The sequence below is a fragment of the Chryseobacterium polytrichastri genome (assembly GCF_900142445.1).
Lineage (GTDB): Bacteria > Bacteroidota > Bacteroidia > Flavobacteriales > Weeksellaceae > Chryseobacterium > Chryseobacterium polytrichastri.
The window spans coordinates 1-57,671 of the sequence record NZ_FRAV01000008.1 but is presented as its reverse complement, the minus strand read 5'-3'; the positions used below and the strand labels follow the sequence as shown (position 1 = coordinate 57,671).

Here is a 57,671-nt window from a genome sequence, read left to right as displayed (position 1 = left end):
CACCTTAACAGCATCATTTGAATTTGTAATTAGTCTCTCTGAATTCCCTTTTCGAGAATAGCTTAATTTTATTTCGTTTACGATATTGAATTTCATCTTTCTTGCTCTGAGTACAGCAGAGACTCTTATTTCCTGTACTTAAAAATGATAAAAAATATTCTAAAAATCAATTCATAAAAATTGCATCTACACCTTGATGAGCAAACTTTTCGCAAAGATCAAAAGTCTTTTGAGATTTTAATTGTGCTGTACCTCCCAATACGATAGACTGTAATTTCGCTTCATCATTTTTATAATTTTTCACGTTTTGATAATAACCTGTCACTGCATTGTATGCTCCAAACAAAGTTCCTTTTGTGGTTTCCATTTGTTGGGTATCACTCATCATAGCGTACATAAAAGCGTCATCAACAGAATTTTTAAAAACGGTTGACAGCTCATCAAAATTTCCCTTTTGTAAATGATCGAATGTTTCCTTGTTAGGACATAAGGCCAACTGAATAAGTTTTTTCATTTCTTTGTCATTAACATTGATTTTAGCCCAATGATTAAATACTGCTTCTAACTCATTGCTCAGCATATTTGCTAATCCAATTACTTTGTGAGCATCATCCAAACGCTGTTTTGCTCCAGCTGTATGTCTAATTCTTACAACATTACTCATATTCCGCAACGACGCATTTAAAGTATTTTGACAAACGATACGTATGGGCGTAAAAGCAGCTGTTATGCTTCCGCTACCATCATGAGATGTGGTAAGAAATATGTATTTTTCTGTAACATCATCCCCGTTTCCTACTCGAATATAATCGGGTAATTTAGCCGTAATAAATATTCGTTCGCCATCTCCCAGTGCACCTGCAGTTTCATAGAAAATTCCATTTCCACCTCCAACAATGGAATCAAAAAATACAAAGGCTTCATGATTCTGGACAATTTGATAGTCTTTTCCAACGACTCCTAAGACCATGTTATTATCTGTTCTTATGTTAGCGAAATAATCAGGAACTTCTAATTCGGAATCAGTTAATTCCATAACTTCGTCCATTTCTTTAATTTCAGAAACTTTTGTAAAAAGCGGTGATTTTTCCACCTCATAATCAATACCGGCAAATTTTATCGCTTCTTCACTTGTAGGATATTCTTCTACCACTTGCCCTAAATTGTGCCACGCTTTTTCCTTCACACTGAAAAATGAATATTTTCCTGTTCTATTGTTGAAATTTAATTGGTGTGCCATGATATAATTGTTTTGATATTAGAAAATGATTTGATGATGGTAATAAGGGAAATAATCCTCCTCATTGTTTCCCTTATATATGGATTTAGAAATTTCTTTCTTACTCTATTTTCACTGAACAAATTGCAGGTTTTCGCATTCTTTGTCAACATTTCGATAATGTCCATAATCGTTGTTTTTTAAGATTGTACATATTGACTTGTTTTCTATCTCATCATTGTTTTATCTCTTAAAACCTATCCATCCTTCGATGAATATTTTTCAAAAGAAAAACCGAAAAAAAGAAAGCAGATAATCTTAGCGGAAAAAAGGGAAAACCAAAAGGAAACGGAATAATTGGAGGGTACCTTTAGGGAGGAAGCCGTTTATGCCGTAGTCTTTTGGTTGGCAAATGGAAAGGCTGACCGCTATACCTTAGCTGCCTTTTAATCGGTTTCTTATGAAACATATTTTACATAAAAATCAATTAAATTTACTCCCAGCTGATTATATTTTTGAACAATAAAATAGTCTTGATAAAATTGGACAGCTGTTGAGTAAGATTGTTTATGGCAAGAAGACATTTAAAGACAAATATTTCATCGAAACGTCATAACTGTATTCTTTAAAATTCAGTATTATAAATTCATCTGAATCATGAGATTATCTCAGAGATAAGAAATAAATATGACAGATGGTTATGAAAAATACTTCTTCACAAAAAAGGTCTCAAAAAAGAGAATTAGACGTTGAAAGAAATACGTGCCGTAAGTATATTTTACAAAAAATTTCTGTAGAAAAATCAAGGAAAATTCTTTCTGAGTCAGGACTTCGTTTAGCTGAAGATGAACTGAAAGAAGTTATAGAATTACTTCATCATATAGCTGAACTCATTATAAACGGATTTATTGTAAAATAAATTTTCATATATTGCACTAACAACCAACGTGTTAATAACAAACAAACACTTATGCAGATAGCAGATTTATATATAAGAGTTTCTACAGATGAACAGGCAGAAAAAGGCTATTCTCAAAGAGATCAGCTGGAAAGACTGGAAAAATATTGTAATCAAAATCAAATTACTATTGGACAAGTAATCTTTGAAGATCATTCAGCAAAAAACTTCACCAGACCTGAGTGGATCAAATATATTAATTATATAAAAAAAAGAAGTGTAAAATCAAATATAGTATTATTTACAAAATGGGATAGATTTAGTAGAAACGCAGGAGATGCCTATCAGATGATCAAGTTATTGCAAAATAACAATATTTCACCACAAGCAATTGAGCAGCCTTTAGATATGTCTATTCCTGAAAATAAGATGATGCTAGCTATATATCTCGCAGCACCGGAAGTTGAAAATGACAGAAGAGCTCTAAATACATTCTATGGTATGAGAAGAGCACAAAAGGAAGGTCGTATTATGGGTACCGCTTCTTATGGATACATCAATAAATGTACTGAAGAAGGTAGAAAATATGTTGCTCTAAAAGAACCTGAAGCTTCTAATATGCGTTGGGCATTTAATGAGCTTTCCAAAGGTATTCACGCTGCAAATCAGATCAGACTAAAAATGAATACGATGGGTGGTTCAGAAATAAGTAGCACATCCTTTTATAGATCAATAAGAAATCCAATTTATTGTGGAAAAGTTTATATCAAAGCATATAAAGATGAAAATGATTGTATTGTTGCAGGAAAACACGAAGGCATAATATCAGAAGCCATATTTAACAAGGTTCAATGTGTTCTTAACAACAAAAAAAAGAATGAACGGCCAAAAGGAAAAATAATTTCTATTGAACAGCTTCCTCTACGAGGTTTTTTGAAATGTCCAAAATGCAGTTCCAATATTTCAGGTAGCGGTTCAAAAGGAAAAAAAAACATTTATTACTATTACCATTGTAATTCTAAATGTGGATACCGATACAGTTCAGATGTTGTCAATAAGGCCTTTGAAAGTGAGCTTAAAAAATTTGAATATAACGAAGGTGCAAGCAAATTATTACGAGAAATAATCTTGGCTAATTTTAAACATATCCAGCACAGTGTAGATATAAAAAAAAAGGAAATTTCAACCCAAATTGGACAGTTAAATGACCGATTAAATAGCGCAAGGGAAAAATATTTGGAAGATCGTTTAGATTATGAAGATTATGAAATAATTAAAAACGACAGTAAACAAAAAGTTGACAATCTAGAAATGGAATTACAAAATCAAAAATTAACCCGTAAAAATATAGATATTAGGCAGAAACTTGACGGTGCATTAAAATCACTTCCAAATCTCTCAAAACTCTATGAAACAGGTGATATTGAAACAAAAAGATTGATTTTGTGTTCGATTTTCACTGAAAAACTTGAATTTCAAGAAATAGCTTTTCGAACACCTAAACTAAATTCTGCAGCAGCCCTTATACTACTCATTAACAACAAGTTAAAAAATAAAAAAGAGGGAGAAAGCAATAAAAAAAATGCTTTCTCCCTCTGGGTGACCTCGGAGGGGTTCGAACCCCCAACCCTCAGAGCCGAAATCTGATATTCTATCCAGTTGAACTACGAAGCCGATTTTATGGGTAATTGGTAATAAATTATTTAAAATATTGGCTCATTACCAATTACTCATTCTTTATTATTAAAACGTAATTTTCACACCTCCCAAAATCTGTGCACCAAGAACTTTATATCCTTTGTACATTTGGTAATTTGAGTTGAAAAGATTGTTTCCTAGTGCGAAAATACTGAAATTTTTGTGAATTTTGTACTCTGCGGAAAGATTTAAATCTGCATACCCCCCTACTTTGTCATTGGTATTCTCTGTTGACTGGAACATCATCGGACTTCCAACTCCCTCAATAGCAAAAGAGTTCGTTGTTCTGTCGCTGGCAAAAATACCTTTGAAACCTAGCAATAATTTTTTATCAAGCATGGTATATTTAGCTCCAATACTCGCATTAAGCAATGGAACGTTGTAGATATTTTCGTAATTCTTCAGGTTGTATTTTGTAAATCTTACATCTGCATCTACAATTAAGTTCTCCAGTGGAAAATACTGCACACTTCCTTTAATATCGCTTACATTTCCATCATCATAGGTCGCAGAGAACGTATTAGCATAGTTGTAAGCAGAACGTTCAAGCGTATATCTATTATCAAACAGACCATTTGCTTTGAAGAACATAATATCTCTCATTTTTCCGAAACCTGCAGAGAAATCATATTTGAATGTTTCATCAATATCTCCTCTTAAACCAACATAAAAATGATATTTTGTTTCGGTAGGTTTCAATGTCTGGTCAGATAAGACAAAAGGATTCTGTTGTAATAGATCAGAGTAAGTATTTAATTTTAATCCTCCGTCTACTCCACCATAAAATTTAAATTCTTTTGCTGCTGCAAACTGGAATTCAGCCTGTGGAAACCAATACGCTTTATTGTTTTTCATTTGTTCAGCCATCAACGCATTATTGTTTTTGGCATTCAAGAATGAAAATGAAGAACCTACCATTAAGTAAGAATCTCCTTTTCTAAACGTTACTTTCGGAGTTAAGCTCGTATTCACAAAATTAGATGAGTTTTTATCTCTGATATCAAATTCTGATTTTACCGCTTCTAAACCAACTCCTAGATCTGCATTTAAAACAATTCCGGATTTACCTACATCCACACCGTGTTTAGATAAATTAGCCAAGATAGAAACCTGATTTTCCTGTGCATCAAAATGATCTTTCAAGAACGAAGATTTTACTCTTACATCATTTAAAATTTCATTAGAATAAAAGTCATAGTACCCGTTTACTTTAAACTGATTAACTCTTTGATCCAAATCAATATTTGCTGCCGGTTCTAAGGCATAAATACCATAGTAATTGTTGTTAGTTAAACCATATTCAGCGTTTAGGTTAAACTTTCCTTTTTCTCCATAAGAATTTAGGAAAGCCCCAATTGTAGCTGCGCTTTGCTTAGAATCCCAAGCATATTCTTTCTTCAATCCTAACGTTGAAAGAAAGTGAGCATCTACTCCAACTTCCAATTTATTTTGAAGCGTTTTTGAGACATTCATATCTCCCAAGATTTTTCCATAATTACCCATTCCAAACTGGATGTAATTATTTTGAGCCGTTCCCTCAAATTTAGGAGTAACATCTTGTCCTTGAATGGTAGATGTTTTAAAATCTGAAACTGCAGGAACATCCGTAATGGTATATTTTACAGGATTCTGAGATTTCTCTTCTGGTGGATAATTCTTAATCGTTTCCACAGAAGTTTTTTTCTTCTCGATCTTTTTAACTTCCGGTTCTCTTTTTTTATTAAGAATCAGCTTTTCTTCCTTGATCTGAGAAAACGCAATCTGCGAAACTCCTAAAAATAATATAGATAATATTTGAATTCTTCTGTTCATTATGTATTGTATTTATGTATTAAAGTAAAACGTAGCAATTATGAATACGTTCTACATGAATACGACGTACATGTTACTTTTTAATCTGTTTTTTAACCTCTTTAGCTTCAGCCACAATCTCTGGGAAGTCTTTGTAATTAGAAATGATCTGATCACAAGTATAACTTGCCTGATAATTATCTTTTAAGCCAATATAATTCTTAGCCATCAGTACCAAAGCTTTTGCTCCCCAAAATTCTTCAGAAGAATAATTGTTTGCCAGCTTAAAGATTGTTTCATTGGAAGATTTAAATGCTTTCCCTTTGTTTTGATAGAATGCTTTTGAATATAATGCTTCCGCCGCCACTTCTGTGTTTGATGATTTTTCAAGAGAAGCATAAGCAGCCTGTGCATCTTTATCTTTCCCTGAGTTCATCAAACTTCTAGCCTTAATCACTTTCGCAGTTTCAATCACTGCGGCAGAGTTTTTATTATTAGAGATTACAGCATCTGCTAATTTTTCAGCTTGAGAGAAATTCTTTTCATCAGCATACATCTTCATTAATTCTACATTCGCGTAGTTTTTAATATTGATATCCGATGAGTTTTTAAGATTCTCCAAGTATTTTTTAGCGTCTGCATTATTTCCTTGCGCAACAAAAATTTGAGCTAAACGAGTTTGTGCGTCATCCTGATAATCATTCTGAACATTTGCAACCTCCTGTAAAACAAGCAGAGCTTTTGTTATATTTTTAGTTTGATAATAACTCTCTCCTAATTCATATTTAGCTTGATAAAGTCCGTCTCCTGTTGGGTTTTGTGTTAAATATTTTTCGTAGTAAGAAATAGCATTCTTGTAATCTTTCTTGGTAAAATATTGTTTTCCTGTTGATAAATTAATCTCGTCAATTTCAGAAGCGTCTACATTTACTCCAATATTTTTAGCGAAACTTTCGTATCCTGCAACATCCCCACTTTTCGTAAAGATTGGTTTTGCAGCCTGAACGATCTTTTGAGCGTAGGCAGTATTTTTATACTGTTCACCCAAAGATTTCAGTTCAGAAAGCGCTTTGTCATTTTGATTCTGATCAATATAATTCTGAGCTCTATAGATTGATGCATTAGCTATCAAATCTTTATCCGAAGAAGTTTTAATTACTTTTCCGAAGAAATCATTAGAATTAGAGAAATCATCCTGAGCAGCGTAAGCCGTTCCCATTTCATATTGAGCATCATCGTAATATTCAGAACCAGGATATTTAGATAAAAGATTTTTTAGATTAGTGATCTTCGCCTGAGTATCTCCTTTAAATCCTAAAGCCATTGCTTTTTGGAATAAAGTATAATCTGTTGCGTCTTCATTTTTATCGTAGATCGCGATGGCTTCGTTCAAGTCATTATTCGCGTAATGAATATCTGCCAAACGAAGTTCTGCATCATTTTTAAACTCAGGTTTCGGATTGGTTAAATATTGCTTGAAATACGTTTCAGCCTGATCAAATTTCTTAGATTTAAAATATGCATACCCTAAATCATAAGGCAACTGCTGTTTTTCAGGGAAGGTTTCTGTAAGCAATTTTTCATAGCGTGTAATTGCAGAAGGATAATTTCCTTTCTGATAATACGTTTGAGCCAACCAATATAAAGCTCTGCTATTAAATTCTTTATTAATATTAAATCCTAAACTTCTTAGGAAATATTTTTCAGCTTCGTCAAAATTTCCTTTGTTGAACTCTTCCGTTCCCAACAGATAAGAAACTTCCTGATCTACTTTATCAATATCAGGAGATGAACTTTGAAGCTTGTCGATAGCTTTCAATGTTTCTTTAAAGTTTCCTGAATACAAATATGATTTCACCAAAAGTGACCTCATCTCAGAAGCGTTTGAGGCATTCTGATTTTCGTTGATATAGCTTTGAATAACCGCTGATGGACTTTCAAACGGATTTCCAATATCGTAACTTAACTTCGCGTATTGCTCGTGGGCCAATTTTTTAACCTTCGGATCATAATTCATCTGATAAGACGAACGGAACGCCGAAAGTGCCTCTTGCTTTTTATCAACCGCCAGATAAGCATTTCCTAGCTGATAATAGGCATTTTGAGCTAAAGCAGAATTACTGTTCACCAATTGGTTATAATAAGAAACCGCTTCATCATATTTTTTAAGCTGAGCAGCAACAAATCCCATTTCGTAAAGGTCATTTTCAGACGGGCTTTGCTGAACACTCAGATAATCTTTTAAGTGAGGATATGCAGAAGTATAATCCTTTTTCATGAAATAACTTTCACCAATGATCTTGTGAACCTCCGCTTTGTAAGCAGCCGAAATATCTTCATTTAATAAAAGATTTCCTTCCGAAATGGCTTTATCATAATCCTTGTCATTATAATACATTTGCACATAATAAGGACGAACCAGTTTCGAAAATTTAGGTTGATCTTTTACCGAATCAAAATATTGGAAAGCCTTATCGTTTTGTCTGTTGGAATAATATAAATGCCCCAACATGTAAGCAATGTCTCCTTTTTGAGATTCATCTGCTGTTTTATATGCTTCTTCCAATGCATCTGTAGCCCCTTTGGAATCACCCATCATGAATTTAGCATACCCTAATTTCAGAATATACTGTGTATTTTCCTCTTTTGAAAGCTGATATTGATTTACTTTTTTCAAAGTTTCTAATGCCTTTTCAAAATCTTTTTTCGCCAGATAATAATCTGCCAACGGCAAATTAGCCTGTGCAAAATAAGCAGAGTTCGGATATTCTTTCATAAAAGCCGTTAACCCATCTTCAGCATGATTTTTCTGAAGAATAACGCCAATTACGTTATCAAAAAACTGAGCAGCTTCTTTTTTCGATCTAGACAAGTTTTGATTATAAAAATATTGTCTTGCATATTCGTATTGAGAAGCATTGTATATTTTGGTCTGATAAAGATTTTCGGCTAAATTAAACCTGTAATTATCTTGCTGGGTAAAGTATTGAGACTGCTGTCCCTCGGAAATACCGAAATAAAATACAGCAGCTGCTAAAAGTATTTTTTTTGATTTCATTTAATATCAAATTTTAAAATGGGTAAGCCATAAAATAAGGCTAAGTATTTTAAATTTCAGGCAGATTTTATCCACAATTCATCAACGAAAATATTGAAAAGATATTGCATAGACAAGCGTTTTAACATATTGTTAATAGCTAGTTTGTTTTTTAATATTAATTAACTTTCCCATAAGAAACATTAAGAAAACATTAATTATTTCTAGGAAATAATTACATTTGTTTTTTTCAACCCCAATATAGACATTTAATGAATCAACTTTTTAGAAGAAAAAACTACTCAGAGACAGATACATCCACTCATCTTTTGAGGGTTTTAGGTGTTTGGGACATCGTATTTTTTGGTATTGCAGCTATTATCGGAGCAGGAAGCTTCAGCAGTTTGGGCGAGGCCGTATTCAGAGGAGGCCCCGGCGTTATTTTACTCTATTTGATTTGCGGTTTTGCCTGTGGTTTCACCGCTTTATGCTACGCAGAATTTGCCAGCAGAATTCCAACTGCCGGATCTGCTTACACTTACGCTTACGCCAGCTTTGGAGAATTAATAGCCTGGATCATTGGCTGGGCTTTAATTATGGAATATTCTTTCGGAAATATTTATGTTGCCTTTTCATGGTCTGATTACTTCACAAGCTTTCTCGAACGACTCGGAATGCACATCCCCGATTATTTAACCTGCAGTTATACCGAAGCTAAAAAAGCGGTTATGAATGGTTCTCAAAACAAAGACCTTCTTAACGCCTGGAAATCGGCTCCTCTTATCGGAAGCTTAAAATTCATCGTTGACGTACCTGCTTTAGTTATCAACGGCTTAATTACTTGGTTATGTTATGTTGGAGTGAAGGAAAGTAAAAACTTCAATAATTCATTGGTTATCTTAAAATTAGCCGTAATCGTTTTAGTGATTTTAGTTGGTTTTGCTTACATTAATACAGAAAACTGGACGCCAGTAAATCCAGAGACCCACGTTGCTTCTTTCATGCCAAATGGTTTTGCAGGAGTTATGAGTGCCGTTTCCGGAGTTTTCTTTGCATATATTGGTTTTGATGCCTTAAGTGTACTTTCAGAAGAAACAAAAGATCCTCAGAAAACCTTACCAAAAGGAATGATCATTTCATTGGTTCTTTGTACCGTAATTTATATTGCTTTAACATTAGTTCTTACAGGAATGGTTGATTACAGAAAATTTGATGGGATTGGAGATCCTCTTTCATTCATATTTGAAAAATCAAATGCCAATGTTGCCTGGATGGAACTTGTTGTTTCCTTTGTTGCTATCGTTGCCATTACCACCGTATTATTGGTATTCCAAATGGGACAGCCAAGAATCTGGTACGCGATGAGCCGTGACGGATTAATGCCTGCAAAATTCAAGACAGTTCACCCCAAATATAAAACGCCTTCATTTGCTACCGTTGTTACTGGTATCGCTGTAGGAGTACCCATCTTATTTACAGATAAAACTTTCATCTTAGATTTTACAAGTATCGGAACTATTTTCGCTTTCGTTTTAGTATGTGCGGGGGTTCTAATGCTTCCTGCCAAAGAGAAGATTAAAGGCAGATTTCACCTTCCTTATATTAATGGAAAGATCATATTCCCTGTTATTTTTATCGGTGGATTAATTGGTTTTTATATGTGGCAACCGGAATTCTTCCACAGTTTAAAAGACTGGCATGATCCTAAAGAAGGTGAGTTTAGAGCTTCAATTGTTGTTTATATCGTAATCAATTTAATCCTATGTATCTTTACTTTTATAAAGAATTTTTCATTAATTCCTTTGATAGGTTTGAGTTCATGCTTATATCTTCTTACCGGAATGAGCCATGAAAACTGGTTCTGGTTCGGACTTTGGTTCGCCTTAGGTTTAGTGATCTACTTCTGTTACGGATATAGAAACAGTAAACTTAGAGAGGCTTAGTTTTCAAAAAGTTAACATTAAAATATAATAAAAGGGCAAAATTGTGAGATCGCAGTTTTGCCCTTTTTGCTTTTATTACCCTTGCTTAAAAATTGGCGGACTTATTGCTTTATCCCTCCTAACAATTTTAAACTAAAAAACCATGTCTGAAAGAATAAAAACCTACAGAGAATTCTATCAATTCTATCTTACAGAACACAGTAAACTAGGCACTCGTATTTTTCATTTTATAGGAACATTGCTTGTGTTTTTCGTCATTGGGTATGTAATCAACTCAGGCAAAGAAAGATTTTTATGGTATGTGCCCATTTTCGGATACGGATTTGCGTGGTTCAGCCATGCAGTAATCGAGAAAAATAAACCTGCAACCTTTAAATATCCTCTTTGGTCACTCATCTCAGATTTTAGATTATTCTTTGAATTGTTGATTGGTCAACAGAAATTCAGAGGAATTAACACTCCTAAACAACCTCTAGAATAGTTGTTAGCAACAAAATATCAATCGTTTTCATTCTTTGAAATCGTCATTATATTTAGATACATTTGGCATAACAAACTAAGCGCAGAAAATTTCAGATCATTAATATTGATTGCCTAAATAAAATTTCGGCACAGTAATTGTCAGGTAAAATTCAAAATCAGAGTTATGAAAAGTATTACAACTATTGTAAAAGGAACATTTTTAGCAGCAACAGTATTCGCTATCACTCAATGTACAACAGCATCGAAAGCTGCTAGCGGAGACGAAAAAACATTTATTGTTGGTCCACAAACCGCAGATTGTACAGGAGTTGCCCCTATGAAATGTCTTCAGGTGAAAGAAACACCTTCAGGAGAATGGACTAACTTTTACACCAATATTGAAGGGTTTACCTACGAACCAGGTTATGAATATGTATTAAAAGTGAAAACTGAAAAAATTCAAAACCCACCGATGGACGGTTCTTCAATCAAATATACTTTAGTGAAACAAGTTTCTAAAACTAAAAAATAGATTAACTAAAATTTTAACACAATGAAAAGCAAAAATTTAATTTTAACAGGTATTTTGGCGATGTCTTCAGTATTTGCATCAGCTCAAAAAATCAAAGCTAAAACCCAAACCCTTATCATTGGTCCTGAAAAAGGAAATTGCATAGGAATCACGCAAAGAGGAGCATGCTATCAGGTAAAGACTAGTAAAGCACAAAAAGAATGGAGCGATTTTGATAACCCAATTAAAGGGTTTAATTACAAACCAGGCTTTGAATATGTTATCCAAGTGAAAACCCAAAAAGCAAAACAGCCCATTGAAGGCGTGAATGAAGAATACATTCTAGTAAAGCAAATCTCAAAGAAGAAGGCTAAATAAACAAAAAACTCCGATAGTATCGGAGTTTTTTTATGTAAAAAAATTAATGTTCGTGGTCTTTTGGAGGAGGCGGATATTTTCCTTTAGTCATTTCACCTACCGAGTTGGCTGTCGTCATAGCGGTAACCAAATCGTTAAGCATTCCGCTTGCGGCAGTAGGAGAATTTGGCAACAATACAAGATTACTTCTGTTATTGGCTCCTACCGAATGTAAGGTATCATAATGCTGTGTAACAACAATCAAAGCTGATGCTTCATGAGAATTGATATCTACATTATTCAACATTCTTACAGACTCTTCCAGCCCTTTTGCAATTTCTCTTCTTTGGTCAGCAATCCCCTGCCCCTGAAGCTTTTTAGATTCAGCTTCTGCTTTTGCAACAGCTACAATTCTAATTCTTTGTGCTTCAGATTCATACTCTGCAGCTGTTTTTTCTCTTTCTGCCGCATTAATTCTATTCATGGCATGCTTTACCTGCTCATCCGGATCAATATCAGTTACCAATGCTTTGATAATATCATATCCATAACTTTGCATGGCTTCCTGAAGCTCTGCTTTTACAGCAATTGCAATATCATCTTTTTTCAAGAAAACATCATCCAATTTCAATTTGGGAACCTCAGCTCTTACGACATCAAAAACATAAGATGTGATCTGATCATGTGGACTTTCCAATCTGTAAAAGGCATCCCCAACCTGTGTTCTTATTACTTGAAACTGAACAGAGATCTTCATTTTCACAAAAACATTATCCAACGTTTTAGTATCAATCATAACATCCAATTGCTGAATTCTAAGATTCATTCTTTTTGAAATTCTATCTAAATATGGGATCTTTAATTGCAATCCCGCGTGGCGTACAGAATGAAACTTTCCTAAGCGTTCAACAATTGCCGCTGTTTCCTGCTTTACCGTAAAAAAAGAGGCAAATAAGGTGACCAATCCAATGAAAATAATAATTCCTAAATATGTCATAGTTTAATTTTTTAATAGGTCGTTATAATATAGGTTTTGTTAAAAAAATAAATAAAAATGAAATGAGTCAAGAAAATAGTCTTTTACTCTATTGATATTCAAAACTATTAAAATTTATTCCAACAACTTATTTTCAAGTAAAAATTATTTTAATAAAAAACTTTACTTTTGAATATTAATTACCCATTATGATTGATGCTAAGCACCTATTAAAAGAACACATCTCAAAATTTGCTTCCCTTACCGATGAACAGTTTGATTATGTTTTTTCACATTTTAATAGGATTGATTTAAAAAAAGGACAAATGCTGATTACAGAAGGAGATTTCGTAAACCATGAATATTTCGTTCTGGATGGCTGTCTGAAAGCATTTTATTTAAATGACAGTATGAAAATGTTTATTCTTCAGTTTGCCATGCCGAGCTGGTGGGTTACAGATTTCAATGCACTCTATACTAAAGACAGAGCAACTATTAACGTTGACTGTATTACCAATGCCAGCATCTTATCCATCTCCAATGAAGACCGAGAGAAAATCTGCAAAGAGATTCATGAGGTTGAACATTTTTTCAGATGGCGAACGAATAAAGGGTATGTTGCCACCCAAAAACGACTTCTTTCCTTTATGAATAACGATGCCAAATTCAGGTATGAAGAGCTTTTAGCATTGTATCCTCAATTGTACAATTTGGTTCCGAAACACTTAATTGCAGCCTATTTGGGAGTCACAAGAGAGACGTTAAGCAGACTACATCAGTAAATCTAAACTTATTGAGATTTTAACGCTAAGCACGCTAGGTTTTTATCTTATAATAGTTCACATTTTTCGTTCGCAAACGGCACTTTGTTTAGCAACGGCAAAATGCGACCTTAGCTAAGTGAAACGCCCTTGCGAACGTATTAATTATCATTATTAGCTTAATCTTTGCACTCCTTTAGTTTAAAAATAAGAATACCTCTCGCAGATTACGCAGATTTTTTTAACGCAATCATCTGCAAAATCTGCGAGAAATAAAAAATAAATATTAAGCTTCCTCATATTTCGTGATGTAGGTCACGTAACTTTTTTCTTCAATCGACTGACATTTGTATCATCATTTAAAACCAATTAAAAATGGATACAAAAAATTTTAAAGTCAACAGCAAAAACAGCTTAGTTGAATGGATCGGAAGAAAAGTAACCGGAATCCATAACGGAACAATCGAAGCAAAAGAAGGAAATTTCACTTTTGAAAATAACATTCTTTCTTCAGGGAAATTTGTAATCAACACAAAATCGATTAAAATCCTTGACATAGAAGATACTGAAACCAACACCCAATTTGCCAATCATTTGGCTTCTGATGATTTCTTTAACTCAGATCAGTTTCCTGATGCCGTTTTCGAAATCAAGCATGCAGAACCAAGTGAAACTAATGTTTATCATGTAACGGGAGACCTTACCATTAAAGGAATCACCCACTCCATTATTACAAGTTTACAGATCGTTAAAACAGACAACATTGCTGTTTTAGACACTAAAATTGTCATCGACAGAACAAAATTCAATATCAAATTCAGATCATCCAATTTCTTCACCAACCTTGGTGACACGCTGATTTACAATAATTTTGATTTGAATATTCACTTAGTTGCAGACGCGCTATAATTTATTAACAATAAAGTTGTTTCAATTCTTATTCCAACCACAAATCGAAGATTCGACGGAGTCAAAAGTCACAAAAGATTAACGCATAAGTTATTTTAAGTTGATTAACAGCAGTAAAAAAGAACACATAAGTTAAAAAAATCTTTGATTTTTTCTTTTGCAAAACTTTGTTTTCTAATCATTAAATAAAGGTTAAATATCCCAATAGCTTTTGTCTCTTTTGCGGTTAAAATAATAGTTTAAATAAAACTTAACATTTAAAAATTTAACATCATGCCATTTATAAAAATAGATGTTTTACGCGAAGATATTACCCGCGAAAAAAAACAAGAATTAATCAAAAAAATAAGCGAAGCGGTGACCACAGTTCTGAATAAAGATCCGCATCTAACCCACATCATGATCAATGAAGTAGAAGATGACAATTGGGGATATGCCGGAGAACAAGTTTCCGTATTAAAAGAACAAGGATTTTCAACCGAAAAAAAGTAAATTAGAAATGAAAAAACAAACAGTTATTGTTACGGGTGCCTCATCAGGAATAGGTTTAGAAATTGCCCGTTATTTTCTGGATAGAGGTGATAATGTAGTGATCAACTCGCTCACAACATCAAAATTAGAGCAAGTTTACAACGAATTGGGAGCAGGCGAAAATCTTGCCATGGTTGCAGGAAGTGTTGCCGACAAAGCCGTTGGAGAAAAATTAGCAAAAACAGCTCTTGAAAAATTCGGCTCAATTGATGTGTTGGTTAATAATGCAGGTATTTATGACAACAAACCCTTTTTAGAAGTTACGGAAGAATATTTAGATCAATTTTTAAATACTAATTTAAAAGGAACATTCTTCACCACACAATCTGTAATCCCACAGATGCAACTGCAAAAAGATGGAGTGATCATCAATATCGGTACGCCATTGGTTTACCATGCAATCGCACAATCTCCATCTACAGCACCTATTGCAAGTAAAGGAGCGATTCATGCTTTAACATTGCAACTGGCAGCAGAATTCGGAAAAGACAACATCAGAGTAAACACCGTTGCAGCAGGACTTATCAGAACTCCAATGCACGATGAACATATTGATAACAATGCAGGTTTACATCTAATCAACCGCATTGGAGAACCGGAAGAGATTGCTCACATGGTTCATGCTATTGCTAAAAATAGATTGATTTCTGGCGCCATCATTAATGTAGATGGAGGAATGGGTGCCGGTCATAATTTATAACATGAAATACTTATCATTATGGGCATGGCTGTTTATCTTTCCGATAAGCAGCTTTGCTCAAAAAACCAAGATCATGAAAACAGATATTACACAAGAAACAGAAATAAGAAGCGCCATAGAGCAATATTATTTCAGAGGAATTTATGAAGGAAACACCGAGCTTTTAAAAGAAATCTTCCATAAAGACGCCTTACTTTTTGGAGATATAAAAGGAGTTCCTTATTACAAAACCGCTGCACAATATATTGAGGGCGTTGGAAACCGGATAAGTCCGGAAAAATCAAGGAAAGCGTTTAAGGCAACAATCATTTCTATTGACGTCATAAACACCATTGCTACTGCAAAATTAAATGTAAAAATGTATGATTTTAATTATTATAATTTTATAACTTTCCATAAAATAAACGGTAAATGGATGATCGTCAATAAAACATTAACCGATGTAGAACTTTAATTTCAAATCAAAATCATGTGGAATAAAAACAGAATAACAGATTTGTTGGGAATAGAATATCCCATTTTCCAAGGACCTTTCGGGGGCGGATTATCAACTGTCGAATTGACATCTACCGTCAGCAATCTTGGTGGACTGGGCGGATTCGGAGCCTATACGTTATCTCCTGACGAAATGTATGAAGTTGACAAACAGATAAAACTAAAGACTGACAAACCCTATAATCTTAACCTTTGGGTTAATGATCATGATATTATTGACAAAGACCATACAGAAAAACAATACAAAAAGACTGTTGAGATTTTTAAACCTTATTATGATCGTTTACATATTGAGATTCCCGCACTTCCCCCCTCTTTTGAATCGAGATTTCAGAATCAGTTGCAAGTTGTTTTTGACATTAAACCTAAAGTCTTCAGCTTTATGTTTGGGCTGCTGGATCAGGATATTATTGAAAGATTGAAAAATCAAGGAACCATTGTAGCCGGAAATGCAACAACTTTGGACGAAGCAATCGCCTTAGAAAATATCGGGGTTGATGTGATTATTGCTTCAGGTTTTGAAAGTGGCGGGCACCGACCTTCATTTTTAGATACTCCGGAACTTTCAACAACCGGAACATTTGCGTTGATTCAATTAATTAAAGATAAAGTAAACACTCCAATTGTAGCTGCAGGAGGAATTGCAAGCGGTCGTGGAATTGCTGCCGCCATGACACTGGGCGCAGAAGCTGTACAAATAGGAACTGCATTTTTGGCAACTGAAGAATCCGGAGCATTACCCGTTCACCGAGAATTCTTATTTTCGGATGCGGCAAAACACACCACCCTTTCCAGAGCTTATACCGGAAGATTAGGACGAGGAATTACCACCGAAATAACAAGAGAATTATTGACCACTACAGATCAAACGTTACCTTTTCCATTGCAAACAACTTTCATTTCATCGATGAGAAAAGCTGCTTTAGAACAACATAAAAACGAATTGGTTTTCTTCTGGGCCGGCCAGATAGCTCCACTATTAAAACATAAAAAAGCATCAACATTAATGCAATCATTAATAGAAGATGCTTCAGAAATTCTTTTAAAATAATACAATGGGGAATCGACTACATCGTCATTCCAATTTCGATTCCCTTTATTTTTCTATAGAGATCAGTAGCGTAATTATCGGTCATTCCAGATACAAAATCAATCACACCCAATACTCTTTGATAATCTGTCCCGTCTTCGTAAATAAACTGATTTGGAAGGAGCTTTAATGCCATTTTATCATAAGATTTTCTTTCTTCTTTTGATTTTAAAATGGATGGAATAAAATGATCCAACAATTCATACATTACGTTATATCCTGCATTTTCAATCTCTACAACCGCTTTATGATTGTAAATTTTCTCAATCGAAAAGCTTTCAATATCCTGCAGCGTTTTATTGTCTGATTTATAAATATCCAGCAACGCCTTATCTAATTTTCCTTCAAGAATCGTATTAAAGTTTAATTTATAATTTTCGATGGAATTATTAATTAAAGCATTGATTACTTTGGCTCTTAAATAAGATATTTTTTCATTCTCATTCGAAATTGAGTCCAGTTTTCTTTTTACTTTATTCACATCATCGGTTTCAGATTTCACCAATTCAAAGAACAGGTTTTTACAATCTGCTGTTGAAACGATTCCCAGTCTGTGGGCATCTTCCATATCAATAATATTATAGCAAATATCATCTGCGGCTTCTACCAACCAAACAAATGGATGTCTTTTGAAAATATGAGGCTCCTCACTTTCTGAAATTAAATTGGTGGCTTTCGCAATTTCAAGAAAAGTATCTTTTTCGTTTTGGAAAAAACCGAATTTCTTTCTGTGAATAATTCCTTTTTTCTTCGCAATGGCTTCACAAGGGTATTTTGCAATACTTGCCAACGTCGTCATAGTCAACTGGCTTCCTCCCGCATCTTTTCCCTGTTGCTGATGTGCCAACACTCGTATTGCATTCGCATTTCCTTCAAAATTAACCAGATCTGCCCATTCTTTTTCATTGAATTTAGGCTTTAGATCCTTTTCATTTTTTTCAAAATAACTTGCAATGGCATCTTCCCCTGAATGTCCGAAAGCCGGGTTTCCAACGTCATGACAAAGGCAGGCTGCTGCAATTACATTTCCTAAATTATGAAGGTAAAAACTTTTAGAATCTTCATTCAGATCACTTTGAAAATTATCTGTGATAAACTCTCCAATAATACTTCCTAAACTCCTTCCTACAGATGAAACTTCTAAAGAATGCGTCAAACGGTTGTGTACAAAAACACTTCCTGGAAGTGGAAAAACCTGCGTCTTGTTCTGCAGTCTTCTAAATGCAGAAGAAAAGATAATTCTGTCGAAATCTCTTTGAAAATCTGTTCGTGAAGCTCTGGTATGTGGATTATTTCCTGTGCGCTGATTCGTAAAAATCTGATTCAAGTTCATCATTCTCCAAAATTACTTCAAATTTTAATTTTAATGAACTAAGTAAGATATTTTTTTCTAAAAAAGCTCATATCTAAAACCTATAATTATTAGTTAAAACACCTGACTGTAGAATTATTTGAATAAACTTCAAAATTCCTTAAAGATTGTAATGTTTATTAAAGAAAAAACAACAACTTGTTTAAACTTTTATCTTAACCGCAAAAGTGACAAAAGATTAACACATTAGTCACTTTAAGTTGAGTATTAGGCTACAAATAAGAGCACATAAGTTTTTAAAAATCTTTGCATATTAAGCGGAGTCGAAATGTTATTCTTTTGTAGACTTTTGCTTTCTCAATAACCAATCCTTAATAAATCAACGATAGCTTTTGATTCTTTTGCGGTTAAATTTTTAATTAGTTTAAACAGGTTTAAATTAAAAAAAGGTAGTTTATCCGAAAATCCGAAGAAATTTTTAATAATTTGCACGAGAAAAAATATTTCTAAATTTGATCAATATAAACACACAAATGAAAAACCTTATATTTCTCTTATTACCCATTGGTTTATTTTCTCAGGATAAATGCTTTGATAACGGAGAAAAACACTATTCTGCAAGTAGTGGTTTATTATTTATAAAGGACACAGAAGAATCCATTTTATTAATCCATCCTAAACACATAACTTTTCAGGAAAACAAAACCAATCTCAGCTATGAGCAGGATGAAATATCTGAATATAAAGATACTTCAGAATCTTGGCAAGAACAAAAAGCGAAGTATGAAAGGAAGTATGCTGAATTCAACAAATATTTCAACAATCAGTTTAGGTATATCCAAATTCAAAAAGAAAAGAATTTATCTTATGCCCTTGCAGAGAATACATTTGGATACTGGCTTTTAGAAATTAAAAACAAAAAAGGAAGAGCCTATTATATTGGCTTCAATAAAAACACCTATATCAACAGAAATCAAAAGGAGAAATTTGTAAGAAATAATAAGCTCTTTATTGACGGAAGTTTTATTGCAATCGCCGGATCATGGGGAAGACCGGGACATCCTGAAATTGAAGCTGTAAAAGATTATTTGACTTTTGAGATTAGCCTGAACGAGATAAAACGAGATTCTGACGGCGACGGATATAATGATTTTTTTGAAAATTTGATTTTTCTGAATCCAAATTCTAAGGATACAGATGGTGATGGTATTCCTGATTTTACAGACTTAAATCCTTTACACAAATCTGCAAACAATAAATTCACAAATCTTTTTGAAGAGATCATAGAAAAAGATTCCACGAATTTTAATAATCAAAAAAACAATTACACTTTTGAAACTTACGAATCTGACTGCGAATATTTCCAAAAAGTAAACCCTAAAAACAAAAGAGTTTTAATACTTTCTGACAGTCAAACTTATAAGCTTAAAAGTGATTATAAACAAGGGCTATTTTCCACTTTTTACGGAAGAATAAAAAAAGGATCTAGCGAAAATATTTTTTATATTCCTTACTTCCACTCTATGGAGGGTGGCAAAATTATTGCTGTGTATGAAAATGGAAAATGGTCTATACAAGAAGACCAAGAATTCAAAATTTAAATGCCAGAAGGTCCCTCCATCTTATTAATGAAAGAAGATCTGCAAAAATTTGCAGGTAAAAAAGTTATTACTGCATCCGGAGATTCCAACTTCGAAAAAATGATTTTGGAAGGTGAAATTTTAAGAGAAATAAAGACTTTTGGAAAACAGACGTATCTTGTTTTTGATGAGTTTGCAATTAGAATTCATTTATTGATGTTTGGTTCTTATAGTGTGGACGGACATACAAAACCAGATAAAAATTTACGTTTAGGACTGGAATTCAAAACAGGTGGAATGTACTTTTATACCTGTAACGTAACATTAGTTAATTCTGAATTTTTATCAAAAATAGATTGGGAAGCCGATATCATGAGTGAGGAATGGAATCCTAAAAAAGCTGAACAAAAACTAGACTCAAATCCTAAAATAATGGTTTGCGACGCTTTGATGAATCAGGATATTTTCTCAGGCGTTGGTAATATTATTAAGAATGAAGTTTTATTCAGAGTTGGTATTCAACCCGAAAGCCTTATTGGCAGTTTGCCCCCGAAAAAAGTAAAAGAACTCATTGCCGAAGCCCGAAAGTATAGCTTCGATTTTCTAGAATGGAAAAGAGAATCTGTTCTGAAAAAACACTGGCAAGTTTACAGTAAAAAAATATGTCCTGTTTGTGGTCAAAAGCTCATCAAGAAAAACACAGGTCTAGGAAAGAGAAGTAGTTTTTACTGCGAAGAAGATCAGAAGCTTTATTAAAAATCATGTTTTTAAGAATAAAGAAATACCTTATTTTTATAAAAACTTAAAAACAATATAATGACCGACAATACTTGGCTCGACAGATGGGACGAAAGATACAGCAACGATGAATTTGCCTATGGTACCCAGCCCAACAACTATTTAAAAGATCAATTACAAAAATTAGAACCAGGCTCTATTCTTTTTCCGGCTGAAGGAGAAGGAAGAAATGCTGTTTTCGCCGCTCAACTTGGATGGCAGGTTTCTGCTTTTGACATCAGTTCTGAAGGTAAAAACAAAGCATTACAGCTTGCGGAAAGCAACAACGTAACAATTGATTATCAAGTAGGTGAATTGCAAACATTGAATTTTCAGGAAGAACAGTTTGATGCGATTGCGCTTATTTACGCCCATTTTCCGGCTGAGATTAAGTCATCTATTCATAAAATGCTAGACAAATATCTTCGTAAAGGCGGCTATATTATTTTTGAAGCTTTCAGTAAAAAACATCTTGAATTGGTTTTAAAAAACGAAAAAGTAGGTGGCCCTAAAGATATTGGTTCACTGTTTTCTATCGATGAAATTACCTCTGACTTTCCAAATTACGATATCATCGAATTAATAGAAACAGAAATTGAACTTAACGAAGGATTGTTTCATAATGGAACAGGTTCTGTAATAAGATTTGTAGGACAGAAAAAGTAACTTTTAAAAGTCATAAAACAATGCCGGAAAATTTTGACAGAACCCAGCCTCTTGATGCTGTAAAATACTTTAGACACTGTATCTTAATAGGTGACTTAGAAGGAGCATTAAGCTGCTTTGATAAAGATGCAATATACATTGAAAGAGATGGAGAGGAAATAAAAGGATTAGAAAACATCAAAAAACCATTAGAGCATCTCTGTGGTTGGAAACCCAATATCCAAGGAATAAAACATAAAGCTACTGTTGTAGGAAATCTTGCTGTATGGGCAGATAAATGGGTTCTAAAAGCCAACGCTCCAGATGGAACTCTTATCGAAATGAATGGAGCAACCACCTGTATGATGAAAAAAAATGAAGAAGGAATTTGGTTATGGTTAGTTGACAATCCTTTTGCAGGACAGATATTTGAGGATTAAATAATCTATCTTCTATAAATTTTAAGGTTCAGGATTCGGAGATTCGTTTGTCCTTTTGCCTTGAAGCAAACGGACCAAAAATTCAAGACTGGAAGCTGTAGCATTCATTAACTACAGCTTCCTAAGTCGATTATGAATTACCATCTAAATTTAAAGATCCACCAGAATATCTTGTAAAAAAAGCTGATTTATACACTTCTCCCAAAGGGATCTCTGAATCTTCAATATATATATTATGGTTATCAAAAGAATCAATGCAGTTGATATTCACCACGTAAGATTTGCTTACTCTCAAAAAAATATCCTCAGAAATTTTCTGATGGATTGTCTTTAAGTTCATAGCCGTAATCAATTTTTGAGTCTGGGTATGAATAACCACATAATCCTTCAGTCCTTCAATATATTTAATCTCCGAGAAATTGATTTTATAATACCTTCTATCTGCTTTAATGAACAGAAAATCTGCTGTGTTAGATTCCACCGTATTTTTCACCGTATCTCTTGATAAAAGTTCTTTATATAAAATGGCTTTTTCAATAGCTTTTCCCAACCTTTGTTTATCTATAGGTTTAAGCAAATAATCTACTGCTTCCAGTTCGTAACTCTTTAAGGCATATTGAGAATATGCTGTGGTAAAAATAACCAGCGTCTCTTTAGGAAGCATTTCTGCAAACTCCAATCCCGTCACCAAAGGCATTTCTATATCAAGAAAAATAAGGTCTACTTCATTTGTTTTTAAAAACTCTATGGCAGCAGGTGCATTTGAAAATTTACCCAATACTTCAATCTGAGATACTTCATTAATCAGCGACTGCATTTCTGCTCTTGCCAACGGTTCATCATCAATTATAATACAATTCATACAGGAATTATTAGATTTACAGTATATTCTTTATCGGTAGAAATGATCTCTAAATGGTATTGATTCTGATACAAAAGCTCGAGACGTCTTTTGATATTCGCTAATCCTAATCCTCCATACTTCTTATCAGAAATAGAATAATTGGGGTTTTGAGAGTTCATACAGATAAAAGTTAGCTTTTTGTTTTCTACTTTGATGTTGATCTTTACATAAGATTCCTGATCATCAATTTCAACACTATGCTTTACTGCATTTTCTACAAAAGTGGTGAATAAATTGGGTGGAATAAAAGTGCTGTTCAAAACTCTTTTATCATTTTCGCTATTGATCTCTACAGAAAAGTTTTCTCTTCTTATTTTTTCCAGATTAAGAAAGTTGGATAGAAAATCAATTTCAGAAGTTAACAATGTCTTTTCTTCTCCATTTTCGTACAACTGATACCTTAAAAATTCTGAAAGCTTGATGATCACCGTTGTTGCTTTTTCCGGATCAGTTCTAATCAACGCTTTTACATTATTAAGCATATTAAAAAGGAAATGAGGATTGATCTGATTTCGCAGTTCATTCAATTCCATATTTAAAGTGAGATTACTTAACTCAGTAATTCTCTTGTTATCTCTTGTCCATTTCTGGAGTAATTTCACCGTAGTTGAGACTAAAATAATAGGAATACACATCATGACCCCTTCATAAAAACCACCTCTTTTTGGGTCATGTTTTTCTATTTTATATTCTGAAAAATTACTCATAATAGCAGAAATAAAATTCATTCCAACAATACCCAATAGTACTAATAATATAAAATATAATACATACCGAGCTTTAAAGAAAGACATCGGAACTAAAACATATATATTAACATACGCCATCGTTAATATTGAAATATAAACGATACTTAAAGCATAATACTGGCCCGCTCCCGCATATAAGCGCCAAAAACTCGCAAAATATAAAAGAGCAAAAAAAAGCAACATAAATACAAAATGGCGCCAAAATCTATAGCTATCTTTTACAATAAAGTCTATAACGGGGCTATCGTTAAGCGTACTGGGTTTGTATTTCATATTAATTTGATCATTTTCAACAAAACAAAAATAAGTAATAACGAAAACAATCTGCATAATATTATACCAACCTGCCATTTTATTATACAAAATTTCAGAGCTCCCGATTTCGTATAAAATGTAGCGGCTTTGGTATAAAAACTGAAATTCAAGATGCTATTCTCTATTCCTTTGCTCTTGTAAAATTTATATACTTATGGAATTGACCGTTTTTCAAGAACTCACAGAACAGATTACATTAGAATGTTTTTTTATGACAGATTCTCAAAAAGAAGAAAAAGTAATTCAGCTTATTGATCTCCATCATTTTATAGAATGCTATAATTCAAAAATAAAGATGGTTAATTATACCTACCACCCTATTAACATTATAGAGGAAAATGGCATTAAAAAAGGAATTTTATTTTATGACCTGAAGCATTCTTCATTATTTGACCTTAACGCCTATGAATCCTTTAAAAGACAACATCATTTACAGGAATTATGGTTTGTTTTTGTGGAGGAAGAAATAAACACCAACACTCATCTCTACACCGATTTCATTATTGAAAACAGTATTGAAATATTTTATGATAAAATATTCTTATTCAACTTCTTTCAATCCACCATAAAAAAAATAAAATAACAATGAATACCTTTAGAAAAGCATTGGTTCCACTAGCCTTTTTTCCTTTTAAAAATATTGTCTTTGCACAAAAAAGAGATAGTATTCCCAACAAGCTAATCGCTTTTGTTACTGATAAATTCCCGCAAGCCCGAGATCTGAATATTGAATACACCCAGGTAACTCCTTACAACTACTCTTCTACATTTCAGGGAGCAGATTTACCTGATAATAAGGTGAAAAGTTTCAGTCAGGTGAATGCCAATGCCAATATCTATTTTATTAAAAATAGAAAATGGATGCTAAGCACGGCTTTGAATTATCGCTATACTTCGATTGAAACCGAAAATGCGACTTCTTTATTCTCTAATGAAAGCAGTAATAAAGCAGATTTCCATTACCATTCAGAAGCTTTGAATTTTACTTATTTTTCAAAATTATTCAATAAAACCGCCATCTACTCCGCCACTGCTTCGGTAGACGGAAGTAATCAGCATTTTGAAAGAGTCCGAGGTATGTTGACCGGAAACATTATTTTAAAAGCCAATGCCAAAACCAAAATGACGTTAGGCTTAGCCTTAATGGTTGACCCAAGTATACAAGTTCCGATATTACCTATCTTTACTTATGAACATAAATTTGATAACGGTTGGGTTGCTGATGTTATTTTACCTCAAAAACTTTTAATAAGGAAAAACGTTTTTTCGAACGGACGTATTTCCTTAGGTTCAGAAATGAGCAATACCTCTTTTTATCTTTATCAGGCTGAAAAAACGTATGAATTCAGGCAATTGAATATTAATTCAGGGATTATTTATGAACATAATTTAGGTTCAAATTTTATAGGAACCTTAAAAACGGGTCTAAGAATAACCCCAAATGCCAGAATATTTGATAAAGAAGAATCTTTTAAAGATTACATTTTTGAAGCTAAACCCAAACCTTCCTTTTATTTCAATGTCGGAGTTTCTTATAATCCTTTTGGAAAACTTAGAAAAAAATAGTTTTAAGATTTTAAAAACTATTAAAGGATTTTTGAGAAAATAAATTTCACAATATTTACTTCCATTAAGTTTTTTAAAAATTTAGAAATAAACCTTTGTTATTTTTTAGCAAAGGCTACTTCTAGTATTTTGCAAAAAATCTTTTATCCTTTTAACGGTTCCCTTTTCAACAGATTATTATGTAGATTTGCTTTTATAATTCCATAATAAATGATCTGTATCAATAACTTAATAAAAAACTTTGCCGATTTTTATTCTCATGAAAACTTTCAGCCTTGGGAGATCATCGATCATTTGCAGACCATTTTGGAAAACAAATTCAATACTCTTACTGATGATTATCTTATTTCAGAGGACGTTGCTATTCATAAAACTGCTATTGTTGAGCAGAATGTAATTTTTAAAGGAAAAGTAATTATTGGTGAAAATTCTTTCATTGGTGCTAATGCTTATCTGCGAGGCCCGATTTATATTGGGAAAAATGTAAAAATTGGTCCGGGAAGCGAGATCAAGCAAAGTATAATATTTAACGATACCGCCGTTGCCCACTTTAATTATATTGGAAACAGCATTATTGGAAATCGGATTAATTTTGAAGCAGGATCTATCTGTGCTAATCATTATAATGAAAGAAAAGATAAACAAATCTCAGTGCTTTTTAACTCAGAAATCATTCAAACGAATACGACCAAATTTGGAGCACTTGTTGGAGATGATTCACGAATTGGAGCCAATGCCGTTTTATCGCCAGGTACTATTTTAACTAAAGAAAGTATTGTCAAAAGGTTAGAATTGATTGAACAGGTGAAACAAGATAGCTAAACTCGACACTCTATTTCAAAAAAATACAACAACTCAATATACAACAATATACTGAACATCCACTTTGTCATTCCGTAGGAATCTAGACATTCATTAATTAAAAAATGGAGTTGAGATTCCTACGGAATGATAAACTTTATGAAAAAAATTGAGCTATTAATTATCAAAAATAGTATAAATAGGACTAAGTCTAGCTATGGTTAATTATATAATTTTCAAGGAAACTAATCTTGATAAATAAATTTAATGGGTTCCCATTTTTGAGAATACATTAATCACAATCACTCCAATCACGATCAATGCAAGTCCAATGATAGCAGGCAGATCAGGAACCTGTTTAAAAGCTATAATTCCGATGATCGTAATACAGATAATCCCAACCCCAGACCAAATAGCATACGTGATGCCGACGGGTATCTGACGCAGGGTTAAACTTAAAAAATAAAATGCCGCTGCATACCCTATCACCGTTACGACGGAAGGAATCAATTTTGAAAATTCTTCAGATTTTTTCAGAAAAGTTGTGGCAATAATTTCAAAAACAATTGCCAACATAAGATAGATATAACTACGCCCCATAATTCCTTATACTTTACTTACAAAAGTAGTAAAAATTGGCAGCTATTTCATTTTGCCTAATTGTCAGTGTCATCTAAGGCACAAAAACTGACATTCCAATAACGAATAAAATTCACACTAGTTGGAATAAATAATAAATTCTGTTAACATAAAAATCCGTTTACCTTAAAATTTCGACGATTTCAAACACACATTTAAAACGATAGTATGCATCCCATTTCTTTTGTTTTGTATTATCAAGTCTTAAATACAAAACATAAAACGGTTAACAGATTGATAAAAATTTATGAATAAGACAATAAATGTAGTCATAAATTTTTGATAATATATTAAATTAATGTAAACAAATAAGTCACACAAATTAAGAATAAAGCACTATAACTAACTGATAAACATCACTATTATTTGCTTTGGCATGTAATTTGAAAGTAGTAATATTGCAATTGAAAAATAGTCAGTAAAACCCCAATAAATTAAAAATTAAACAAAAATGATTACATACATCGGTATAGCAACATGTTTAGTAGTATTCGCATCTTATTTTATGACCGTAAAAAAAGAGCAGAAAAACTAATTTGAGTTTTCTAGAGAGATATAGCCTATAGAAAAACTTCAACTTATTTATATTGTTTATGTTTTTGATCTGAAAACACAGATCGTACGCTCTTTTACTCTTCTTGGGTAAAAGAGCAGAAAAAACATAAGAAACAATATTTCCCAACGCAACAAATTTTAATTATATTTTTTAGTCAAGCTGAACGTAGTGTTCAGCTTTTCTTTTTCCTTCCTTTTACAGCATAAAGATTTCGAAAACTCTATCTTTGTAAAGAATTTATAAAGAAAACCTTTCGCTATTATGAATCTGTATGACCTTATTATTCAAGATAAAGAAGAAGTAACCCTTAATGATGTATTCCTGGAGCAAACCAATAAGGAACAGTTTAAACAGCTAATTAAAGAGCATACTTATATCAAAGAAATACAGGAATATGGACTTCCTGTTAACAATAAAATTCTTCTTCAGGGAAGCTCAGGGTGCGGAAAAACTATGACTGCCAAAGCAATAGCGAATGCGTTGGGTAAAAACATAATGATTCTCAACCTCAGCAATATTGTATCGTCCCGAATTGGAGAAACTTCTCAGAACATCAAAATGATTTTTGATAAAGCAGGCCGTGAAAGATCTGTTCTTTTCTTAGATGAATTGGATCAGATCGGGAAAGCAAGAGGCAGCGACGATAAAGATGTAGGCGAAATGAGAAGATTGGTCAATACCTTGATTCAGTTGATTGATTATTACCCCGAAAATGCCCTTCTATTGTGCGCCACAAATCATCCTGAAATCATTGATACAGCTATCCTCCGACGTTTTCAATTGAAAATCAATTATGAAATGCCTTCTAAAGAATTTCTAGATTCTTTTTATGATAATTTATTGTCGAAGTTTCCAGAAGACATGCGCAATATTGGGAGAAAATATGAGATTTCTTTTGCGGAGGCGAAGGATTATGCTTTTACTGTTGTGAAAGGGAGGTTGATTGAGAAGTTGGAAGGGAAAGAAAATAATTTAGATCAAATATTGCTAACGTCCAAGATATAATTATCTAAAAAATGACAGTAGAAGAAATAATAGAACTAGCTGAAAAAGAAAAAAAACTCACTGTTTCTGAAATCGACAGTAAATTGACTGAACTCAGATCTCTTAATTGTCGGATTCTAGAATGTATAATATATGTTAGAGTGAATCAGAATTGTTCATTATCGGATGCAAAGGAATCAGTTTTAAAATCAACTGCTTGGATTGATAAAAGAGACGAATTTATAAATCATCAACACGAACAAATGCAAGAATTTCTTGAAGCTGCAAAAAACGATATTACACAAATAGAACAGAGTCTTTCTATCAATAAAACGGAAATGAAAATAACATTAAAAAAAGAATAAAATTTTGTATCATTAAATCAATCTATATCTAACTGAAAAATCATTATTTTTGGAAGAACATCTTTTGAAGTGATTTACAACCTTACTATGATTTATAAATACATAAAAAACAGGTAACCTTGTAACATTTCAAGCCTTTTAGATGTCATCTTATTATAAATTGAAACCATGAAATACTTCAAAGCAATAGCTGCATCCTCTTTATTTACCTTATTGTCAACATTTACCTACGCTCAAGATTGCAATTGCACCAAAAATTTTGAATGGGTAAAGAAAACTTTTGAAGAAAATGATGCCGGATTTCAATACGCATTAAAGCAAAAAGGGAATCAAGCCTATGTTGACCTCAATAAAAGAATTTCAGAAAAAGTGAAATCGGCTAAGACATTCGGTGAGTGCAGCCCTATTTTGTATGAATGGCTTACTTTTTTCCGCTCAGGCCATGTTGCAATAAGAACTACTGCAAAGCAACAATCTCCACAATCAACTCCTACCCAAAAATCAGATAATCAATTTTCAAACTGGGAAACCTTACCTGTAGAGACCCAGGATTTCAAGAAGTATTTAGACAAAAAGAAAACAGTTGATTATGAAGGGGTCTGGTATACCGAACCTTACACTATTGGAATTAAAAAGAAAGGCGATCAATACATAGGATTTATTGTAGAATCTGGCGCTGAAACATGGACGAAAGGACAGGTGAAATTAAAATTAGATTTATCAAATGGCAAAACGAACTCCGTTTATTATATGCGTGACCATTCTGCCGTAGAATCTAAAGAAATAGCATTAACCGGAAAAAATAACTTACAAATTGGGGATTTTAACCTTTCAAGGATCTATCCTAAACTTGAGGATGAACCAAAATATGCGCAATATTTTAAGTCAATTAACGCCAATGAACCGTATGTTGAAAAGCTAAATGAAACAACTCTATATTTCAGAATCCCTTCTTTTCAGGCTTCCAATAAACAAAAAATCGACAGCGTTATTACCGCTAACAAAAATAAAATCCTTTCCACAGAAAACCTAATCATCGACATTAGAAATGGAACAGGAGGAAGTGATGCCAGTTACAGCAATATCCTTCCTTTGATCTATACCAACCCTATCAGAACTGTAGGAGTAGAATATTTATCTACCAAACTGAACAATCAGAGAATGCTTGATTTCATCAACAAACCCGAATACGGATTTAGTGAAGAAAATAAAAAGTGGGCAAAAACTTCATTTGACAAACTAGAGAAAGAGCAAGGAAAGTTTATCAATCTCAATGAAAGCGTAGTGACCATTACCAAATATGACACTATTCATCAATACCCTAAAAATGTGGGAATTATTATTAATCAAAAAAACGGAAGTACAGATGAACAGTTTTTACTCGCTGCTAAACAAAGCAAAAAAGTAAAATTATTTGGAACAACAACTTTTGGAGTTTTAGATGTTTCTAACATGTATTATGTTCCTTCGCCTTGTAATGAATTTGAATTAGGCTATTCACTTTCAAGAAGCATGCGTATTCCTGATTTTACCATCGATGAAAAAGGATTACAACCCGACTTTTATCTGGACAGAAGTATTCCATTATATGAGTGGACTGAGCATGTAAATATGATTTTAAATGGAAAATAATAAAGCAACTTCTAATCCTACCTTTCCATGAATGTAGATGAACAAATCCAAAATTACATCACCACTCAACCCGAACCAAAATGTAATGAAATAGAATCACTACATCAACTCATTATGCAAGTAATGCCAGATTGCAAGCTGTGGTTCTTGGACGGTAAAAACGAGGAAGGTAAGATTGTCTCCAATCCCAATATAGGATATGGTCTCAACACAATAAAATACACCAACGGAACAGCAAAAGATTTTTATAAAATTGGTCTCAGCGCAAATACAACGGGAATCTCTATTTACATTTTTGGTATTGAGGACAAGAAATTTTTAGCTGAAACTTATGGAAAAAGGCTAGGAAAAGCAAGTGTGACTGGATATTGTATTAAGTTTAAAACGTTGAAAGACATTAATATCGAAGTATTGGAAGAGATTATAAGATACGTAAACGAGTTGTAATTTTTATCTAAATCTTTTAAACACTGAAATACAAAAATCCCTTTCATTACTGAAAGGGATTTGTTATATCTAAAAAACTTTTAATTACATATAAGCTTCAATCGGCTCACAAGTACAAACCAAGTTTCTATCTCCATAAGCTTCGTCTACTCTAGAAACAGAAGCAAAGAATTTGTGGTCTCTTACCCACTCTAGCGGATAAGCTGCCTTTTCTCTGCTGTATGGTTTATCCCAAGAATCAGAGATCACCAACTGCTCTGTGTGAGGAGCGTTTTTCAATACGTTATTCGCAGCATCAGCTTCACCATTTGCAATCTCATCAATCTCATGTTTGATAGCAATTAATGCCTCTGCAAAACGATCGATCTCAGTCTTACTTTCAGATTCTGTAGGCTCAATCATTAATGTTCCTGCAACCGGGAAAGAAACTGTTGGAGCATGGAAACCATAATCCATCAATCTTTTCGCCACATCAGCCACTTCAATTCCTAATGACTTGAACTGACGGAAATCTACGATACATTCGTGCGCTACTCTACCTTCTGTATTTGAATATAAAATAGGGAAATGTTCCGCTAAAATTTCTTTTAAATAGTTCGCATTTAAAATCGCGTGCTCAGTTGCTTTTTTCAAACCTGAAGTTCCTAACATCTTAATGTAAGCGTAAGAAATATTCAAGATCAATCCTGAACCGTAAGGTGCAGCAGAGATTCCTTCAATAGCATCTTTAGTTCCAACCTGAATGTTGGCATTCGTAGGTAAGAATGGAACCAGGTGTTTCGCCACACAGATAGGACCAACTCCAGGACCTCCACCTCCGTGAGGAATAGCGAAAGTTTTGTGAAGGTTTAAGTGACAAACGTCTGCTCCGATGTTTCCTGGGCTTGTGAATCCAACCTGAGCGTTCATGTTAGCACCATCCATATATACTTGTCCGCCATGTTGGTGAATCAAGCTAGTAATTTCTTTAATGTTAGCATCAAAGAATCCGTATGTTGACGGATACGTGATCATTACACAAGATAGGTTTTCAGAATGAAGTTCTGTCTTAGCTTTTAAGTCTTCGAAATCAATTTCTCCGCTTTCAAGATTTTTAACCACAACAATTTTCATTCCTGCCATAGCTGCAGAAGCCGGGTTTGTTCCGTGTGCAGACTGAGGAATCAATACTACATTTCTGTGGCCTTCACCTCTTGAAATGTGATATTCTCTGATTACCATTAATCCTGCATACTCTCCCTGAGCTCCAGAGTTAGGTTGAAGAGAAGTTCCTGCGAAACCAGTGATTTCAGCCAAATCTTTCTCCAATTCTTTAATCATTTCCTGATAACCTCCAGCTTGATCAACCGGTACAAATGGGTGAATAGCTCCCCAATTGTCCCAAGAAAGTGGCAACATCTGAGTAGCAGCGTTCAGTTTCATTGTACAAGAACCTAGAGAAATCATTGAATGTGTTAATGATAAATCTTTTCTTTCCAAACGTTTGATGTAACGCATCAATTCCGTTTCAGTATGGTATTTGTTGAATACGCTTTCTGTAAGAATTTCGTCTTTTCTTAAATTCTCTTCAGGAATGCTGTATCCTTCTTTTATTTCTAATTTGAAAGTCTGCTTATCTTTAAACTGAGCGAAAGAAGCCATTAGAACATTCAATTTATCCAATGTTGTACTTTCGTTGATCGCAATACTTACAACGCCTTCTGTGAAGTAGTTTAAGTTTAATTTGTGATCAAGCATCATTCTTGACAATTTTGCTTTCTCTTCTTCATTCATTAAGATTTTCACGGTATCAAAGATTGGCTCTTCAACAGCTTCATATCCTAATGCTTTAAGACCTCCTTTTAAAGCATTTGCTTTAAAGTGAATCTGATCAGCGATATAGTTTAATCCTTTTGGACCGTGATAAACCGCATACATTCCAGCCATTACAGCTAAAAGAACCTGAGCAGTACAAATGTTTGAAGTTGCTCTTTCTCTTTTGATGTGTTGCTCTCTGGTCTGTAAAGCCATTCTCAATGCACGTTTTCCGTACATATCCTGAGAAACCCCGATGATTCTTCCCGGAATATCTCTTTTATAATCTTCCTTACAAGAGAAAAATGCTGCGTGAGGACCTCCGTATCCTAATGGAATACCAAATCTCTGTGAAGTACCAACAGCACAGTCAGCACCCATTGAAGCCGGTGATTTTAATTTCACCAACGCCATCGGATCACAAGCTACAACAACCTGTAAGTCTAATTTTTTGTATTCAACGATGTTCTCTGTATAATCTAGAACAACACCATTTTTACCTGGATACTGTAATAAAACTCCGTAGTAAGATTCGTCAAACTGGTGCGTTTTGTGATCACCCTCAACAATCTCAATAGCTAACCCTTCAGCTTTCGTTTTTAAAACAGAAACTGTTTGAGGTAAAACAAGGTCAGAAACAAAGAATTTGTTTGCTCCTGCTTTTTTCTGATCTTTCGTTCTGTTGTTAAAGAACATGTGCATTGCTTCTGCAGCAGCTGTAGATTCATCCAGCAATGACGCATTCGCCAATGCAAAACCTGTTAAATCACATACAACAGTCTGATAGTTAAGCAAAGCTTCTAATCTTCCCTGTGCGATCTCCGCCTGATAAGGGGTGTACGCTGTGTACCAACTCGGGTTTTCAAAAATATTTCTTTGAATAGCCGATGGCAATAAGGTATTGTGATAACCAAAACCAATATAGCTTGTATAGTCAGTATTTTTCGATGCTAATTCTTTCGAATGGATAAGCATTTCATATTCTGAAAGCGGTTCTGAGATTTCAAGGTCTTTTTCTAAACGGATAGATGATGGTATTGTTTGAGAAATTAACTCTTCGATACTTGAAACGCCAACTCTTTCCAACATCGCCTGTTTATCGGCTTCATTTAGTGAAATGTGACGGCTCACAAACTGTTCTGTATTCATTTTTTATATTAGATTTTGTTTGTAAAAAAGATGCGTAAAATTACATTTTTTTAAGGGATTGCACAACAGCGAAAAATCATTGGATAATATGGGAAATTTCTATTTTAATTTTCGCCTATCAATCTTATTTTTAAACTTTTTACAATAAGCTTTCATCTTAAATTTTATTTATTTTATTTTTAAAATATTCTTAAACACTATATAATTTTTAATAAAAAACAGAATTATTATTTTATAACATTCTATACAAACCATCTTGTAATTAAAATTATCAGCAAAACTTCTTTAAATATAATGTTGTAATTTTAACTTTTAGCTTTAAAAATACCTGAAAATCAACACCGTAATTATTTAGACCCTCACTATAATATTACTTAAATTCATTTTCATAATTATTAAAAATACCAGATTTTTTTAATCAAAAGTTATTAAAAAGCTGATTAAAAACCTTCAAAAAAACTAAACCAACAACCTAAAAAACAAAAGTAAAATATGAAGATATAAGATTTATTTAGACAGTTCAGAACACAATTTTTATGATGAAAAAAACAAAAAGAGGTCTATTGGCTTCATTCGTTATTGTATGTATATGCAATAATATCACTCAGGCACAAATAAAACTTACAGGTAAAGAAGACCCCAATTCAGAATGGGATCTTTATATGAACGGATTTGTACAGATGGATGCCATGTTAGACTTTCAGGAAATACAGTCTAAAGATGGGTTTGCTGCAACTGCTATAGCACTTCCTCAACAAAATTCAATGAGCAGTAACTTCTCCATCAAACAATCCCAAATTGGATTGGGCATTAAGCAAAAAAATTCAAAAGAGAATCTTTCTGCTTATGTAGAAATCGATTTTCTGGGTCCTAACGGAACTACCGCTCCAAGATTCAGAAGAGGATATATTACATGGAGAAAATTCTTGATTGGCCAAGACTGGAGTAACTTTTCTGACTTCGACATATTCCCAAACATTTTTGATTTTGCAGGACCTAATGGAACCATGTTTGTTCGAACCGTACAAATTAGATACACCACAAATTTATCTAAAAAAGAAAAACTATCATTATCGTTGGAAGACCCGAATATAGTGAGCGTAACTCTGCCGGACAGTCCCGCAGATTGGAAGAAAAAAGCAGTAATCCCCACGTTTACGGCAGTATACCGATATGGAAATGAAAGAGATTATTTTAAAGCAGGAGCTCTTTTGAGCCCTATCAGCTATGAAATAAAAAATAACATTCAAGATAACTACAACACACATACAACTTTAGGATTTGGAGCAATGGTTTCTGGAAAGTTATATAGCAGTACATTAAATAACTTTCGATTTCAATCTTCTTATGGAAAAGGGTATGCTACCAATAATATTGTTTTAAATGAACAACATTATGATGCAATACCTGATTTACAAAATAACAGACTACAAACCTTAAGCCTTCTAAACATAGTAGGAATATATGAACATTGGTGGACCCCAAAATGGAGTTCTGTCATTTATTATAGCTATTCGCAAGTTGGTAAAAAAGATTTCATCCCTGAAAATATGATTAAAAACTTTCAAAACACAGGAGTTAACTTAATATACCAACCTTATAAAAAGTTTAGAATTGGTGCAGAAGGAAATTACGGAAGCTTTAAAAATTTCGCTAATAAAAAAGCACACGCTTTTAGGCTTCAGTTTTCCACTTCATTAAGTTTTTAGGGATTATGAATTGTTAAAACATACTGGCACTAAGGCTTAAAAAGCAATACAAACAATTGAAATACAACAGAATGATATTTTATGAAAATATATTATCTATATTTATTCTAAATTAATATATTTGCATCATGAATATGATTGTCCCGTTTAAAGTGCCGGCTTTAACTCCAGCATTTTCTTTCAATACTGAAGATATGTATTGTGAAAAAAAGTCTTGTTGCAAGAAATTTAAGAAAGGTAAAAGATGTAAAAAATGCCCTGGAAGAAAGAAAATGGTTTAGTTTAGCTACAGCTTTTTACTAAAAAAAATAGGGCAACTGCCAACCCTACAATTCCAGCAAGTATTCTTATAATTTTGGTTTGACCGCGTGGATTCATGACCGTTCTTGGTTGTGACTTGAATAAGTCTTCCGTTTTATCTCTGAATTTTTCAGCATCATTCTCAAAAACTTCTGTGATCGTGATGGCCTGAACTACGGTTTTATGTAACAGTGAATTGGTTACATGAAGTAATAACTGAAATTTACCATCTTTAAATTCAGTAATCTTAAAAATCCTTTCTCCATAAGGCTTTTCTAACCCAAAAGGGAGAATTTTCACAACATCAGCATTGCTTGTCTGCCAATTGATAATAATCTCCTCTCCTTTTTTCGCATGAATTTTATTCGCTGTAAAAGTTTTAATCGCTGGCGGAATATTATATCTGAAGCTTTTCTGATGACTCTCTAAATTCTGGTCATACGCAGATCTTCTGCTTTTATCGCTCAACGTTTCATACGCTTCCTGAATTTCACGAAAACGATCTGAAAAGAAATCGTCATTATCATTTTTATCCGGATGGTATTTTATGGAAAGCTTTCTATACACTTTTTTGATGTCTTCTTCTGAAGCATCCTGTGAAATACCGAGAAAATAATAGTAATCTTTCATGTGTAGCTATGCAAAAATAAGAATTTTATTTTCTTTTTTATCCTCTATTTACACTAAATTACTCGTCGATTTTTGTCATTCTGAATGTAGCGTAGCGAAATGAAGAATCTCTTTTTTAACGCAAAAGTCGCAAAGATTTTTTTGAAATGATTGAGAATATTTTTCGTTCGCAAAGGCGTTTCACTCAGCGAAGGTTGGAAGCTTAGATTGGTGCCTTCGAGAACCTCAACCATAAAGTGTGGGAGGGTAAAGTTACGATGCAATGATATAGTTGACGGTTGAGAGATTGAGAAAAGTTCTGGAAAACTGGTGGCTGAGGCTCTCGAAGCCACCAGTTTTCTTGACGAATGTTTGTACTTCTGACTACCACCCTAGCCCCGATTGCAGAGAAAATCCTTTTTTGAAAAAAAAGATTGTAACGAAAAGCGGGAAATAGCTTCAAAAAACATAAACAATAAGTAATTGGTAATGAGTAATAAAATGCAGATTTACAATCTATTTTGAGATTGCTTCGGTGCTTCGTTTCTCGTGATTATATGGAAATATTTCGGCTCGGGAAGCAAAGCTTCCCGAGCCGAAATTAACAATTTCAATTTAGTTTATCTACTTTTTTATGCTTCAAAAGATTCCTCTTTTCTTTCAAATCTTCTGTGGTGGCATCTTGAAGCGAATTCTTTTTTGAATTTCCCTTTCAATTCCTGATATTGATCTTCATCCATTTCTCTGATCTTGTCTGCAAGACCGAAAGGAGATCTTTCTTTGATTCCGTATTCGTTAAAAATACCTTTTACGAATCTTTTTCTATCTGCCATTTTTTTAGCGATAATCGCTACACCTACAACGGCTAATGCTCCTAGAGCTCCTTTTAATACTGAATTTTTCATTTTTTCAAAATTTTAAATTTTACTACTTTTTGTTTTTTATATAGACGAATGAATTTTAATTTTACTTTACTACTTCTTTAAAAATTTCAAATTATTCGTTGGTTCTGTTGTTTCGGTTAAAGAATCCGCCTGAGCATCTGTCTTTCCAAACTTCTTTGAATTTCTCTCTCTCTTCGGGAGATAAACTCATCATTTTCTCTCTCATCATTTTTTTCTCTTTAAAATCTCTCATTCCTTTTCCAAAATGAAAACCTCCAAAAAGAATTTTACTTAAGATCAAAATTCCCATGGCCTGCCAATACGTAATGGATTTTACTCCTAAAATATCCGGAAGCAGACAATTCCAAAGAGACATGACGATCCATGTAACTCCCAGCAATATCAACGGTGGACATAAGAATAAAAAAATCCAACCTTTTTTGTGTTTATTATGATTCATAACTTTCTTTTTACTAACTATTTAAATCTTCGTATAATTTTCTCAGTCTGTTTCTTAAATGCTTTACAGCATAGTTTTTTCTACTGATAATGGTCTTTATATTTTCGCCTTGTTCGTCGGCTATTTCCTGGAGGGTTCTGTCGTTTAACTCGTTTTCAACATACACCAGCCTTTGCTTTTCGGGAAGCTCATCCAGCGCTTCAAACAATTTCTTCCAAATTTCATCCTGAAACATTTTTACTTCGGGACCCGCGCTTTCATCCAGCAAAAGAATATCTTTTATAGAAAAACTTCCGTCTTCATCTTCGTATACGAAATCTTCAAGATTTTCAGTTTTCTTTTTACGATATTTGTCGGTGATCTTATTGGCCGTCACTCTGTACAACCAACCGCCAACATTCACAATCTCAGAAATATTGGTAATGCTACTGAACTGATACCAAACTTCCTGCAGAATATCTTCCGCATCTTCCGTATTTTTCACTTTGGGACGAATGTAAGACATTAGCTTTCCTCCGTACTTTGAAACGGTTTGTGAGATAATGCTTTCTTTCTCTTTTTGCGGCATTGTTATTTTTTCGACAACCTCCATATTGCTATGACGATCAGCCTTTTTGTTTTACTTTAATAAATTTAAAATATTTTTTCGGAAATTCAGTTTTTCTTTTGTTGATCGAGGTTTTTAATTATGATTTTTCTGTCATTGCGAGAAGCAGAGCGACGAAGCAATCTAAAATTCTATCATTAACATTCTCTTTGTCATTCCCTAGGAATCTAGACTCATGTTGTAGAGTTGTTTCTAAAGCTTTGTTGAGATTCCTATGGGATGACAAACTTTGTGGTGATTGCGACTGTTGAAAAGAATGACAGAAACCCTAGCCCCGATTGAAGCTTTGTTTGAGCTCATTTTTCTTTTACAAAAAGGAAAATAGCGAGTGCGGAAAGCGGGAAATTGCTTCAAAAAAATAGTAATCGATAATGAGTAAATTATTTGAGATTGCTTCGTCACTCCGTTCCTCGCAATGACAATAAAAAACGGAGCATAAAAATACGCTCCGTTTCATTTCATATAAAAATTTGAATGTCTTATTTATTGAAGTTTTCAGCAAAGAAACCTAACATATAGGTATACAATTCAATTCTGTTTTTTTCTTTTCCGAATCCGTGGCCTTCATCATATTTTACCATGTAAGGAACTTCAAAACCCTTGCTCCTTAGTCCTTTTACAATTTGATCTGATTCATTGATATTCACTCTCGGGTCATTCGCCCCTTGCACAACAAACAAAGGCTTTTTGATCTTATCAATATTAAAAACAGGGGAAACCTCTTTTGCTATTTTCGCTTCTTCAGGATTATCCAGATCATACCAGATTTGTTTTACCATTTCTTTATAAGGCTTCCAATATTCCGGGAAGGAATCAAAGAAGGTAAATATATTTGAAACCCCTACATAGTCTACTCCACAAGCATACAGATCCGGTGTTTTTATTAATCCCATCAAAGTCGCGTAACCTCCGTGGCTTCCACCATAAATGGCAACTTTATCTTTATTCACCCAACCTTGTTCGATTGCATATTTCACTCCATCTTCCACATCATCCATTGCTTTTCTACCAATTTGCTTGTATCCGGAGTTCTGAAATTCTTTTCCGTACCCTCCTGAAATTCTGAAATTAACCTGCAATGTAGCGTATCCTCGACTTGCAAATAACTGCGTTTCAGGATTGAATCCCCAACTATCTCTGATTCCTTGTGGACCACCGTGAGGGTTTACAATCAAAGGAACTTTTTGCCCATCCACCGCAGCTTTTGGCAATGTGATATAACCGTGAATCGTCAAGCCGTCTCTGCTTTTAAATTCTATAGGTCTCATTTCCGCCATATCCTCTTCTTTTAATTGAGGCATCAGGTCAAGAAGGAGTTTTATATTTTTTGTTTTGGTATCGTATTCGTAATATTTTCCATATAATTTATCACTACCAACCACCACTAAAAGCTTAGAATCATTATCATCGGAAGAAACTACAGAAAACTGTTTGTCACCAAATTCAGCTTTTAATTTAGCATCAATCTCTTTGTAAAGCTGGCTTACCGGAATTGTTTCATTTTTAATTCCGTTATAACTGATGTAGTCTAATTCGTAATCTCTGTTTTTTCCGGCAACGCTTATCGAACTTACGTCAAAGGTAGGATTAGAATACACTTCTTTAATTACGGCATTCTTCTTGAGGTCATACAAAACAATTTTAGCTTTATCGCTGTCCAAATTTGTAACAACATACGCTTCATCTTTGTTTTTTGAATGATCGTTAAATTTGATAATATTGAAGGTATCTTTCCAATCTGTAGATTTTACCAGATTAAATTTACCTGTCTGCAGATCTTTATAATAGGTCTTTGTAATCAACCCATTTTCAAGAACAATATAGCCTCTTAAATTCCCTTCTCTATCAAAAAGATAATCATCAATAGGGTTTTTAGGATCTTTGTTCTCAAATAACTGAGTCATTTCTCCCGTCACAAAATTGATCTTAAACGGTTCAAAAATCTGTTTATTATTTTTATTCAGCGTTACCACAGCGAAATCTGTATCTTTTATAATGGTTGCAGCACCCACTTTCACCCCTTCAAAAGGGGTAAGATCTTTCAGATTTTTTCCGTCCACATCGGCAGCATATAAATGAAGGTTTTCATTTCCTCCTTTATCCTGAACATAAAACAGTCGTTTTTTATTTAACCATCCATAACTTCCAATCAAGTCGTCTTTTTCTTCAATAGCTTTGGTAACTTTCCCGGTTTTTAAATCTTTCACATACACATGATTCTTCATGTCTTTGTCTTTTTCCTTATAAGAAAGGTATTGACCATCAGGAGAAATTTTAAACTGAGAAGCTTTTGGTCTCGCAAAATAATCTTCCACTTTATACTTAAAATTCCCTTTGTCATAAGAGATCAGTTTATCTAAAGTAGCCTTAGATGAGACTAATGTAGGATCACCAGGAAGCTTGGCGGTAGCGCTTTGTGCATTGATCATAATGGTAGATATTACAATATGGGCAGTTGTTAAAATTTTAGAATTTATATTCATAAGTCATGATTTGGTTGAAATTATTAGGTACGCTTTATCATTTTATTAAATTATCAAAAAAAACAATATACTTCTATATAAGACTACATAATAGCATAAAATGTTACAAATTAATCTCTTATTTGTGAAAATAAAACGTAATAACACGAAAAAAAGAGGAAAGTAAAACTCTCCTCTTTAATATATCAAATATACATCTTTAGCTATAAATAGATCCCGAAATACCAAGTCCATGCAATTAATATAATCTGCATCGGAATTCTTTCTTTATAAAGATAGCTCATTCCCGGACCTGAATAATCTCCTTTGAAAAGATTCACTTTTTTCTGTGATGAATTGATATTGGCCACAAAAACAAGAACTAAAAAAATAATCAATAAAATGGCGGTCAGCTCTCGAATTGCCGGAATCATCAGCCCAATTCCTGCAGCAATCTCAATAATTCCGGTAAAATAAACCCAGAACATTTTTGCCGGCATAAAATCAGGAATCATCATGGCCATTCCTTTTTGGAATTTAAAATGGGCAAACCCTGTAAAAATAATAAAAACAGCCATTCCCAGATTTCCTGAAAACAGGAAATTCCAATCTCCCTGATAGAGCTTTGTTCCTATCAAAGCAAGAATGAATGTGACGAAAAGGATTGTTAATAATTTCATGTATTGTTTCTATTTATTGTTTTCTAACAGGTGAAAGTGATAATCCTTGTCAAGGTTTTAAAACCTTGACAAGGATTAATAAAGTATCGTTTCTACTAAAAAATATAAACCTAAGCTGTATAAAACCCGTGAGAGAAAGAAAAATTACTTCTCGGCTAGATTTTTCACGATTTCCAAGCCTTTTATAAAACCATTGTTCAGATGCTCCTGCCATTCTTTTTCAACCTGAACTTCTGCATGAAGTTTCGTTTTTCCCTCCAAATCAATTAAAATATATTTTTCGAAGCAGCCACTCCATTGTTTAACTTCCATGCTTTCGGTATCTTCTACTCCTTTCTTATCTACCATTCCCAAATGTTTAAAAACAATTTGACGCGGTTCTTCCAAACTGTCGATTGTAGAGACCATACCTTCGCCTTCTGCATTCACAAAATAGGTTTTTCCGCCCACTTTCCAATCCGACTTTATTCTAGAATCCGGACCGAAAAACTTTGTCCACTCTCCATATGTTTCAGGATTCCAAAGAATATCCCAAACTTTCTGTAAAGGAGCATCAATCACTTTTTCATAAGATAAGGTTTCCATATTTTTAATTTTTTGTGGTTTGATTTTGACTCAACACGAATAACACAAATTTTTAAGCACGAATAACACCAATCATAGAATTCAATTATTTGTGCTATTTGTGAAAATCATTAGTGGCTATTTGTGTTTAAAACTAAAGCTGATTCTCCGAAAGATTCTTTACAATCCCCAAAGCTTTTGGAAATTTACTTTCAAAAAACTCTTTGAATTCAGCTGGAGTTTGAATCTCTCCTTTTAAAACTGTTCCATCTTCATTTTCTTCCAAAATATAAGCCTCCGTTGCTTCGCCCCAATTTTGCGGGCTTTCTACTCCATCATAAATTTCTCCAAGATGTAAGAATTTCATTTCTTTATGCGCAATATTCTTTTCAACACGGCTGTACATTCCGTTATTATGCGGATCAAAAAACTTCACAATACTTCCTTCTTCTAAAGTTCCCTCATAAAATGAGCCTTCGGTGAAAGCTGTAGTCCATTGTCTGTAAGTTATTTCGCCCCAAAGTACATTCCATACTTTTTCGGGATCTGCATTAATTTGAATTTCAAATGATAATTTTTCCATTTCTCTTCTTTTAGTGTAAAGTTTAGCTTCCTTCTTTACATACAATCAAACAACAAGCCGAAACAGCTTTAAGAATCATAAGCGTTTTCTAAATCCTGTATAATAATTTTGTGCATTCTCATCATCGCTTGAACTACTTTCTGAGCTTTCTCCTGATCAGGATCACTCATCAATTGAATTAATTTTTTAGGAACAATTTGCCAGCTAAAGCCATATTTATCCTTCAACCAGCCACACATACTTTCACGTCCCCCATCAGAAGTAAGTGTATTCCAAAGATGATCTGTCTGTTCCTGATCATCAGTCATTACAACCATTGAAATTCCTTCGTTGAAATCAAATGGATGGTCATAAGAATTGTCCATACAGAACAAACTGTATCCATCAATTTCAAAATGGGCATGTTGAATATTTTTTGCGAGTTCAGGGTTTGCATGACCTTCACTTCCTTCTCCATATCTTAAAATATTTCCTATGGTAGAGTTCGGAAAAGTATGGGTATATAATTCCATTGCTTCCAATGCTTTTCCATTGTTTTCATGGATAAACATGAAGGTTGGAATAATCTTCTGTTCGGTTTGTTTCTCCCCTAAAAATATCTGCCAAGTAACATCATATTTATCTTTAAGCCACCCGTATTTTTTACTCCAAGAGTAAGAATCTAAAGGCATCAGCGCTATTCCTCCTTCTATCAATTGATCCCAATATTTCTGAACTTCATCTTCCGTTTCACAAATCACCATAAACGAAACTGAAGCATTCTTTTTAAATTGCGGACCACCATTTAAAAGCATCAATTTTTGACCAAAAAGATCAATATTCATCACAACAGGAGTATCTGCCGTAATTTTACCATCAAATATTTTACAATAAAATTCTGCGGATTGTTTAGCGTCTCCATCGTACCAAAGACATGGGAAAATATCGTTATTCATATCGTTTTAAATTAGGATTAATTCGTCATTGCGAACGAAGCGAAGCAATCTTTAATGCTTAAAAACCATTAAGATTCTATTAAGCTTTTAAGAATATTAAGTTGAGATTCTTCCTTCGTCAGAATGACAAACTGTAAGTTTAGTTTTAATTATTTTTAAAAGAAACCTGTTGTTCTTTCATATAATTCTTTAGCTTCATCATGGTATTCTTTCCGAAGCCATGAAACTGCATGATTTCTTCTTCAGAATAATTTGATAATTTTTCCAAAGAATCTATTTTTTCTCTTTCTAATGTCCTTCTTGCAGGCATAGCAATAACGCCTTGCAGAAATTCACCTTTTACAACATGATTAACAACGCAAAAGGAGCTTAAACATTTCGCCATTATTACTAGATTGATCATGAGCACAACAAAGGTTTTTAGTTATTTTCAACGTATTTGTGAAAATTATTAAGAATAGCATACCAGCCTTCTCTTTGCATTTCCACAGAATTTTGTTTTTCGGGATCGAAGATTTCTGTTACTTTCGTTGTATTCCAATCTATTTTATCGAAAATAATCTCCACATTTCTACCGTCTTCCAAATGGTATTTTATTCTCTCATGTGGAATGACCTCATCATAAATTCCTTCAAAATCAAATCCGAAACTTCCATCTTTTGCTTCCATCCTCGTTTTGAGTTTTCCACCTACCTTCAAATCATTCTCAGCACTTGGGCATTGCCAGCTTTCGTGGGCAAAATTCCATTTGGTAATATGTTTTGGCTCGTTGAAATAATCCCAAACTTTATCCACAGGGGCTAAAATCGTAATGTCTATTGTTATTGGACTCATCATTCTTTTTTTTAATTCATTGAAAGGGCAACCAAAAATCAGTCACCCCTTTTTATAATGAGTTAAATATAAGAATTATTTTGTGTATTCTTCATTATAGTTCACCATCCAATGAACATTATATTTGTCCTGAAAACTCCCAAAATAATCTCCCCAAAATTGGTCTTCAATCGGCATTTCTATATTTCCACCTTCTGAAAGCCCTTTGAATAATCGATCTGCTTCTTCTTTAGATTCAGGGAAAATTGAAACATAATTATTATTTCCAACCGTTAAGTTCTGTCCGAAACTTGGAACAATGTCTGATGCCATAAGCAAATCTCCGCCAATCGGAAGTGCGATGTGCATTACTCTGTTTTTCTCTTCATCTGATAAATTTTCAGTTCCGGGAGCATTACCCATTTTGTGAATTTCACCTAGAAATTCTCCTCCGAAAACAGATTTATAAAAAGTGAAAGCTTCTTCTGCTTTTCCATCGAAATTTAAGTACGGATTTAATTTAGCCATGATATTTTATTTTTAAAGGTTTGTTTTGTTTAAACACAAATGGCTCAAATATTTTCACGAATAACACTAATATTATTTGTTGAAATTTGTGAATAACATTCGTATTGTTAGTGTTTTATTTTAACGCAAATCATCACTAATATTTTTCACTAATAACAATAATATTATTTGTGAAAATTTGTAAAGAACATTCGTATTGTTAGTGTTTTATTTTAACGCAAATCATCACTAATATTTTTCACTAATAACACTAATATTATTCGTGAAAATTTGTAAAGAACATTCGTGTTGTTAGTGTTTTATTTTAACGCAAATCATCACTAATATTTTTCACTAATAACAATAATATTATTTGTGAAAATTTGTAAAGAACATTCGTATTGTTAGTGTTTTCTTTTAACGCAAATCATCACTAATATTTTTCTCTAATAACACTAATATTATTTGTTAAAATTTGTGAAGAACATTCGTATTGTTAGTGTTTTATTTTAACGCAAATCATCACTAATATTTTTCACTAATAACACTAATATTATTCGTGAAAATTTGTGAAGAACATTCATGTTGTTAGTGTTTTATTTTAACGCAAATCATCACTAATATTTTTCACTAATAACAATAATATTATTTGTGAAAATTTGTGAAGAACATTCGTATTGTTAGTGTTTTATTTTAACGAAAATCATCACTAATATTTTTCACTAATAACAATAATATTATTTGTGAAATTTGTGTAGAGTATTTGTGATTATTCCTGTTTTCTTTTAACGCAAAGAGCGCAATTTTTTTTGAATTATTAGAATGTTTTTTTAAGTCTGCTAAGGCGTTTCACTCAGCGAAGATTGAATGTTTTAATAGATGAAATAATCTCAGCAGAAAGATTGATAGATTAGTTTCTCAAAAACTCCTCTACTTTATTTATCGTTAAATCAATCAATTTTTCATCAACATTTCCTCCAAAATCGGCCATCATATAGGAACCATGAGTTGCAGGTAAAATCATTAACTGTGCACCTTCCACCAAACGCCACATTTCAACAATATGTTCGGGTTTCATAACGTCTTTATCTCCGGAAATAAATAAGGTTGGTGATTTGATAGACTTCAAAACATCTTCACTCCAATCTTTGAAAGTCTGCATTCTTTTGCTGTCTTTATCAAACATATTTTCAAGTGCTGAAAAGTCTGGATTTAAGTTTAAAAAATTAATTTTCAAAGGCTCCGGCATGGATTCTAATGTTGCTTCCATCATAGATTCGAAAAAGCCATCCATCATTCCATTTCTTTTGTAAAACGCTGAAGCGATAATCAACTTTTCAACTGTTTCAGGATGACGATGAGCAATTTGCATCACGGTATTTCCGCCATTACTAAATCCCAAAAATGCAGCTTTCTGAATATTTAATTCTTTTAAAAGAGCAGCAACATCATCAGCATCCTGTTCAAAAGTTTCAGGAATATCTCGATGTTCTGTCATTCCATGATTTTGTAAATCGATTCCAATTAATTGAAACTGGGTTTCTAACCTTGAGATAACTTCTTTATAATCAAATAAAATCGAAGAACCTCCACCATGAATCAACACCAAAGGTTTTCCAGAACCGTAGATCTCATAATACATCTGAATTCCGTTAGCCCATTTATGCCCTTTTTCAGTTGGATTCATCTGTTAATATTTTAAATCTTTGTCAAAATCATATTTCATTCCTTCATATCCCAGAATTCTGCGCATTAATCCAATTTGTCCGCTCAGATAATCTTCACGACCAATACACATTCCAACAAAATTCAGTACAGTTTCAGGAAAGAAATCGATATTCATTCCCATAGGAAATGCTTTGTCTAATTCTTCATCACTTGCTTCTAATAATCTTTGATACACAAGAGGCGAAATTTTATGAAAACTATCTTTCAAATTTTGTAATGACGGATAGTTTAAGCTTTCATCTAACGCTTTTCCTTGAAAGAATAAGTCTTTAAATTCAAATTCTTCCTGAAGCCCGAGTACAAATCCCAATGCATAACGCATATCGAGAAAGTTGCCTACCATCCAAATAATATGGTTTGTTCTTCCTTCAATTCTTTTCGTAGCATCTTCCTCAGAAATTCCGTCAAGAACCATCAGAAAACTTTGGCTGTGACCTCTAAATGCAGGAATGATGATGTCTAATTTGTTTGATTTTGGTGTATCCATTTTGTTTGATTTTTTATTTTGCTTCCACGGATTTCACAGATTTTCACAGATGAGTGTGGTTTTATTCTGAAAATATTTGTGGTTTGGTAGTGTTTTTTCTCTCGCAGATTACGCGGATGATTGTGCTTATTTACGAGATTGGTTTTTGAATAATTCTTACTTTCTTATTTTATTGCTCCAGGTTTTCCGAGAATTCTTCTGAGATAACCGAATTGGCCACTATGATAAATCTCGTGAAGAGACAATCCTGAAACATCATTAATTATTGAAGGATCAATTCTTTCCAGACTATTTAGTTTTGTTTCAAATCTATTCTGAGATTCTTTCAGATAAGATTTCAGTTCTTCAAAACTTATAAACTCATCTTTTCTATTTAAAGGAATTTCTCCTCTATTGTAGCATGAAAATTTTTCATTATCCCAAACTGATTCTTCACCCAATACATTCAGAAAAGCATTTCTTATGTAAATTAAATGACCTAATACCCAATTCATACAATTGGCTTCACCATTAGGAAAAATCATAGATTCTTCATGTGAAACATCATTAATATTCATAGAAATCACTTTGTAATTACTGACTACCAGACATTTTACAATTTCAACATCGTTTTTCATAGTTTTTGGATTTGGGGTGTATTGTATCTCCAGCAGAATTTTATGTTCTTTGTGGAAAAATTTGTATTAAGTTTTCTCTCACTGATTACACAAATGATTGTGCTTATTTGTGAAAATATTTTGGTTTAGATAACGTTTTTTCTCTCGCTGATTTTACAGATTTCGCAGATGATTTCGCATAGAAAACACGAATTAAAATCTTCTTAACCAACCAAATTTGCGAGAGGCTCGTTTATTTTATTTTGTAGGAAGTTGAGAAAGATCTGCAAACGTCACATTCCAGCCATGTCCGTTGATATCCCAAAAAGAATTTTGATACATCCATCCGTAATCTTGTGGTTCTTCATGCTGGTAAGCTCCGTTTTCAACAGCTGCATTTACTACCTGATCAACTTCTTCACGACTGTCTAAACCAATAGCCACCAAGACCTGAGTAGTATCACCTTTTGGAACAGGTCTCTCGGAAAAAGTCTGGAAATATTCTTCCGTCAAAAACATCACATAAATATTGTCACTCATAACAACACAAACTGCTTTTTCATCAGAAAATTGTTCATTGATTGAGAATCCAATATTTGTCCAGAATTCTTTCGTTTTCTGAATATCATTAACGGGGAGATTGACGTAAATTTGATTGATTTTCATTTTGTAATTTTTAAGTTTTAGATATTTTATTCTGTTGAAATTTTAGACATATCAGCAAACATGACTTCCCATTGATGTCCGTTTAAATCTGAAAAAGCTCTTTGATACATCCAGCCAAGATCTTGTGGTTCGCTGTATTTTGCGCCGCCGTTTTCAATAGCCGTTTTCACCATATCATCAACTTCTTCACGACTGTTTAAACCAATAGCAAGAAGGGTTTGAGTAGTTTCTCCTTTTGCAATGGGTCTATCTGTAAAAGTCTGAAAAAACTCTTCCTTTAAAAACATTGTATAAATATGATCTTCTTTCATTACAACACAAATTGCTTTTTCGTTTGAAAATTGTTCGTTGATAGAAAAACCTAATTCTGTCCAAAAGACTCTCGTTTTCTGAATATCTTTAACGGGAAGATTGACGTAAATTTGATTGATTTTCATTTTGTAATTTTTAGTATTAAACTTTCAATCAAAATTATCAAATCATTGTGAAAATCAACTTGTCATAAGGCAAGAATTAAATTTTATTTGGATGAGAGACAATTTCCTTACGAATTCTACTTAAAGAAGTATCGGTAACTCCCAAATAGGAGGCGATCTGTTTCAATGGTGCAAATTGTACTACCTGAGGTTTTTGCTCTAAAAGATTGAGATACCGTTTTGTTGCAGACAAAGTAAACATCTCTACTGAACGTTGTTTGTAAGTGAAAAGTTGCTGAGACATCCACGCTCTGCCCCATTCTCTGAGGTTTGGGATTTTATGGAATAATTCCTGAAAAGTATCAAAATCAAATTTCCAACATTCACAATCTGTGATACAAACAATATTTTCCTGTGTTGGAATTCGTTGAAAGAGCGAAGAAACTTCAATAACGATTTCGTTTTCGGCAAAGAAATGCGTGGTCACATCATTTCCATTAAAATCATTGACAAATGAACGGGCCAAACCTTTCTCCAAAATATAATATTCATTAGCCGTTTTTCCTTCTTCAAGAATAACATCTCCTTTTTGGAAAGTTATTTTTTCATGCGCCTGAAAGATCTCTTCCAGCTCTTCATATAAGAAAAATGGAAAATCATAACAGATTTCTAAGGCTTTATTTGTCATTAAGTCAATGTTTTTAAGCTTTTTAAAATTAGAATTTTTATTGGAATTGATGAAGGAATATTAAACATATTTTCAATCTGTCATTCCGGCGGAAAAAGAATTTCTAAACATAGAAACAGATTCTTCACTCCGCTTTGTTTCGTTCTGAATGACACAAAAGACGATAGTTTTTAATTTTTAAAACAAAGAAAGTTGAATAGCTTTAGGCTTAGTTGGTTTTTGTGCATCCCCGAAAACAGTTTTCCCTCCGAATTTCCAGGAGTTCTGTCTCTCTTCTTCAATCACTTCCTGAATATCAAAATTTGGAATAAAATCTTTTTCCGTGGCTTCTACAATTTGATGAAGCTTATTGAGCGTTTTTAATTTATCTGAATTGCCGAGCTTAGATTTTTCAATTCCGGTTTTAAGAATTTGAATACTTTCATCATACACATTTGTTGGAACAGGAAACGGATGACCGTCTTTTCCACCATGCGCAAAAGAAAATCTTGCAGGATCTTTGAATCTTGAAGGTGCCCCATGAATCACTTCACTCACCAAAGCCAAAGACTGCATCGTACGTGGGCCAACACCTTCCAACAGGAGAAGATCCTCAAAATTCTGAGGTTGCTGTTCACGCGTTACATATAAAAGTGCTCCGAGACGTCTTAAATCCACGTCAGAAGCTTGTACATCATGATGATTAGGAAGAATTAACCTTGAAAAATCACTCATAATTTCCGCCGAATCAGTATGAGAAATATCTAAAATTCCTTTTCGATTTTCCGAGGCTTCTGAATCGGTAAGATTAAGAATTTCCCCTCTTGAAATTCCATTAATTCCTGTATGAGGTTCTTCAATAAATGATTTTATATTTTCTGAATGCCAATGATAACGTCGTGCGGTTCCGTCAGATTCATGCATTCCCTGCTGAACAACGCTCCAGTTTCCATTATCTGATACAATAAAGTTGTGTAAATATAATTGATATCCATCCTGAATCGCTGTGTTATCAACTTTTGCAGATAACCTACTGGCTCTTACCAACTCTGTTCCATTCAAACCTGTTTTATCTGCAATTTGAAGAAGTTCTGATGGTGTTTCTCTGGAAAACTTACCTTTCCCGCCACAAATATAAATTCCGAGCGATTGTGAATTGGGATTGATCGAGCGTTTTAAAGCGCCCATCACGGAAGTTGTAATTCCTGAAGAATGCCAGTCCATTCCCATCACCGCTCCAAAACTTTGAAACCAAAAAGGATCAGATAGTCTACGGATTACTTCATCTTTCCCATAATCCATTAAAATCACCTCGATAATTGAAAGTCCAAGTACTGACATACGCTCATACAGCCATGGCGGTACTTTGCCATAGTGAAGGGGTAAATCTGCTGTTCCTGAACGTTTCATTGAAGTGGTAAAGTTAGTTTTATTATGATGATATTTTGATTATGTAAACACGAATAGCACAAATATTTTTCACTAATGTCACTAATGATTTCTAGTACTATAATTTTCGTTTGGCATTCTGATTAAAGAATAGTTGCAGCAAAGAATGTCATTTAAACTAGACTTCTCCTTTGGTTGAAATGATATGATTTTGAGTTTTTTGCTCCCACTGATTTGCACGGATATTTGTTTCTTACTTTTTATAATCTCTCGCTGATTTTGCAGATTACGCAGATGTTTACGCTTTATTTGTTTGTGTTTAAACAAACATCAATGATTCAACTCAAACGTTCAATCTTTATGCTCTTCTTTATCAACTTTTTCATTGAAAATAACCTTATTTCCGAAAGGATCATCAACAGTGAAAGAAATGGCATCGTAAAAGGTTTTCTCCAATCCGGGACGGTTGTATTTGTATTTTTCATCAATCAATTCTTTATGATAGTCTGCTATCCCTTCAGCCCATATAAAAACTCTGCTTCCAGGAGTTCCATCACCATGGTGCTCGCTTAAGTGAAGAATAATATTATCTTTTTTCACTTCCATATAAACAGGAGTATTCTCTTCGAAATGATGCTCCCAAACGATTTCAAAACCAAGCCAGTCAATATAAAACTCTATTGTTTTTTGGTAATCGAAAATTCTGAGAATTGGGATAATTTGTTGTGCTTTCATTATACATTTAGCTTAAATTTTAAAATAAAGAGCCTTGCGAAAATATATAACATCATCACAAGGCCTTTTAATTATTTTTACAACGATGTATTTATAGAGATGCTGCTGCCTCTAAAATTAATTGTGATATTTCGTTTGGATGTGATGCCATTGAAGCATGCCCAGCATCTAAAGAAATTATTTTTTTAGCCTGTATATGTTCTGCCATTTCTTTTTGGGTTTCTGCAGGAATCATATGGTCATTCGATGAAATTTGATACCAACTTGGTTTTTGTTTCCAAGCAGGCTCTCCACCAGTATCACCAAAACACTGACTATGAACAGGTTTTTGAGATAATGACATCACTAACGCTTTTTCTTCATCCAAATCCTGACAAAAAGCTGAATGAAACTCATCATATTTAATCCATAAAAAACCTTTGCTATCAGGATAAATACTCGCCCCTCCCTTTGACTCTCTTCTGCCTAAAAGTGATCCTAAGCTATCTCCTGCATCTGGAGCAAAAGCTGCAACATATACCAGCCCCACTACTTTGTCATGATTTCCTGCTCCGGAAATCACTGCTCCTCCATAAGAATGACCTACTAATAAGACTTTCCCCTCTTGCACATCAATAAGGTCCGTTGTCTTATCAATGTCATTTTGAAGGGAAGTTAAAGGATTTTGAACACTTCTCACTTTATATCCTGCTTTTGTAAGCGACGGAATAACGTACTGCCAATGTGAGCCATCTCCCCAAGCTCCGTGTACCAAAATAATGGTTAAATCTTTTTTTTCCATAATGATAATATTAAATTTAGTACAGTAAAATTACACACTAAACTTAATAGATGTTACCTACAACTAAAAATAATTTGATTTAAAATATTATCTAATCATCCTAAGTAATTTTTTAATTCAAAAAAAGTCTTGCAAATAACTTCGCAAGGCTTTTTTATAAGAATTTTAGTTCTTTATTATTTTAATGCAGAAAGAGCTGCTTCATAATTGGGTTCATCAGCAATTTCTGAAACTTGCTCAGTATACACTACTTTATTATCAGCATAAGTTACAATTACTGCACGGCTTAAAAGTCCTTTCAATGGAGAGTCTGCAATTGTTAATTGATTATCATCTCCAAAACTACTTCTGAAATCTGAAAGTGTTTCTACATTATTCAATCCTTCAGCAGCACAGAATCTGCCTAATGCAAAAGGTAAATCTTTAGAAACATTGATTACTACTGTATTCTCTAAGCTTGAAGCTTGCTCGTTGAATTTTCTTGCAGAAGACGCACAAGTTGGCGTATCAATACTTGGGAAAACATTGAATACTTTTTTCTTTCCTGCAAAGCTTTCTAATGTTTTTACATTTAAAGTTGAATCTACCAAAGCAAAATCATTGATTGTAGCTCCTACTGATGGTAAAGTTCCTATTGTGTTTACTGCGTTTCCTTTTAAGGTAATATTAGACATAATTTATTTTTTAAGTTTTTCAAATTTAATGAAAATTAGGAAGATTTTTCAATTGTTTGAAGGTTAAATAATTCTTAAAGTGAAAATAAAATTACTTAAAACTAACAATCAGTTTTTATGTGAAATTTTATTTATATTCGCTTTCCTAAAAAATAATAACCATGCGAAGAAAAATTACTTTACTATTATTCGCAGTCCCGTTTTTTGGATTTGCCCAATCTATTATTGGGAATATCAATTCTGGAGCTGTTTCTGCGGATAACTTTACGCATTCCGTTGGGGAAATCTATGTGATCCCAACTGATCCTGATCAAAATAATTCAGGAACAATGGGAATGCTTTATCAAACTGTTTTACAAGTTTTAGGAGTAAGTGAACTCGAAAAAGAGACTGTAAAGATTTATCCAAATCCCACAACTGATTTTGTTTATGTGAAATTAAATTCAAAAACAAAAATTGATGATGTTGAAGTCTATGATGTTTCAGGTAGGCTTGTTTTAAAAACAAAATTAGAATCTGACAAATTAGATTTAAGAACATTAAATCAGGGAGTTTACATGATCTCTTTCAAGAATCCAGACATAAAACCTATTAAAATTATCAAAAAACCTTAAAAACTAATCAAACATGAAAAAATTATACGCTACTATAGGATTATTTATCGCCTCTTTATTAAGTGCACAAGTTCCACAAGCTTTTAGTTACCAAACGATTGCTTTTAATGCTTCAGGAGCTCCAATTGTCAACGGAAACGTTGCTTTGAGAATAAGTATCTTAGACAATTCTGCAACAGGAACGGTTTTATATACTGAAACTCAAAGTAAAACAACCAACTCAAAAGGTTTGGTTAATTTAAATATTGGACAAGGAACAGCTACAACAGGAAGTTTCGGAGGAATCAACTGGGGAACAAATACAAAATTTGTAAAAGTAGAAATGGATCCTCAAGGTGGTTCTAATTATACTAATGTTGGGGTAAATCAATTGATGAGTGTTCCTTATTCTCAAGTGAGCAAAACTGTTGTGACAGGGGCAGGACAGGGAATTACGCTTGTTTCTCCAAATGGAACAAGTTATATTTTGGGCGTGAATGACGGAGGAACAATGAGTTTACCACAAGCTCAATCCGGAAGTAATAATAATTTACCTCAAAATTTATACTTGTACGGCTCTTATAATTCCTTCAATGCTTCAAATGCAGAATTATTAAGGGTAAACTCTAATGAAAAATATGGTTATAAATATTTTCCTGCAAATTCTCAGATAAAATTTATTACAGCTCAAAATACTTCTGCTATGGTATATGGCTCTAATACAAATAATATACTTGTTCCTAATGGAAACTCTTACAATATTACCTCAAACGGATTTTATCAAATAAGTATAAAGCCAACAGGTGTGATTGGGAATACAACTGCTTACACACCGTACATTTACAACTTTACACCATATATTTATTTTTCAGGAACATCACCTTCATCACAATCAAATATTACGTATGATGTAAATACAAATACATTTAGTATTCAAATAAACGGCGTAACTTCCTTAACTAAATTTAAAATAAATCTAGGAATGGGTGGTGGAAATACCGAAACAATTGGAGACAATCTTAGTGACGGAAACTTTGATATAAATGGGCAGGACATTTCTTTCCCAGGAGCCAATTCAACTCTTAAAAATTATAAACTTACTTTTACAATTAATTTTGATGCTACAGGAACATATACAATTGTTCAAATCTAAAAAATTAAAGAGGCTTTTGCCTCTTTTTTTATGTAAAATAAGTTGAAAAAAGAATCATAATCACTAAATTTGTTGGACTTTAAAAATCAAATAATAAATAACAGTATAATGTCAGACAAATCAAAAATCTATTACACCCTTACGGATGAGGCTCCAATGTTGGCAACACACTCGTTTTTACCGATTGTAAAAGCTTTTACAAAATCAGCAAATATTGAGATTGCAGTTCCGGATATTTCTTTGGCAGGAAGAATTTTAGCAAACTTCCCAGAATTTTTGAACGATGATCAGAAGATCGGTGATGCATTGGCAGAATTAGGTCAATTGGCTACTCAACCGGATGCAAACATTATCAAATTACCCAATATTTCAGCTTCAGCACCTCAGTTGGATGCAGCTATCGCTGAATTACAGTCTAAAGGTTTCGCAGTTCCAAATTATCCTGCAGAGCCTAAAAATGACGAAGAAAAAGCAATTAAAGCTAAATATGCTAAAGTATTAGGAAGTGCTGTAAACCCTGTGTTAAGAGAAGGAAACTCGGACAGACGTGCTCCTAAAGCTGTTAAAAATTACGCAAAAGCAAACCCTCACAGAATGGGAGATTGGGCTTCTGATAGCAAAACTGACGTTGCTCATATGGACAACGGAGATTTCTACGGAACTGAAACTTCTACTACGCTGGAGAATGCAACAAAATATAAAATCGTTTTCAAAGGAAATGACGGTGCTGAAACTTTATTAAAAGATTTCGCAGGTCTTCAGGCTGGAGAAGTGATCGATTCTTCTGTAATGAACCTAAACGCTTTAAGAGCTTTCGTTCAACAAGCTATAGACGAAGCTAAAAACAGAAACGTACTTCTTTCTGCTCACTTGAAAGCAACGATGATGAAAATCTCGGATCCAATTATTTTTGGAGCTATCGTAGAAACTTTCTTTAAAGATGTTTTTGCTAAATATGCTGAAACGTTCAAGTCTTTAGATGTTAACCCAAACAACGGTCTTGCTGACCTTTTCGATAAGATTAAAGGAAATGCTCAGGAAGCTGATATTAAAGCTGATATTGAAGCTGCTTTAGCAAACGGACCAAGAGTGGCAATGGTAAATTCTGACAAAGGAATTACTAATTTCCACGTTCCTTCTGATATCATCGTTGATGCATCTATGGCTGCTTTGGTAAGAGGCGGAGGAAAAATGTGGAACAAAGAAGGAAAAGAAGAAGATACAGTTTGTATTATTCCGGACCGTTCTTACGCAGGTTTCTATCAGTCTGTAATTGACGATATGAAAGCACACGGAAAATTAGATCCTACAACGATGGGTTCTGTTCCTAACGTTGGTTTAATGGCTCAAAAAGCTGAAGAATACGGATCTCACGACAAAACTTTCCAGGCAACTGCAGACGGAACAATTGAAGTTCAGGATGAAGCTGGAAATGTTCTTCTTTCTCAGAAAGTAGAAAAAAGTGATATCTTCAGAATGTGTCAGACTAAAGATGCTCCAATCCAGGATTGGGTAAAATTAGCAGTAAACAGAGCAAGACTTTCTGAAACTCCAGCTATTTTCTGGTTAGATAAAGGAAGAGCTCACGACAGAGAAATGATCAAAAAAGTTGAAAAATATTTAGCTGATCATGATACAAACGGACTTGACATTAAGATTCTTGATGTTAAAGACGCAATGACGGAAACGTTGAAAAGAGCAAGAGAAGGAAAAGATACAATTTCTGTTTCAGGAAACGTATTGAGAGATTATTTAACAGATCTTTTCCCAATCCTTGAACTTGGAACTTCTGCAAAAATGCTTTCTATTGTTCCATTAATGAACGGTGGTGGTTTGTTCGAAACGGGTGCTGGAGGTTCTGCTCCAAAACACGTTGAACAATTCTTGGAAGAAGGTTATTTAAGATGGGATTCTTTAGGTGAATTCTTAGCTTTACAGGCTTCTTTAGAGCATTTAGCACAAACGCAAGGGAACACAAAATCTCAGGTTCTAGCCGATGCATTGGATGAAGCAAATGCTAAATTCTTAGCTACTGATAAGTCTCCTGCAAGAAAGGTTGGACAAATCGACAACAGAGGTTCTCACTTCTATTTGGCAATGTATTGGGCTGAAGCATTGGCTAATCAAACTGCTGACGCTGAATTAGCTGCACAGTTTGCTCCGATTGCAGAAGCAATGCAGGAAAACGAAGAAGTAATTAATGCTGAATTAATTGGTGCTCAAGGTAAGCCTCAAAATATTGATGGTTACTTCAAAACTGATACATACAAAACGTATGAAGCAATGAGACCAAGCACAGTTTTAAATGAAATTATTGACGCAATATAATTTTCGAATATACTATAATGAAAGCTCCTTTTTTAAGGGGCTTTTTTGTTTTACATTTCATTAAACACAAATAGCACGAATATTTTCACGAATAAACACAAAATAAATATCCATCCCTTTTGTCATTCCAAAGGAATCTAAGTGTAGTATTATCAAAATATTTTTAAGTTTTGGCTAAAGCCAATTTGATTATATTTAAAGTGAAAACGGGCTAAAGCCCAATGTCATTAAGTTAGTGTATTTCATAAGCTATTTCGTTGATTTTTAGGAACTATTGGTTTTGCTCTTGCTCTGTATTTACCAATATTCCTT

The 57,671-nt window shown here is 33.4% G+C and carries 59 protein-coding genes and 1 tRNA gene (1 of these 60 running past the window's edge); 27 read left to right on the top strand and 33 right to left on the bottom strand.

Features of this window, described 5'->3' with window-relative positions; translation table 11 throughout:
- Both BUB80_RS06700 and BUB80_RS06695 read right to left on the bottom strand, forming a co-directional pair.
- On the bottom strand, positions 1 to 96 hold the beginning of the coding sequence (locus tag BUB80_RS06700) for a JAB domain-containing protein (protein WP_054509538.1). The gene continues 348 nt to the left of window position 1, outside the view; 96 of the gene's 444 nt are visible here — the first part of the coding sequence; the start codon lies at positions 94 to 96; its stop codon lies beyond the left edge, outside the window.
- 70 nt (positions 97 to 166) lie between these two features.
- Complete coding sequence (locus tag BUB80_RS06695) at positions 167 to 1,240, bottom strand: DUF932 domain-containing protein (RefSeq protein ID WP_073292095.1); 1,074 nt, start codon at positions 1,238 to 1,240, stop codon at positions 167 to 169.
- A 679-nt stretch (positions 1,241 to 1,919) separates the two neighbouring features.
- Here BUB80_RS06695 and BUB80_RS06690 point away from each other — a divergent pair.
- Both BUB80_RS06690 and BUB80_RS24060 read left to right on the top strand, forming a co-directional pair.
- Positions 1,920 to 2,138 carry a hypothetical protein gene (locus BUB80_RS06690; RefSeq protein WP_123905618.1) on the top strand — a complete coding sequence of 73 codons (219 nt, stop codon included), beginning with the start codon at positions 1,920 to 1,922 and terminating at the stop codon, positions 2,136 to 2,138.
- 51 nt (positions 2,139 to 2,189) lie between these two features.
- Positions 2,190 to 3,764 (top strand): recombinase family protein, encoded by a 1,575-nt coding sequence (locus tag BUB80_RS24060; protein ID WP_073292271.1) that lies wholly within the window; start codon positions 2,190 to 2,192, stop codon positions 3,762 to 3,764.
- On the opposite strand, the gene BUB80_RS06680 is transcribed toward BUB80_RS24060, so the two are convergent.
- The 3 genes from BUB80_RS06680 to BUB80_RS06670 form a co-directional block, all read right to left on the bottom strand.
- A tRNA-Arg gene (locus BUB80_RS06680) sits at positions 3,718 to 3,791 on the bottom strand. The genes BUB80_RS24060 and BUB80_RS06680 overlap by 47 nt on opposite strands.
- 69 nt (positions 3,792 to 3,860) lie before the next feature.
- On the bottom strand, positions 3,861 to 5,627 hold the full coding sequence (locus tag BUB80_RS06675) for a TonB-dependent receptor (RefSeq protein WP_073292093.1): 1,767 nt from the start codon (positions 5,625 to 5,627) through the stop codon (positions 3,861 to 3,863).
- A 73-nt stretch (positions 5,628 to 5,700) separates the two neighbouring features.
- Complete coding sequence (locus BUB80_RS06670) at positions 5,701 to 8,664, bottom strand: tetratricopeptide repeat protein (RefSeq protein WP_073292091.1); 2,964 nt, start codon at positions 8,662 to 8,664, stop codon at positions 5,701 to 5,703.
- 251 nt (positions 8,665 to 8,915) lie between these two features.
- On the opposite strand from BUB80_RS06670, the gene BUB80_RS06665 reads away from it, so the two are divergent.
- From BUB80_RS06665 to BUB80_RS06650, 4 genes are all read left to right on the top strand, one after another.
- Positions 8,916 to 10,586: an APC family permease gene (locus tag BUB80_RS06665; RefSeq protein ID WP_073292089.1), complete on the top strand. Its 1,671-nt coding sequence runs from the start codon at positions 8,916 to 8,918 to the stop codon at positions 10,584 to 10,586.
- A gap of 142 nt (positions 10,587 to 10,728) precedes the next feature.
- A complete protein-coding gene (locus tag BUB80_RS06660) occupies positions 10,729 to 11,067 on the top strand; it encodes an Mpo1-like protein (RefSeq protein ID WP_073292087.1) in 339 nt (112 codons plus the stop codon).
- 165 nt (positions 11,068 to 11,232) lie between these two features.
- Entirely contained in the window at positions 11,233 to 11,580 is a 348-nt protein-coding gene (locus tag BUB80_RS06655) for a DUF4377 domain-containing protein (RefSeq protein ID WP_073292085.1), read from the top strand.
- A 21-nt stretch (positions 11,581 to 11,601) separates the two neighbouring features.
- Positions 11,602 to 11,937 carry a DUF4377 domain-containing protein gene (locus tag BUB80_RS06650; RefSeq protein ID WP_073292083.1) on the top strand — a complete coding sequence of 112 codons (336 nt, stop codon included), beginning with the start codon at positions 11,602 to 11,604 and terminating at the stop codon, positions 11,935 to 11,937.
- 43 nt (positions 11,938 to 11,980) lie between these two features.
- Here the strand turns inward: BUB80_RS06650 and BUB80_RS06645 are convergent, their stop codons facing one another.
- Positions 11,981 to 12,913, bottom strand: a complete 933-nt coding sequence (locus BUB80_RS06645) for an SPFH domain-containing protein (RefSeq protein WP_073292081.1) — start codon at positions 12,911 to 12,913, stop codon at positions 11,981 to 11,983.
- Positions 12,914 to 13,101: 188 nt separating this feature from the next.
- Between BUB80_RS06645 and BUB80_RS06640 the strand changes: the two genes are divergently transcribed.
- From BUB80_RS06640 to BUB80_RS06615, 6 genes are all read left to right on the top strand, one after another.
- Positions 13,102 to 13,674, top strand: a complete 573-nt coding sequence (locus BUB80_RS06640; protein WP_073292080.1) for a Crp/Fnr family transcriptional regulator — start codon at positions 13,102 to 13,104, stop codon at positions 13,672 to 13,674.
- 354 nt (positions 13,675 to 14,028) lie between these two features.
- A complete protein-coding gene (locus tag BUB80_RS06635; RefSeq protein WP_073292078.1) occupies positions 14,029 to 14,562 on the top strand; it encodes a YceI family protein in 534 nt (177 codons plus the stop codon).
- A gap of 273 nt (positions 14,563 to 14,835) precedes the next feature.
- Entirely contained in the window at positions 14,836 to 15,054 is a 219-nt protein-coding gene (locus BUB80_RS06630) for a tautomerase family protein (protein WP_073292077.1), read from the top strand.
- A 7-nt stretch (positions 15,055 to 15,061) separates the two neighbouring features.
- On the top strand, positions 15,062 to 15,793 hold the full coding sequence (locus BUB80_RS06625; RefSeq protein ID WP_073292076.1) for an SDR family NAD(P)-dependent oxidoreductase: 732 nt from the start codon (positions 15,062 to 15,064) through the stop codon (positions 15,791 to 15,793).
- A gap of 1 nt (position 15,794) precedes the next feature.
- Positions 15,795 to 16,247 (top strand): nuclear transport factor 2 family protein, encoded by a 453-nt coding sequence (locus BUB80_RS06620; protein ID WP_073292075.1) that lies wholly within the window; start codon positions 15,795 to 15,797, stop codon positions 16,245 to 16,247.
- Positions 16,248 to 16,262: 15 nt separating this feature from the next.
- Positions 16,263 to 17,339 (top strand): NAD(P)H-dependent flavin oxidoreductase, encoded by a 1,077-nt coding sequence (locus BUB80_RS06615; RefSeq protein ID WP_073292074.1) that lies wholly within the window; start codon positions 16,263 to 16,265, stop codon positions 17,337 to 17,339.
- 16 nt (positions 17,340 to 17,355) lie between these two features.
- Here the strand turns inward: BUB80_RS06615 and BUB80_RS06610 are convergent, their stop codons facing one another.
- Positions 17,356 to 18,711 carry a deoxyguanosinetriphosphate triphosphohydrolase gene (locus BUB80_RS06610; protein ID WP_073292073.1) on the bottom strand — a complete coding sequence of 452 codons (1,356 nt, stop codon included), beginning with the start codon at positions 18,709 to 18,711 and terminating at the stop codon, positions 17,356 to 17,358.
- 512 nt (positions 18,712 to 19,223) lie between these two features.
- Between BUB80_RS06610 and BUB80_RS06605 the strand changes: the two genes are divergently transcribed.
- Genes BUB80_RS06605 through BUB80_RS06590 form a run of 4 tightly spaced genes read left to right on the top strand, consistent with a single transcriptional unit; the run spans position 19,224 to position 22,132 of the window.
- Complete coding sequence (locus BUB80_RS06605) at positions 19,224 to 20,291, top strand: hypothetical protein (RefSeq protein WP_073292072.1); 1,068 nt, start codon at positions 19,224 to 19,226, stop codon at positions 20,289 to 20,291.
- Positions 20,292 to 21,026, top strand: coding sequence for a DNA-formamidopyrimidine glycosylase family protein (locus tag BUB80_RS06600; RefSeq protein WP_073292071.1), 735 nt, complete (start codon positions 20,292 to 20,294; stop codon positions 21,024 to 21,026). It abuts the gene before it with no gap.
- Positions 21,027 to 21,086: 60 nt separating this feature from the next.
- A complete protein-coding gene (locus BUB80_RS06595; RefSeq protein WP_073292069.1) occupies positions 21,087 to 21,713 on the top strand; it encodes a class I SAM-dependent methyltransferase in 627 nt (208 codons plus the stop codon).
- 20 nt (positions 21,714 to 21,733) lie between these two features.
- Positions 21,734 to 22,132 carry a YybH family protein gene (locus tag BUB80_RS06590; protein WP_073292067.1) on the top strand — a complete coding sequence of 133 codons (399 nt, stop codon included), beginning with the start codon at positions 21,734 to 21,736 and terminating at the stop codon, positions 22,130 to 22,132.
- A gap of 130 nt (positions 22,133 to 22,262) precedes the next feature.
- Here BUB80_RS06590 and BUB80_RS06585 read toward each other — a convergent pair whose 3' ends face one another.
- Together BUB80_RS06585 and BUB80_RS06580 are read right to left on the bottom strand one after the other, a co-directional pair.
- On the bottom strand, positions 22,263 to 22,994 hold the full coding sequence (locus BUB80_RS06585; protein WP_073292065.1) for a LytR/AlgR family response regulator transcription factor: 732 nt from the start codon (positions 22,992 to 22,994) through the stop codon (positions 22,263 to 22,265).
- Complete coding sequence (locus BUB80_RS06580; RefSeq protein WP_228433705.1) at positions 22,991 to 24,136, bottom strand: sensor histidine kinase; 1,146 nt, start codon at positions 24,134 to 24,136, stop codon at positions 22,991 to 22,993. The genes BUB80_RS06585 and BUB80_RS06580 overlap by 4 nt, the downstream gene beginning before the upstream one ends.
- A gap of 118 nt (positions 24,137 to 24,254) precedes the next feature.
- Here BUB80_RS06580 and BUB80_RS06575 point away from each other — a divergent pair, with 118 nt between their 5' ends.
- The 3 genes from BUB80_RS06575 to BUB80_RS06565 all read left to right on the top strand — a co-directional run bounded on the left by BUB80_RS06575 (position 24,255) and on the right by BUB80_RS06565 (position 26,488).
- Entirely contained in the window at positions 24,255 to 24,683 is a 429-nt protein-coding gene (locus BUB80_RS06575) for a hypothetical protein (RefSeq protein WP_073292063.1), read from the top strand.
- A 2-nt stretch (positions 24,684 to 24,685) separates the two neighbouring features.
- Entirely contained in the window at positions 24,686 to 25,666 is a 981-nt protein-coding gene (locus BUB80_RS06570; protein ID WP_073292061.1) for a DUF6268 family outer membrane beta-barrel protein, read from the top strand.
- Between the two features lie 210 nt (positions 25,667 to 25,876).
- On the top strand, positions 25,877 to 26,488 hold the full coding sequence (locus BUB80_RS06565) for a DapH/DapD/GlmU-related protein (RefSeq protein ID WP_073292059.1): 612 nt from the start codon (positions 25,877 to 25,879) through the stop codon (positions 26,486 to 26,488).
- Positions 26,489 to 26,731: 243 nt separating this feature from the next.
- On the opposite strand, the gene BUB80_RS06560 is transcribed toward BUB80_RS06565, so the two are convergent.
- Positions 26,732 to 27,067, bottom strand: coding sequence for a DMT family transporter (locus BUB80_RS06560; protein WP_073292057.1), 336 nt, complete (start codon positions 27,065 to 27,067; stop codon positions 26,732 to 26,734).
- Between the two features lie 856 nt (positions 27,068 to 27,923).
- On the opposite strand from BUB80_RS06560, the gene BUB80_RS06555 reads away from it, so the two are divergent.
- From BUB80_RS06555 to BUB80_RS06540, 4 genes are all read left to right on the top strand, one after another.
- Positions 27,924 to 28,667 carry an AAA family ATPase gene (locus BUB80_RS06555; RefSeq protein ID WP_073292055.1) on the top strand — a complete coding sequence of 248 codons (744 nt, stop codon included), beginning with the start codon at positions 27,924 to 27,926 and terminating at the stop codon, positions 28,665 to 28,667.
- 11 nt (positions 28,668 to 28,678) lie between these two features.
- Complete coding sequence (locus BUB80_RS06550) at positions 28,679 to 29,011, top strand: hypothetical protein (protein ID WP_073292054.1); 333 nt, start codon at positions 28,679 to 28,681, stop codon at positions 29,009 to 29,011.
- 168 nt (positions 29,012 to 29,179) lie between these two features.
- Positions 29,180 to 30,643: a S41 family peptidase gene (locus tag BUB80_RS06545; RefSeq protein WP_073292052.1), complete on the top strand. Its 1,464-nt coding sequence runs from the start codon at positions 29,180 to 29,182 to the stop codon at positions 30,641 to 30,643.
- A gap of 27 nt (positions 30,644 to 30,670) precedes the next feature.
- A complete protein-coding gene (locus BUB80_RS06540) occupies positions 30,671 to 31,090 on the top strand; it encodes a DUF1801 domain-containing protein (protein WP_073292050.1) in 420 nt (139 codons plus the stop codon).
- 84 nt (positions 31,091 to 31,174) lie between these two features.
- Here the strand turns inward: BUB80_RS06540 and gcvP are convergent, their stop codons facing one another.
- Positions 31,175 to 34,033, bottom strand: coding sequence for an aminomethyl-transferring glycine dehydrogenase (gcvP, locus tag BUB80_RS06535; protein ID WP_073292048.1), 2,859 nt, complete (start codon positions 34,031 to 34,033; stop codon positions 31,175 to 31,177).
- A gap of 536 nt (positions 34,034 to 34,569) precedes the next feature.
- On the opposite strand from gcvP, the gene BUB80_RS06530 reads away from it, so the two are divergent.
- Positions 34,570 to 35,742 (top strand): DcaP family trimeric outer membrane transporter, encoded by a 1,173-nt coding sequence (locus BUB80_RS06530; RefSeq protein WP_139262570.1) that lies wholly within the window; start codon positions 34,570 to 34,572, stop codon positions 35,740 to 35,742.
- A gap of 282 nt (positions 35,743 to 36,024) precedes the next feature.
- On the opposite strand, the gene BUB80_RS06525 is transcribed toward BUB80_RS06530, so the two are convergent.
- From BUB80_RS06525 to tpx, 22 genes are all read right to left on the bottom strand, one after another.
- Positions 36,025 to 36,672: a DnaJ domain-containing protein gene (locus BUB80_RS06525; RefSeq protein WP_073292045.1), complete on the bottom strand. Its 648-nt coding sequence runs from the start codon at positions 36,670 to 36,672 to the stop codon at positions 36,025 to 36,027.
- Positions 36,673 to 37,283: 611 nt separating this feature from the next.
- Positions 37,284 to 37,556, bottom strand: coding sequence for a hypothetical protein (locus BUB80_RS06520; RefSeq protein ID WP_073292043.1), 273 nt, complete (start codon positions 37,554 to 37,556; stop codon positions 37,284 to 37,286).
- A gap of 91 nt (positions 37,557 to 37,647) precedes the next feature.
- Complete coding sequence (locus tag BUB80_RS06515) at positions 37,648 to 37,995, bottom strand: hypothetical protein (protein WP_054509572.1); 348 nt, start codon at positions 37,993 to 37,995, stop codon at positions 37,648 to 37,650.
- A 13-nt stretch (positions 37,996 to 38,008) separates the two neighbouring features.
- On the bottom strand, positions 38,009 to 38,563 hold the full coding sequence (locus tag BUB80_RS06510) for an RNA polymerase sigma factor (protein WP_228433702.1): 555 nt from the start codon (positions 38,561 to 38,563) through the stop codon (positions 38,009 to 38,011).
- Positions 38,564 to 39,081: 518 nt separating this feature from the next.
- Entirely contained in the window at positions 39,082 to 41,085 is a 2,004-nt protein-coding gene (locus BUB80_RS06505) for an alpha/beta hydrolase family protein (protein WP_073292039.1), read from the bottom strand.
- A 203-nt stretch (positions 41,086 to 41,288) separates the two neighbouring features.
- Positions 41,289 to 41,744 (bottom strand): DoxX family protein, encoded by a 456-nt coding sequence (locus BUB80_RS06500; RefSeq protein ID WP_073292037.1) that lies wholly within the window; start codon positions 41,742 to 41,744, stop codon positions 41,289 to 41,291.
- Positions 41,745 to 41,888: 144 nt separating this feature from the next.
- Complete coding sequence (locus BUB80_RS06495; protein WP_073292035.1) at positions 41,889 to 42,329, bottom strand: SRPBCC family protein; 441 nt, start codon at positions 42,327 to 42,329, stop codon at positions 41,889 to 41,891.
- A gap of 133 nt (positions 42,330 to 42,462) precedes the next feature.
- Positions 42,463 to 42,891 (bottom strand): ATPase, encoded by a 429-nt coding sequence (locus BUB80_RS06490; protein WP_073292033.1) that lies wholly within the window; start codon positions 42,889 to 42,891, stop codon positions 42,463 to 42,465.
- 68 nt (positions 42,892 to 42,959) lie between these two features.
- Complete coding sequence (locus tag BUB80_RS06485; RefSeq protein WP_073292031.1) at positions 42,960 to 43,826, bottom strand: VOC family protein; 867 nt, start codon at positions 43,824 to 43,826, stop codon at positions 42,960 to 42,962.
- Positions 43,827 to 43,971: 145 nt separating this feature from the next.
- Complete coding sequence (locus BUB80_RS06480) at positions 43,972 to 44,229, bottom strand: helix-hairpin-helix domain-containing protein (RefSeq protein WP_073292029.1); 258 nt, start codon at positions 44,227 to 44,229, stop codon at positions 43,972 to 43,974.
- Positions 44,230 to 44,246: 17 nt separating this feature from the next.
- Positions 44,247 to 44,660, bottom strand: coding sequence for an SRPBCC family protein (locus BUB80_RS06475; protein ID WP_073292027.1), 414 nt, complete (start codon positions 44,658 to 44,660; stop codon positions 44,247 to 44,249).
- A gap of 75 nt (positions 44,661 to 44,735) precedes the next feature.
- Positions 44,736 to 45,167: a VOC family protein gene (locus BUB80_RS06470; RefSeq protein ID WP_073292024.1), complete on the bottom strand. Its 432-nt coding sequence runs from the start codon at positions 45,165 to 45,167 to the stop codon at positions 44,736 to 44,738.
- A gap of 889 nt (positions 45,168 to 46,056) precedes the next feature.
- Entirely contained in the window at positions 46,057 to 46,833 is a 777-nt protein-coding gene (locus BUB80_RS06465; protein ID WP_073292022.1) for an alpha/beta fold hydrolase, read from the bottom strand.
- Between the two features lie 3 nt (positions 46,834 to 46,836).
- Complete coding sequence (locus BUB80_RS06460) at positions 46,837 to 47,361, bottom strand: DinB family protein (protein WP_073292019.1); 525 nt, start codon at positions 47,359 to 47,361, stop codon at positions 46,837 to 46,839.
- A 164-nt stretch (positions 47,362 to 47,525) separates the two neighbouring features.
- Positions 47,526 to 47,978, bottom strand: a complete 453-nt coding sequence (locus BUB80_RS06455; protein ID WP_073292017.1) for a hypothetical protein — start codon at positions 47,976 to 47,978, stop codon at positions 47,526 to 47,528.
- A gap of 237 nt (positions 47,979 to 48,215) precedes the next feature.
- Positions 48,216 to 48,623, bottom strand: coding sequence for a VOC family protein (locus BUB80_RS06450; protein ID WP_073292014.1), 408 nt, complete (start codon positions 48,621 to 48,623; stop codon positions 48,216 to 48,218).
- A 26-nt stretch (positions 48,624 to 48,649) separates the two neighbouring features.
- Complete coding sequence (locus tag BUB80_RS06445) at positions 48,650 to 49,060, bottom strand: VOC family protein (RefSeq protein ID WP_073292012.1); 411 nt, start codon at positions 49,058 to 49,060, stop codon at positions 48,650 to 48,652.
- 76 nt (positions 49,061 to 49,136) lie between these two features.
- A complete protein-coding gene (locus BUB80_RS06440) occupies positions 49,137 to 49,727 on the bottom strand; it encodes a Crp/Fnr family transcriptional regulator (RefSeq protein WP_073292009.1) in 591 nt (196 codons plus the stop codon).
- Positions 49,728 to 49,904: 177 nt separating this feature from the next.
- Positions 49,905 to 51,116: a DUF763 domain-containing protein gene (locus BUB80_RS06435; protein WP_073292008.1), complete on the bottom strand. Its 1,212-nt coding sequence runs from the start codon at positions 51,114 to 51,116 to the stop codon at positions 49,905 to 49,907.
- 330 nt (positions 51,117 to 51,446) lie between these two features.
- Positions 51,447 to 51,830: a glyoxalase superfamily protein gene (locus BUB80_RS06430; protein ID WP_073292006.1), complete on the bottom strand. Its 384-nt coding sequence runs from the start codon at positions 51,828 to 51,830 to the stop codon at positions 51,447 to 51,449.
- A 91-nt stretch (positions 51,831 to 51,921) separates the two neighbouring features.
- Entirely contained in the window at positions 51,922 to 52,611 is a 690-nt protein-coding gene (locus tag BUB80_RS06425; RefSeq protein WP_073292004.1) for an alpha/beta hydrolase, read from the bottom strand.
- Between the two features lie 176 nt (positions 52,612 to 52,787).
- The gene (gene tpx, locus BUB80_RS06420) at positions 52,788 to 53,285 is read right to left on the bottom strand and encodes a thiol peroxidase (RefSeq protein WP_073292002.1); all 498 of its coding nucleotides are present in this window, start codon (positions 53,283 to 53,285) and stop codon (positions 52,788 to 52,790) included.
- Between the two features lie 161 nt (positions 53,286 to 53,446).
- Here tpx and BUB80_RS06415 point away from each other — a divergent pair, with 161 nt between their 5' ends.
- The 3 genes from BUB80_RS06415 (at position 53,447) to BUB80_RS06405 (ending at position 57,359) form a co-directional block, all read left to right on the top strand.
- Positions 53,447 to 53,899 carry a T9SS type A sorting domain-containing protein gene (locus BUB80_RS06415; protein WP_073292000.1) on the top strand — a complete coding sequence of 151 codons (453 nt, stop codon included), beginning with the start codon at positions 53,447 to 53,449 and terminating at the stop codon, positions 53,897 to 53,899.
- Positions 53,900 to 53,912: 13 nt separating this feature from the next.
- On the top strand, positions 53,913 to 55,031 hold the full coding sequence (locus BUB80_RS06410) for a cadherin repeat domain-containing protein (RefSeq protein WP_073291999.1): 1,119 nt from the start codon (positions 53,913 to 53,915) through the stop codon (positions 55,029 to 55,031).
- Between the two features lie 108 nt (positions 55,032 to 55,139).
- Positions 55,140 to 57,359, top strand: a complete 2,220-nt coding sequence (locus BUB80_RS06405) for an NADP-dependent isocitrate dehydrogenase (RefSeq protein WP_073291997.1) — start codon at positions 55,140 to 55,142, stop codon at positions 57,357 to 57,359.
- Positions 57,360 to 57,671: the final 312 nt, after the last annotated feature.

Coding starts and splice junctions, on each gene's coding strand:
- BUB80_RS06695 (WP_073292095.1), bottom strand. CDS start 1,240: ATGGCACACCAATTAAATTTCAACAATAGAACAGGAAAATATTCATTT.
- BUB80_RS06690 (WP_123905618.1), top strand. CDS start 1,920: ATGAAAAATACTTCTTCACAAAAAAGGTCTCAAAAAAGAGAATTAGAC.
- BUB80_RS24060 (WP_073292271.1), top strand. CDS start 2,190: ATGCAGATAGCAGATTTATATATAAGAGTTTCTACAGATGAACAGGCA.
- BUB80_RS06675 (WP_073292093.1), bottom strand. CDS start 5,627: ATGAACAGAAGAATTCAAATATTATCTATATTATTTTTAGGAGTTTCG.
- BUB80_RS06670 (WP_073292091.1), bottom strand. CDS start 8,664: ATGAAATCAAAAAAAATACTTTTAGCAGCTGCTGTATTTTATTTCGGT.
- BUB80_RS06665 (WP_073292089.1), top strand. CDS start 8,916: ATGAATCAACTTTTTAGAAGAAAAAACTACTCAGAGACAGATACATCC.
- BUB80_RS06660 (WP_073292087.1), top strand. CDS start 10,729: ATGTCTGAAAGAATAAAAACCTACAGAGAATTCTATCAATTCTATCTT.
- BUB80_RS06655 (WP_073292085.1), top strand. CDS start 11,233: ATGAAAAGTATTACAACTATTGTAAAAGGAACATTTTTAGCAGCAACA.
- BUB80_RS06650 (WP_073292083.1), top strand. CDS start 11,602: ATGAAAAGCAAAAATTTAATTTTAACAGGTATTTTGGCGATGTCTTCA.
- BUB80_RS06645 (WP_073292081.1), bottom strand. CDS start 12,913: ATGACATATTTAGGAATTATTATTTTCATTGGATTGGTCACCTTATTT.
- BUB80_RS06640 (WP_073292080.1), top strand. CDS start 13,102: ATGATTGATGCTAAGCACCTATTAAAAGAACACATCTCAAAATTTGCT.
- BUB80_RS06635 (WP_073292078.1), top strand. CDS start 14,029: ATGGATACAAAAAATTTTAAAGTCAACAGCAAAAACAGCTTAGTTGAA.
- BUB80_RS06630 (WP_073292077.1), top strand. CDS start 14,836: ATGCCATTTATAAAAATAGATGTTTTACGCGAAGATATTACCCGCGAA.
- BUB80_RS06625 (WP_073292076.1), top strand. CDS start 15,062: ATGAAAAAACAAACAGTTATTGTTACGGGTGCCTCATCAGGAATAGGT.
- BUB80_RS06620 (WP_073292075.1), top strand. CDS start 15,795: ATGAAATACTTATCATTATGGGCATGGCTGTTTATCTTTCCGATAAGC.
- BUB80_RS06615 (WP_073292074.1), top strand. CDS start 16,263: ATGTGGAATAAAAACAGAATAACAGATTTGTTGGGAATAGAATATCCC.
- BUB80_RS06610 (WP_073292073.1), bottom strand. CDS start 18,711: ATGAACTTGAATCAGATTTTTACGAATCAGCGCACAGGAAATAATCCA.
- BUB80_RS06605 (WP_073292072.1), top strand. CDS start 19,224: ATGAAAAACCTTATATTTCTCTTATTACCCATTGGTTTATTTTCTCAG.
- BUB80_RS06600 (WP_073292071.1), top strand. CDS start 20,292: ATGCCAGAAGGTCCCTCCATCTTATTAATGAAAGAAGATCTGCAAAAA.
- BUB80_RS06595 (WP_073292069.1), top strand. CDS start 21,087: ATGACCGACAATACTTGGCTCGACAGATGGGACGAAAGATACAGCAAC.
- BUB80_RS06590 (WP_073292067.1), top strand. CDS start 21,734: ATGCCGGAAAATTTTGACAGAACCCAGCCTCTTGATGCTGTAAAATAC.
- BUB80_RS06585 (WP_073292065.1), bottom strand. CDS start 22,994: ATGAATTGTATTATAATTGATGATGAACCGTTGGCAAGAGCAGAAATG.
- BUB80_RS06580 (WP_228433705.1), bottom strand. CDS start 24,136: ATGGCAGGTTGGTATAATATTATGCAGATTGTTTTCGTTATTACTTAT.
- BUB80_RS06575 (WP_073292063.1), top strand. CDS start 24,255: ATGGAATTGACCGTTTTTCAAGAACTCACAGAACAGATTACATTAGAA.
- BUB80_RS06570 (WP_073292061.1), top strand. CDS start 24,686: ATGAATACCTTTAGAAAAGCATTGGTTCCACTAGCCTTTTTTCCTTTT.
- BUB80_RS06565 (WP_073292059.1), top strand. CDS start 25,877: ATGATCTGTATCAATAACTTAATAAAAAACTTTGCCGATTTTTATTCT.
- BUB80_RS06560 (WP_073292057.1), bottom strand. CDS start 27,067: ATGGGGCGTAGTTATATCTATCTTATGTTGGCAATTGTTTTTGAAATT.
- BUB80_RS06555 (WP_073292055.1), top strand. CDS start 27,924: ATGAATCTGTATGACCTTATTATTCAAGATAAAGAAGAAGTAACCCTT.
- BUB80_RS06550 (WP_073292054.1), top strand. CDS start 28,679: ATGACAGTAGAAGAAATAATAGAACTAGCTGAAAAAGAAAAAAAACTC.
- BUB80_RS06545 (WP_073292052.1), top strand. CDS start 29,180: ATGAAATACTTCAAAGCAATAGCTGCATCCTCTTTATTTACCTTATTG.
- BUB80_RS06540 (WP_073292050.1), top strand. CDS start 30,671: ATGAATGTAGATGAACAAATCCAAAATTACATCACCACTCAACCCGAA.
- gcvP (WP_073292048.1), bottom strand. CDS start 34,033: ATGAATACAGAACAGTTTGTGAGCCGTCACATTTCACTAAATGAAGCC.
- BUB80_RS06530 (WP_139262570.1), top strand. CDS start 34,570: ATGATGAAAAAAACAAAAAGAGGTCTATTGGCTTCATTCGTTATTGTA.
- BUB80_RS06525 (WP_073292045.1), bottom strand. CDS start 36,672: ATGAAAGATTACTATTATTTTCTCGGTATTTCACAGGATGCTTCAGAA.
- BUB80_RS06520 (WP_073292043.1), bottom strand. CDS start 37,556: ATGAAAAATTCAGTATTAAAAGGAGCTCTAGGAGCATTAGCCGTTGTA.
- BUB80_RS06515 (WP_054509572.1), bottom strand. CDS start 37,995: ATGAATCATAATAAACACAAAAAAGGTTGGATTTTTTTATTCTTATGT.
- BUB80_RS06510 (WP_228433702.1), bottom strand. CDS start 38,563: ATGCCGCAAAAAGAGAAAGAAAGCATTATCTCACAAACCGTTTCAAAG.
- BUB80_RS06505 (WP_073292039.1), bottom strand. CDS start 41,085: ATGAATATAAATTCTAAAATTTTAACAACTGCCCATATTGTAATATCT.
- BUB80_RS06500 (WP_073292037.1), bottom strand. CDS start 41,744: ATGAAATTATTAACAATCCTTTTCGTCACATTCATTCTTGCTTTGATA.
- BUB80_RS06495 (WP_073292035.1), bottom strand. CDS start 42,329: ATGGAAACCTTATCTTATGAAAAAGTGATTGATGCTCCTTTACAGAAA.
- BUB80_RS06490 (WP_073292033.1), bottom strand. CDS start 42,891: ATGGAAAAATTATCATTTGAAATTCAAATTAATGCAGATCCCGAAAAA.
- BUB80_RS06485 (WP_073292031.1), bottom strand. CDS start 43,826: ATGAATAACGATATTTTCCCATGTCTTTGGTACGATGGAGACGCTAAA.
- BUB80_RS06480 (WP_073292029.1), bottom strand. CDS start 44,229: ATGATCAATCTAGTAATAATGGCGAAATGTTTAAGCTCCTTTTGCGTT.
- BUB80_RS06475 (WP_073292027.1), bottom strand. CDS start 44,660: ATGAGTCCAATAACAATAGACATTACGATTTTAGCCCCTGTGGATAAA.
- BUB80_RS06470 (WP_073292024.1), bottom strand. CDS start 45,167: ATGGCTAAATTAAATCCGTACTTAAATTTCGATGGAAAAGCAGAAGAA.
- BUB80_RS06465 (WP_073292022.1), bottom strand. CDS start 46,833: ATGAATCCAACTGAAAAAGGGCATAAATGGGCTAACGGAATTCAGATG.
- BUB80_RS06460 (WP_073292019.1), bottom strand. CDS start 47,361: ATGGATACACCAAAATCAAACAAATTAGACATCATCATTCCTGCATTT.
- BUB80_RS06455 (WP_073292017.1), bottom strand. CDS start 47,978: ATGAAAAACGATGTTGAAATTGTAAAATGTCTGGTAGTCAGTAATTAC.
- BUB80_RS06450 (WP_073292014.1), bottom strand. CDS start 48,623: ATGAAAATCAATCAAATTTACGTCAATCTCCCCGTTAATGATATTCAG.
- BUB80_RS06445 (WP_073292012.1), bottom strand. CDS start 49,060: ATGAAAATCAATCAAATTTACGTCAATCTTCCCGTTAAAGATATTCAG.
- BUB80_RS06440 (WP_073292009.1), bottom strand. CDS start 49,727: ATGACAAATAAAGCCTTAGAAATCTGTTATGATTTTCCATTTTTCTTA.
- BUB80_RS06435 (WP_073292008.1), bottom strand. CDS start 51,116: ATGAAACGTTCAGGAACAGCAGATTTACCCCTTCACTATGGCAAAGTA.
- BUB80_RS06430 (WP_073292006.1), bottom strand. CDS start 51,830: ATGAAAGCACAACAAATTATCCCAATTCTCAGAATTTTCGATTACCAA.
- BUB80_RS06425 (WP_073292004.1), bottom strand. CDS start 52,611: ATGGAAAAAAAAGATTTAACCATTATTTTGGTACACGGAGCTTGGGGA.
- tpx (WP_073292002.1), bottom strand. CDS start 53,285: ATGTCTAATATTACCTTAAAAGGAAACGCAGTAAACACAATAGGAACT.
- BUB80_RS06415 (WP_073292000.1), top strand. CDS start 53,447: ATGCGAAGAAAAATTACTTTACTATTATTCGCAGTCCCGTTTTTTGGA.
- BUB80_RS06410 (WP_073291999.1), top strand. CDS start 53,913: ATGAAAAAATTATACGCTACTATAGGATTATTTATCGCCTCTTTATTA.
- BUB80_RS06405 (WP_073291997.1), top strand. CDS start 55,140: ATGTCAGACAAATCAAAAATCTATTACACCCTTACGGATGAGGCTCCA.